This is a genomic window from Streptomyces sp. NPDC060366 (assembly GCF_042725135.1).
Classification (GTDB): Bacteria; Actinomycetota; Actinomycetes; order Streptomycetales; family Streptomycetaceae; genus Streptomyces.
Genome location: NZ_JBHXDC010000024.1, coordinates 1 through 49341 on the forward strand (window position 1 = coordinate 1; position 49341 = coordinate 49341).

Consider the following 49341-nt stretch of genomic DNA (forward strand, 5'->3'; position numbering starts at 1 on the left):
GGCGGCCCCCCGCCCTCACCGGCGACGCCGACTGTCGCCCCCGCGCTCGGAGGGATTGCCGCAGGGTGGGACGGCACGTTCGCCGACGGGGCGATCATCCCCATGGACTGGTCGCGTGTTGAGGTGCACGCCGCACCCGGCGACGACTTCACCCCCACCGCCGACACTCTGGTCGCGACGATCGAGACCGCGCAGGGCGGCATCGCGTACATCCCCGCCACAGTCCCGCAGTACGTGCGCCTCGTGGCCCGCAACACCAGCGGGGCCGCGTCCACTCCGACGGACACGGTCGGCCCGTACGCGCCCCGCCCCGTCGCCGGGGAGATAGGCATCGGGGAGATCACCGAAACGCTCATCGCCGACGGCAGCATCACCACGCCGAAGGTCTTCGCCAACGCGATCACCACGGCGAAGCTGGACGTCGGCTCAGTAGACGCGACCGCCCTGAAGGCGGATGCGATCACCGGTAAGACCATCACCGGCGGCATCATCAACGGCGCAGAATTCCACAGCGACGACGGGGCTGGTGGAACCGTCGACATTGAAGGCGGCAGGGTCGAAGCGACCTCGGCCACCGACTGGAAAATCCTTGTCGACCCCACCGACGAACTCCCGCTGATTGCCTTCATCGAGCCCGGTGGCGAAACTGCGGGCGTCATCAACGGGTCAGGCGAGGACGGGCGACCTGCCCTGAACATCTCCAGTGGCCCGTTCGCTGACGGGGCGATATCCGACTGGCGGTGGCTCATGTACATGGGCCGCTCAAACGGGCCGGACGGGAGCTTCTGGCGGGTCCGACGCGTACGAGAGTCCAACGTGACAACTGCGCTCGGCGGCCTGGTCTTCGCCGGCCCCGTCTTCGCTCAGCTCGGTTACATCGACACTGAAAACACGAGCGCGAACGCAGTGGTGCAGATCCAAACCGGACTCTGCCGTGTCGGCGCAGCCCGTCTCAGTATCGACCCACCTGCCTCCGCGAACTCTGGTCTGTTTCTGAACGCCGCGACCGGTCACACGGGAAATCTCTTCCGAGGCCAAGTCGACGGGGTCGACAAGTTCGCCGTCTCGGCCGCCGGCGCCATCACGGCAGCCGGGGCGGTCAGCGCGCCCAGCTTGAGCACCACCGGCAACGCCACCATCGGCGGAACCCTCGGCGCCGCCGACGTCACCGTTTCCGGGCAGATCACCAAAGACGCCACCTGGTCCACCCTCAGCACCAACACTGGCTGGGCCGGGTACGGCGGCGCATTTGGATCCGGGCGCTACCGGCGCATGCCCGACGGCAGCGTCTTCCTCCGAGACCTCATCAACCGCACCGCGTCCACCACCGCCACCACCGGCGAAGTCGTCGCAACGCTTCCCGTGGGCTACCGCCCCACCACCACTGTGCAACAGAACGCCTTCGTCGGCGGCTCCACCGGCGGCTCCATCTCCGTGAACATCAACACCACCGGCACCATCACCATCAGCAACCTGAGTTCCGGCGCCATCACCTACCTCTCCACCGGCAACGGGTACATCAGCCTCAACGGCTATCAGTTCTTCACCGACTGAGGGGCAGCGTCAGCCCAGCACTCACCGGAAGGCACCCCATGCTCACCACCACCACAGGCCCCCTGCTCACGGAACGTCTCGTCCAGACAGACGAACCCGCGACAACCACGCTGCCTGTCGCCACCTCAACCACCATGCGCACCGTCCTCCGCGCACCCGTACTGGCCAACCCAGGGGACATTCTCGACGTCACCGCCCGCATGCAAGTCACGAACGACACCGGGAAGAACGTCGGCGCCGGCTGGCACCTGTGGGTGTACGACATCGACCTCCAGCCCGCGATCCCCGTGGCGAAGCGGCCGTGGACGCAGATCGCCCCGTGGACGGCGGACAACGTGGACCCGACCCGCCACCACATGCCGATGATCACCGACGCTCTGTGGGAAGTGCCGCCGGACTGGCCCGCCGGCCACCGGGCGATGGTCGTCCTTCAAGCCGCGGCTTTCCGCACTACTCCTCTTCCCGGGGAGACGCTGCGGGTCGATCAGGCGTACTGCCTTCTCACGATCCGCCGCCTCACCCCCGCGCCCGCCCCCGGCTCTTGACCGGCCAGCAGGAAACCGGGGGCAACACCAGCCCCAACGACCCGTACGCTGATCAGTAGGGCGACCCTCCGCCCCGCACCGCCCCGAGGGACTGCCACCCGGCCACCGGCCGGAGCAGCACACGACGTCAGCTCTGGGCGCGGGGAGTCACGGAGCGCGGGCAAGTGCCCACCGATCTCACCGTTCGCATGTACGAGACCCCGGAACACCTCGGTCGGCATCTCGTGCTGGACCCGCGCAGCCTCGCCTACCGGCGGCCGTACTCCGGGGAACCACTGCGGGCCACCGAGTGGGAACCCCGTATCCCCGTCCTCGACCAGCAGAACCTGCGCTCCCAGGGCATCTACACCTCCCAGGCGTACGGCCTGGTCGACGACCTGGATGCCCTCAGCTCCTGCACCGGCAACGCCGGCGCGGCCCTCCTCTCCGTCCTCCTGACGAAGGACCAGGCAACCGCCGCCGGTCTCGACACCGACAACGCTGCTGCGGCCGAACACTTCGCGATCGGCCTGTACGCAGACGCCTCCCAGCGGGACCAGTGGCGCCAGGAAGCGTGGCCTACGGACGACGTCGGATCCTCCGGCCTCGGTGTCGCCAAGGCCCTGCACGCCCGCGGCCTGGTCGACCAATACGGGCACGCGACCACCGCCCTCGAGTTGTGCGCGCTCCTCCAATCCGGACCGGTACTTCTTGGGACAAGGTGGCACGCCGCTTTCAGCGAGCCCGACCGAGACGGCTTCATCGACACTGACCCGGAGTGGGCAGACTCCCCGCTCGAGGGCGGCCACGAGGTGTGCGTCACCGCGCTCGAGGCCATCGCCCTCAATGACGGCGTACTGATGCCCGAACACACCGTCCTGCGTTTTCGTCAATCTTGGGGTTCCTCCTGGGGGGACCACGGAGACGGCCGCATGCGCTTGTCCACCTACCTTGCGCTGCGCGACGACGCAGACGTCATTCAGCCCCGAAAAGACGGAGTCACCCCATGAAGCTCATCACCCGGTCCGAACTCGGCTGGCCCGCCTCGGCCGCACCCTCGCAGGCGACCGCCAAGGGCGTGAAGGTCCACTACGAGGGGACCGCCGTCAGTACGAAGCTGCTGACGGATCACGCCGCCTGCCTCGCAGAGTGGAAGGCCATCCGGAAGTCCCACCTTGCGAACAAGGCCGAGGGCTACAGCGATGTCGCCTACAACTACGCGGCCTGCCCGCACGGCTACCTGATGGAGGGCCGGGGCCTCCGGAAGCGAACCGGCGCCAACGGCAACCAGACGCTCAACCAGGGGCACTACGCGATCCTCGGCCTGGTCGGATCGTCTGGCCTGACCGAGCCCACCGACGCGATGCTCTCCGCGATCCGCGACGGCATCGAGCTGCTGCGGAAGAACGGCGCGGGCTCGGAGATCAAGGGCCACCGCGACGGCTACGCGACCGCCTGCCCCGGCGGCCCGCTGTACGAGTGGGTCAAGAAGGGCGCCCCGCGACCCGGTGGTGGCAGCACGACCCCGCCGAAGCCTCCGGCTCCTGCCGCGAAGGAGCACAAGGTCGTAGACGGCGACACCCTGACGTCGATCGCGAAGAAGTACAAGACGACCGTCGCCGCGCTCGTGAAGCTGAACAAGCTGGCGGACCCGGACGAGCTGGATCTCGGGCAGATCATCAAGCTGCCCGGCGCGGCCGCGCCGGCGAAGCCGGTGTATGAGCCGTTCCCCGGCGCCTCGTACTTCCACACCGGCCGCACCAGCCCGATCATCACCGCGCTCGGGCGGCGCCTCGTGGCCCTCGGTTTCGGCAGGCACTACAGCAGCGGGCCCGGTCCGTCATGGACGAACGCCGACAAGCGCAACGTCCAGGACTTTCAGCGCTCCAAGCCCGAGCTCGCCGGAGACGCCGACGGCATCCCCGGCCCCAAGACCTGGGAACTTCTCAAGATTCCCAAGCTCCTCTGAACCCTCAACGCCCCACCCTCACAAGGAGATCAACATGAAGCTTTTCGGTCGGGAACCTGTCGTCGTCCTCGGCGCTGTCGCGGTGTTCCTCAAGCTCCTCGCGGGCAATGGCGTCAACGTCTCCGAGACGCAGCAGACCCTCATCAACGCGTTCCTCGCCTGCGCGGTCGCGGTCGCGTCCGCCGTCGTTCTGAAGAACGGTGCCGTGTACGCGGCCCTGCTCCAGTTCTCATCCGCAGCTCTGGCCTTGTTCGTGGGCTTCGGACTGGACATGAGCACGGAGCAGCAGGCCGGGTGGATGGCGTTCGTGTCGGCGGTCCTCGCGGTCGTCGAACGGCGCGAGGTGACGGCCCCGGTCGCGGAGACCCGGCTGGAGAAGTCCAGCCCGGTCAAGGCGTCCGCCGTACGGGGCGTCTGACGTGTGCGTGGCGGCCCGGTGGCTCACCCGGCACCTGGGCCGCCGCGGCGTGTTCCTGGCCATCATCGGGATTGGGAAGACCTGCTGGGGAGTTTCGTTCCTCGTCGACCCACCCAGCCCGGACGGCCTTCAGCTCCTCACGACGTTCTGCTCACTGAGGCACTGGTCCTGGCTGTGGATCATCGCCGGGATGATTACCCTCAGCTCCGCATTCCTGAGGATCGGCAGAGACAAGTGGGGGTTCGTCGCCGCCCTCATTCCCCCCACCGTGTGGGCGATCGCCTACACATCCGCCGCAGTCAGCGGCGAATACTCCCGCGGCGGGTTCGTCGCACTCTGGTACCTCACCTCGCACGTCGGGGTCATTTTGTGGGCGTCCGCGGTGCCCGAGCATTCGGTCCCCCCACCACCGAGGCGCACAAGGAAAGGCAAGGCGCCATCGTGAGCATCTTGGCTGGGTTGGTGGCAGCCTTCGGTACGGTCGGCATGGTTCTTGCCGGCCTGTTTGCGGCCCGCGCCACAAGGGCGGCGGCCGATGCCACTGCTGACGCAACCCGGGCTGCGGCCCGAGCGCAAGCTGAGCCGAATCAGCGAGCCGCTGACCTGGCGGCCTTCCAGGCGATTCGGGACGACATGCAGGGTGAGATCACCGAGACGAAAGCGGAGCTTCGCGAGACCAAGTCCGAGCTTCGGTCGCTTCGTTCCCTCGTCGGGGCGTTTGCCGGGTACGTCACCGACTTGACGACGCAGATGCGGATTCACCGGATCGAGCCCCCGGCGCCGCCGGACCGGATCACCGAATACAACCGGACTGGAGTCTGACATGGCGGTGGTGCGCGGTGAGTTGATCGGAGTGGCGTCTCCGACGCGGGTGGAGGTGTCAGCGACGCTCGTCAACACGGCCGGCGAGCAGGTGCTGGGCTACGTGTCCTCGATGGAGGGGGAGATTGTTCAGCGGTCTGTGACCCGCCCGGATGAGGACGGGGCGTGGGAGCTGGACCTGGTACCGAACGCCCTTGTCGCTTCGGTGGCCGGGGACACGTTGTGGGCGGTGACGGAGGGCCGCACTCTGGTGGGCGTTCCGAACCTGACGCATATCGTGGTGCCGGAGGGCGACACCGAATGGTGGATGGGGGATCTGCGGGTTGTCCTGCCGGGCACACCTCCGGGCGAGCCGGACGCGGTGGTGTACGTGCCTGGCCCTGCGGGCGCGACCGGGCCGGCCGGCCCGGCGGGCAGTGACGGAGCACCAGGACCCCAGGGCGAGCCGGGCGTCGACGGTACGGACGGCGCTGATGGCGCTCCGGGCGAGACTGGCCCCGCGGGACCGGCAGGAGAACCCGGCCCGGCTGGAGCTCAGGGCACCGCCGGCGCGGCAGGTGCCGATGGCGAAGCGGGCCCGCAGGGCGAGACCGGAGAGACCGGACCCCAGGGGCCTCCGGGTGCCGACGGAGCGGACGGTTCCCCAGGAGCCCCGGGAGCTGACGGCGCCATGGGGCCGGAAGGTCCGCAGGGTGAGCCCGGTGACCCGGCCACGAACTTGGTGACGTCGGTCAACGGGCAGCAGGGTGTTGTCGTCCTGGACGCGGCAGACGTGGGCGCCGACCCCGCCGGCACGGCAACCGCCGCGGTGAGCCCGCTCGATACGCGCCTTGACGGGGTGGAGGACGCGCTGCCGCTGAAGGCCGACAAGGCGGGCGCGGACTTCACCGGCCCGGTGAACGTTGTCGACGCTGACCTGTCCGTCCACGGCGACGGCAAGGGCTACCGCTTCCGCCGCGGCGGTGGCGCCCTGGACTTGGAGGCGACGGGCGCCGACCTGATCGTGTCCAACTGGAGCGGGCCGGACTACGACGGGACGCAGCGGTCGTACGACCGGTACTCCGCTGATGCCCTGAACGTTCAGCATGCCGGGAAGCGCGAGTTCGTGTCCGGGCTGTACGGGACGACCCGGCACGTCATCGACCCCGACGCCAACCAGATCGGCTTCTTCGAGGAGCCCCCGGTCGGGCAGCAGACTGTCACCGGGTCGACGACGAGCAGCACCCTGGCGTCGGTGGTGGCCGCCCTGGCGTCGTACGGGCTGGCGGTGGACGCGAGCGCCCCGGATGCGAAGGGCGTGTACGTGCCGGCGGGGTGGGGTGAGCATTGGCGTGCGGCCCGCGCGCAGGCTGTGGCGGGCACCGGGCTGGCGCGGATCGTGACCCTGGGAGGCAGCGCGACGCAGGGGTTCTACGCGTCGAATCCGCACACCGCGTCGTGGCCGGGCGTTGTGCGTGCAGCGCTTCAGGCGGAGTTCGGGGATGGTGGCGGCGGGTTCAAGTCGTCGTCCATGTCCTCAACAGTCCTGGCGTCGGGCGATGCGACGGCCCTTGCGGCGTGGCAGTCGGCAGGGGCGATCGTCGGGCAGACCGGCACGTGGTCGCTGTCGGCGAACCGCTACGGGCCGGGCATCACCGGCGTGTATACGGAGGCTGCGGGCGCGACGATGACGTACGTGGTGCGCGGGGCGACGGTGCGGATCTTCACGATCTCCGGTGGCACGAGACCGAGTTTCACGTACGCGATCGACGGTGCGAGCGCGGTGACGGTGACGGTCCCGGCAGGGTCGGCGGCCGTACAGGTCACCACGGTCACCGGCCTTACGGCGGGGAATCACACGGTGGTCCTGACGTGCGGCACGACGACGACGGGCCAGTATCTGACGGTTGCGGGGGTTTCGGGGGAGAACGCGTCCGGGGTGATCGTGCACAACTTGGCGCGTGCGGGTGCCGGGTCGGGCTCGTACGCGACGCTCCCGGAGTCGGCTCTCAACGCGACGTGGAACGGCGGCGTGTCGTACCCGGCGGACCTGTGCATCTACACGGCCGGGCCGAACGACGCGTCCAGCGACGTGCTGCCGGACGTGTGGGTCGACAACCTCGCGGCGTGGCTGAAGGGCGTACGCGACACGGGGGCGTCCGTGGGGGCGACGGACATTGTGATCGGCCTGCCGCACTACGGGAAGCACACCGGTTCGACGGCCCGGTATGCGGAGTACGCGGCCCGGTTGCGGTCGCTCGCGGATGCGCACGGGGCGGCGGTCGTGAACTGGTGGACGATCGGCCGGAACAGCTGGGAGTTCTGGAACGGCCAGGGCCTGTGGGGGACAAACGCGGGGACGGGCGCGGCTGGTTCGGACTCGGTGCATCTGTCGGATGCGGGGTTCGAGGTCATGGCGGCGCCGGTGGTGGACCTGCTGAGGTCGTGAGCCGGGGAGGGCTCGTGTCCTATAAAAACTCACACCAAATAACGTGATCTTGCTCATCTGGAGCGCTCCGCTCCGGCGCTACGCCAAGCCTCTGACCTGCGGGTTCACCACCAAAAGGCAGCAGCGTGAGGTTAGGTACTCTTGACGCGCCACTGTCCTCGATCAACTTCACCTTGATCGAGGACAGTGCGTTGCGCGGTGTTCCTACAAGTCCCCGCCGTGCTCGCGGTCGGACTGCATGGCTTCCTCCCACGTCATCGCAGACTGGCGATAGACGACATGCGAGTTGCCAGCGAGCACCTTCTCCAGTTCCTTCCTCGTCTGCTCGCGTGCCCGCTCGGCCGCCTCTTCGGCTCGCCACTCGACAAGTTCCTCCGGGGTGGCGTCGACGACGATGAACGTGTCCGTGATGCTTGAGAACACGGCGAGCTTCCCGTCTGGTTGCCGGATGATCTGCTGCCCCATGTCAGGCTCCTGCGGTGGTGAGGTCGCGCTGGCGGATGCCGCCTCGCGGTCCGAACTCCAGCGTCGCGTACGGCTGGTCGGAGTCGGGCGTCTCGTACAGGAAGATGACGCACTGGTCTTCGCTCCCGTACCACTGGGCGTCGTCCCGGTCGGGCCGGGTGACGTGGCGTGCCGGGTCCACGTTCGGCAGCCCGAAGCCTTGGGGGATCCGGTTGCGCATGGACTGGTGGGCGGCGCGCATCGACGGCCACCACTCCATCCACGCCACCCCGTTGGCGGGCTCGGTCTTCACGGGCTCCCAGACGCCGTACACCTTCGTCGGCTTGGCCATGGTCGGGCTCCTCACTTCCCGTGGGTCTTGGAGTGGTTGCGGATGCTGGCCGGCGCTCCGACGTACGTGCACTTCGGGCACTTCGCCCAGGCGCCGCTGTCGACAGCGGCAGCGGAGATGGAGTGGCCGGGGCCGTAGCCGTGCTTGTGGAGCAACTGGGGTACGGATCCGCCGTACTCGGCGGCGAGGAGGGCGGCTTCGGCGACCTTGTCGTGGCCGCGTGCGAAGAAGCTGCCGATTCCGACTTCGGTGCCGCAGCCGCACCAGCAGGTTCCGGTGGGGATGAGGCGGGGGAGTTCGTTCTTGGTCATGACTCCAAGATACAGCTCCTTGATGGGGCGTCAAGGGGGTTGTTCAAGAACGATCGCGTGAGCGGGGGAATGTCCCGGCCCCGCCCTGCTTACGATCGGATCGTGCTCCTCTCCGACACGGACATCCGCGCCCACATCACCACCGGCCGCCTCGGCATCACCCCCCACGACGACACCCTCATCCAGCCCGCAAGCATCGACGTACGCCTCGGACGATCCTTCCGCGTCTTCGAGAACCACCGCATGGCGTGCATCGACCCCTCCGCCGACCAGGGCGACCTCACACGCCTCGTGGAACCCGATGGTGACGACCCGTTCGTGCTGCACCCCGGGGAGTTCGTCCTCGCCACCACCCTGGAAGAGGTGTCGCTGCCCGACGTTCTCGCGGCCCGCCTGGAGGGGAAGTCGAGTCTCGGGCGCCTCGGGCTCGTCACGCACTCGACCGCGGGGTTCATCGACCCCGGGTTCACCGGGCACGTCACGCTGGAGCTCAGCAACGTGGCGCCTTTGCCCCTGCTCCTCTGGCCGGGCATGAAGATCGGGCAACTCTGCTTCTTCCAGCTCTCGGGGCCGGCGGAGTTCCCGTACGGGTCGGCGGGGCTGGGGTCGCGGTATCAGGGGCAGCAGGGTCCGACCGCGTCCCGCTCGCACGTGGGGTTCTACCGGGCTCGGGTGTGATCGGGCGCGCATAGACTTCGGCATGGCCGAGGTCCTCCTGGTTAGAGCAGGGGGTCTCGGTCAGGAAGTCAGGCGGCGCCCATGGGTCCCTCCTGTGTTCGAGCACCGGAGGGAGCTGCCGCCTGACTTCCGCACTGGCAGCGGGAGTTGTCGGACCGGCCCCGTAGGCTCCCGTCATGACTTCTGACGAGCTGCACCAGGCCCTCGCCGCGTATGACCAGGCCGTGCACCGGGCGGGAAGCACCGACCGGAGCCTGCCTGAGGGTGAGAGGTGGGCGCTCGGTGTCGCGGCCCCGCAGCTCGCTTCGCACGCCCCGAGCGACCGGACCGACCCGGATGTGCGCGGAGTGCCCTGGTGAGTCGTGGCCGTGCAGAGGCGTCAAGAACGCCATGGTGATGGCCGACTCCCGGTACAACTGAGCCGGGGGAATGTTGGGCGGGAACTCTGCGACCTTGGATGCTGTGACACTCTGGGTGCATGGACTTCCACGGGACCTACCTCGCCATTGTCCTCGTGCTCGGCGTGGTTCAGTTCGGCTCCCAACTCCTCTGCCAGATGAAGCTTCTGGCGAAGAAGACCGCTTTCAAGTCGATGTTCATGTGCTGGTCCATCTGCGCCATGGTGTGCGCCGCGATGCTGTTGTGGGCGGGGATCGCCATCGCTGCGCCGTTCGCAGCCGTCACGGGCTTCTTGTGGTGGCGCCACCGGGATGACGACGATGACGACGCCGGGCGACGGCGTCGTCGGCTCAAGTCGACCGCGAAGTCGAAGCTCCCCCGTCCGGTCGCTGCGGCTCGCCCGGTCCCCACCGAGGCGTAATCCTCGCACGGAGCCAGAATCCTTAGGATCGCGCACAGCGAAGAAGTGGCAGGCCCCGCCGTTTCCTGACGGACCGTTGCGTCTCACCTGGGATAACCTCTCCTTATCCGAGGTAACGCACGGACGTCAGGACAGCACACGTGAACGACATCGAACCGGCCGCAGGCCGCGAACCCGAGCCCGTCACCGACGCCCGTACGGCGCTCGTTACCCGCTGGGCCGAACGTCACGGCGTCGAGGCAGCCGCCCGCCTCGCCCAGGCCGAAGACCTTGCCGACGCGGTGGCCGCCGAGATCCGGCCCGCGAACACCGACGACACGTACACCAAGTCCTGGCGGGTGTGGGAACGCTTCTGTGCCGCACAGCGCTTCCCCACGACCGAAGGCTCCCGTGGCGCCCTCGTCGCGTACGTCGCGTGGCTGCTGCGCGAAGGACGCCAAAGGCCGGGCCCCGGCGGGGTGTTGGGGTACGCGCCGGCCAGCGCGCGCCTCCACTTGGACGCCGCGATCGTCGGCCTGCGGAACCCGAAGGCGGTCGGCCGCGCTGGCGCACCCTGCCCGGTCACTAAGGACGATGCCGCCGAGGCGCGCGTCGCCCTGGACGGTCTGGAGGTCAAGCTCATCAAGGCCAAGGAGCGGCGCGGGCGCGGCCAGGCCGTGGCCGCTGACCCGGACGGCCTGTATGCCATCGCCGCGGCGTGCGACACCAGTCTCGAAGGGCGCCGCGACCTCGCCCTGATCCTCACCGGGTTCCACTACGCCTCCCGCGCCTCCGAGCCCGCCGGCCTGCTGAACGCTGACGTTGCCGTACGCCCCAAGGGGCTCGTCATCTCCGTTCTCACCGGGAAGACGAAGCACAGCGTCCGCAGCCCGAAGATCCCCTACGCGTCCGACCTGGCCATCTGCCCTGTCCGCGCGTGGATCGCGTACCGGGAAGCTCTCGTCGCCCACGGCGGGAGCGCGCACAGCTCCCCAACGGACTCTGCGTTCCACTGGATTGACCAGCACGGCAACATCCGCGGCCCGCTCGGGCCGGACGGCGTGACCGAGGCCATCAAGCGGATCGCCGCCCGCGCCGGCATCCCGGTGAAATGGACCGGGCACTCGCTGCGCTCCGGGCTGGCCTCGACCGGCCGGAAGAGAGGAAAGGATGCGGTGGCCATTGCCGACCAGGGAGGCTGGGCACGGCACAGCCGTTCCATGCTTGGGTACATGCAGCGCGACGAGGGCTGGGACGACAATGCCTCGGCAGGACTGACGTGATGACAACCGGCAGGAGATGCCCGTGAGCCCGAGACGGTACGAGGCGGCTTCCGTACGGCAGTTGGGGGTGGTCGTGGACCAGCTGGCCGGTGAGGTGTCCGGGGAGAGGATGCGGCAGCTGCGGATGGTCGTCGGCATGTGGGACCGGGCCGTCATCCGGCACGAGATGGGCGGCCGGTCGCTACGCCGGGCCCAGCAGTTCTTCACCCGCCCCGTCCTGGAAATCTTCTGGGACCTCGCGGCGGCCGGGGAACTGCGGCACTGGGACAAGGACGTCGGTACGTTGATGCCGGTGGCGTCGCTGCGGATCGTGCGGGACTGCCTGGCCATCATGGCGCGCGAGGTCGTTCCGGAGCGCCGGGTGTGGCTGCCTTCCGTACCGGAAGTGGAGCTGAAGGACACGGTGGAACCGGACCGGGTGGACTCCCTGTACTGGAAGCTCGTGGAGATGGCCGCGGCGGGCCCGCTGGAGCGGGACGGGACGGCGTTGTCGTACGAGGACCGCACCCGGTTGCTGGCGTTGGTGGCGGTGGTTCTGGATGCGGCGCCGAGGTCGGGGGAGTTGGCGGCAATGCGGTTGACGGATATTGCTGCGGGTGAGCGGGCGGTGAGGGTGCGCCGGCAGCAGCAGAAGGGCGCGCCGAACCGGTATGAGGAGATCGCCGCGTTGGCGGAGGTGCATCCGTCGTCGGTGAAGGAGGTGATGTTGGGCCGCCTGGATCAGCGGTCGGAGTTCACCCGGCAGAGGGTGTTGGCGGCGGTGGAGGAGTTGGGGCCACCGGCGGAGGAGGAGTGGTACGCGCTGCGTCCGGCGTCCAGGGCGGCGTTGCGGCACTGGTTGCGGGTGCGGGGCTCGTTGGAGGGGCCGCCGTTGACGTCGCGGTCGACGCAGCCGCCGTTGTGGGTGACGTTGGTCCCGACGAAGGCGGGGCCGGCGGGGGTGACGATCGCTGCGCAGGGGTTGCGGATGGCGTATGCGCGGGGGATGACGGCGCTGAACTTTGTGATGTCGGGGCGGGAGGGGTGGCGCCCGTTGCCGATGCGGATGGAGCAGTTGCGCCGCTCGGTGACCGTGACGCCGTTGGAGGGGCCGCCGGGGTGACTCAGGTGCCGGGGAGCGGGTCTTGGTCGATGTCGTGCCGTTGGTGGGCGCCTTGCCGGTCGGGATCACACTCCGGCCCGAGCCGCCGCGAACGCGATATGGCGTCGGTCAACGGCCGTTTGCAGGTGCGGCAGCGGATGGTGGGTGGCCGTGGGGCGGTGACATCGGCGAGGGGTTCCTGGTGTGCTCGGCTGCGGCTCATGGGTTCAAGTGTGCGGTTTCGTCAGGCCCCGTAGCAGGGCGGCGAGTTCTTGGGTTACGATTCGCGTGCGTGTTCAGTGTGCTTGAGAGCCCACCACCCGATTTGGGGCGGTGGGCTTCGTCATGCGGTGGCTCTTCAGTTGTCGCTGTACGACGGGCAGGTGGTCAGGCGTTGGCGAGCCGGGCAAGCATGCTGGTCTGGTCGCCGATGCTGGTGACCCAGGCTCCGGTCGGTCCGTAGGCGGTCGTTCGTGCGGGCATGTGCGCTTGCTGGTGGCCGTCCGGCGGGATCAGAAGTGAGCCCCGGAAGTGGTCGTCGGACGGGGCGGCCCCGACGTACAGACAGACGCGAAGGGAACCCAGCCGGTCGGTGCCAAGGACGAGGACGTGCCCGTCCGGAGTGGTGCTGTCGGTGCCAGTCCACCGGATGTTCAGATCATCGAGACGAATCATGGTCGGGTCTCCTTGGTCAGGCGGCAAGGGTGACGCGGGGCTGGTAGTCGGCGTCGCGGGCAAGTTTGAAGTGGATGAGCGCCGTCTCATCGCGCATCGGGGCAGCGCTCATCCGCGTGGGGTCAGACCTGCTTGGCCTGCTCGTACAGGTCCTCCGTACGCAGGGCGGCGTCGGAGATGGCGTCAACGACTTCGGTGTAGTCGCCGTCGAGGATGTCGCTGAGGATCCGCTGGCCGCGCTTGACGCCCTCGATGTAGAGCGTGCTGCCTTCGTCGTCGTGTCCCGCGGCGAGCCATTCCCGCAGGACCTTGGCGGTGACGGCGAGGTTCTCCGCGGGCGTGCCGAGCATCGAGGTCTGGTACATGAGCCTGCGGGCTTGGCCCCTGGCCCACGCGCGTCCACGGTCGTAGTCCTCTCCCAACAGGCCGGTTTCGGCGGTGGGGTACGTGGCCTCGTCCAGGGCGGCGAGGGTCTGCTCCGGGGGGAAGTTCATGTTCATTGGTGCCTCCTAGGCGGCGAGAGTAGTGCGGGTGCGGTAAGCGGCGGCGATGATGTCGCGGTTGATCTCGAAGGCGATCAGGGCGGCCACGCTGCGGGTCGGCGCGGGCGGCATGACCGTTGTGGGGGCGGGGCGTTCGAGGACGAACGCGATCCGGTGGCAGGTGTAGGAGACGATGCGTCGGATGTCGAAGGCCCTGCCTTCGCCGCGCAGTCGGCACATGGCGTGGACGCGGATCTTGCCGCTTGCGGTGGTGCGCAGGTCGTACGGCTCGATGGTGCGGAGGGTCTGTTCGCCGTTGTCGTCGAGGTAGGTGATGGTGACGGCGTGCTTGCGGGTGATGGCGCGGGCGAGGTCGGCTTCGGTCTTGGTGCTGGCCTGACGCTTCGTGACCTTCATTGCTGCCCCCGCTGGTTGGTGTGTGTCCCACCATAGCCGTTCGGTATGGTGTTGACAATACGGAAGGTGTAGAGTGGTCCCCACAACCACCGCACCACCCCCACCACAGCCGTACACCCCGTATGGCTATCCCCCTACCGAATGGAGGACACTGGTATGGCCAACACCCCCACGCGCCCGGTCGGCCGTCCCCGGTCCGATCGGCGCTCGCCGAGAGGACCCCGCCCCGTGGCTTTGAGCCGCAAAGACGAGCAGACCATGGCCGGCATTCGTGCCGCCGCCGAGAAGCTGCGCACTATCGATGAGCCCGCCCTCGCGAAGCTTGTCGACAGCACCCTGACCCCTGCGCACCGTGCACTTCTCGGACGGGCGTGGGAGTCGGGAGTGAACCTGCCGATCAAGATGCCGAAGACCTTCCGGGACCTGATCAAGAAGAAGGCCAAGGCCGGCGGCGAGAACATCACGCACATCGTGGACGACGGCTTCGCCCGGTTCCTGGCCGGGGAGTTCGCGGTGCTGACGCCGGAGCGCAAGGCGTGGGGAACGAAGGAAGAGACCGTCGTTCTGAACACGAGCCCTGACTCCGGCCTACAGGCGAACACGTCCGCGAAGTGCCGTGACCTGCGGGAGTCGGGGGCCCATCCCGGCCTGTACGTGTCGACCGTGGCCGCCGCCATCCTCTACGAGCACTACGGCCTCGGCCCGTACGCCGACGACGCGGAGACCGGCACGGCCGGCTAACCGCCCCTCGCGGGTGGCGGCGACCCGGACGCCGACACCAGGACCGCCACCCGCCGCACACAGTCACAACCCCATAGGAGAGACCTCATGGCTGACGCCATTGAGGCCCCCGCCAGCGTCACGGCGGAGGGCCCCACCCAGCACACCCAAAACCAGGACCAGCCGAACGTCTACATCCTGATGTCGCGCGTGATGAGCGACGTCAAGAACGTCGGCAAGAACGGGCGCAACCAGGCGCAGAACTACAGTTTCCGCGGCGTCGACGACTTCATCGGCGTCCTCGCCCAGCCGCTCCGTGACCACGGCGTGTTCATGATGCCGGAGGTCCTGGACTTCGAAACCTCGGTGCGCGGCAAGATGAACGCCGTCCACATGCGGGTCGCGTTCCACTTCTACGGCCCGGCCGGAGACAAGGTCACCACAACCACGCTGGGCGAGGCGTCGGACGTCGCGGACAAGGCGTCGAACAAGGCCATGTCCGCAGCGCTGAAGTACGCGCTGCTTCAGACGTTCATGATCCCCGTGGATGCGGGTTCGCTGGACGACGGCGACCGCGACCACCCGGTGGGCCAGCGGTCCCCGGCGGACAGCTACATGGAGCGCGTACGGAAGCCCGTCGTGTGGAACAACGTGAGCGCCCTGGCGGCGATGCACGTAGAGGCGAAGGCCGACGGGCTGCTGAACGCGGAGGTGGAGGGGCCGGGCGGTACGACGACGCTGGGCGAGCTCCTGGTGGCCCGTGGCACGTTCCTGCGGGGCGAGGCGGCCAAGCAGGAGGAGGCGAAGGCGCAGGAGGCCCCGGAGGTGGCCGCGCAGGTCGCTGCCGAAGCGGGTTCCCCACAGGCGTCCGAAGCGCCGCAGCTGGACGTGTCCGACGCGGTACGGGCCGGGCACGTGAACCGGCTTATGGGGCAGGTCGCGGATCCGAACTGCTGGAACAACCCGCTGGCTCTGTCGCAGATCAAGAAGGACGCGGAGAAGCATCAGGTTCTCGACGCGGAGGTGCAGGGTCCGCCGCCGGGCCGGGAGTGGATGCCGTTCCGCACGCTGCTCGACAACCGGTTCGCGGAGCTGAAGGCCGCCAACGAGCAGAGGGGCGCCGCCTGACCCGCACTGTCCTGTACGACCGGCCGGCCCCGCCTTGGGTGCCGGCCGGACTGCTCTCCACCCCTGAAGGGAGCCCGTCATGGGCGATGTCCTGCTGTCCCTGTTCTTGGCCGTGCTGCTGATGGCGGGCTTCATCTGGCCCGCGATCCACGGCCGCCGCGTACGCCGCCGCGGGTTCGACGCGGAGGTGTTCCCGCACAACACGACCGCCGCCCGCGAGGCGGACCGTGCGGCCCTGGAACAGGCCAACCGACTCTGACCCGGCAACCACTTGGAGGTGGGCCCATGTTCTGGATCACGGTGGTGTCCGCCACCTTGCTCATCACCCTGTCCGTTGCCGCGGTGTTCCGGCTGCGCGCGCTGGGGCGTGCCCTGGCTGCGGAGAAGGCGTCGTCCCGGGTGGCGGAGGCGATGCGGTCCCGCGACAACCAGGCCCTGCACGACCGTCTCCAGGCCGCACGGGCTCAGCACGACGTGCTCGCCGCCGCGGCACGCGAGATCGACCGGGCCCTCGCCCTGTACGCACCCAACCGCGACCCGAACGAAGGGAGCTGACCCATGGAACCCAGGTACGCCCGTGAGGCGCTGACGGACCATCCGCTGTACAAGTACCGGGGCTGCGGCCCCGACGAGCAGGACCCGTCCCGGTCGGCCGGCGACCCCGACGTGAGCGTGGACGCGTGGGCCCCGTACACGGGTGACATTCCAGAGCCGCAGAAGGTGCGGATCGGCCGTGAGCGGGCCGCCCTGCGGATATGCGGCTGGTGCCCGGTCCGTACCGAGTGTGCGGCGTACGCGAACTCGGAGACCGTGGACGGGCACCTGGTGGAGCCGGAGGGCGTGTGGGGCGGGGAGCTGGCCCTGTCCCGGCATCGTGCGCTGATCGCCCGCCGCGCTGCGGTGACGGCGCCGGGGCGGGACATGACGGAGGCCCGCACCCCGCAGAAGCTCGCCGTACTCCGCGCGCTGGCGAGGGAGACGGATGCCGAGCTGGTCGCGTACCGGGCCGACATGGACGTTCGCACCGCGAACTGGCACCGCAGTGCCCTGGTCACCCTGCTGGGCCTGAACAGGGAGACCGCGACCCGGGATCAGATGCTCGCCGCGGCGGTGGAACAGGGCCTGCTGCCGCGCAGTACCCGTATCCGCCCCTCCACCCGGTGGCCTGACGGCCCGTGGCCGTTCGCTGCCGCGCCGACGGTGGACGGTGCAAGACAGCGCAGGATCGAGGGCCGTCGGCGCCGCGTGCAGCTGGTGCTGCCCGGCCTCCGCGACATGGTCCTGCACCGCACACCCCCGGTCCTGCGGGTGGTGATCCCCCGCCCCCGCACGGGCGCCCGGTGGGAGCAGCCCCTGCTGCCCGATCCCGCCCCCGCCCGTCTGGGGCGCCTGCCCCGGCGACAACGCCCTGCCCCGACCACGACGACCGTTCTGGAGCACGCAGCATGACCACCACACCCGAAGCCCCCTGCCCGTTCTGCGAGATCAACACCGGTCGCGCGCCCGCCACGTTCGTGGACGAGTGGTCCGACGCTTTCGCGATCGTCCCTCTGAACCCCGTGGTCGACGGGCACACTCTCGTGATTCCCAAGACCCACGTCGCCGACTTTGCGGACAGCCCCGACGTATCCGGGGCGATCGCGCGGAGGGCAGCGCAACTCTGCCGCGACCTGGACTTGGCGCACGCCAACCTCATCACTAGCCGAGGTGTATACGCCACGCAGTCCGTGTTCCACCTGCATCTGCACCTCGTGCCCCGCTCTGAGAACGACGGCCTGGCGTTGCCCTGGTACAGCGGGCGAAAGAGCAAGGGGACCCACTCGTGACGACTACACCCGAACTCCCTGCTTCGGTCCCTTCAGTCCCTGCGAGCCCAGCGGGCTTGTCGGCGGCCGACGTCGACCAGGCCCTGACCGAGCGCTGCACCACGTCGGGCGAGGTCATTGCCGGGCACATCGCGGCCGGAATGCTGGACGTGGTGTCCCGGCCCGCGAAGCTGCCGGAGTTGACGTTTCCGGACGACGACCCGGACACGGTGCGCCGGGTGTGGGAGCTCGCGGTGGCGGTGGGGTACCGGGCGGGGAAGCACGCCGTGCGGCCCGACTGGACGGCGGAGGGCATCGCCCGCCTCAAGGCCGCGTTGTACGAGGCGGGTTACCGGGGCATGGGCCGTCTCGCCGTACGCACCGCGAACACCACAGCGCCCGTCGCGGCCGAGTCGGAGCACGACCGTGTGACAGACGGGTTCGACGGCGCCGACTGGGACACCAGCACGTGGGGCGGTGGGCACCCGTGAGCCGTCGCGCCTACTTCGACAACACCGCCCGCACCGCCTACCTGACCGCCGTCGCCAGCGGCATGCGCCTTGCCGAAGCCGCGTCAGCCACCGGCGTCAGCGTCAACATCGCCCAACGCCACGCACGCAACGACCCCGCGTTCGCCACGGCGTTGAAGGAGGCCCGCGACATCGGTAAGAAGCTCCGTCAGGATGCCGCCCCGCACGACGAGTACCGGTACATCAACCAGGGTTGCCGTTGCACGGCGTGCAAACGCGCGTCTGCCGTCGCGCGGGCCGGGCGTCGTTCCGAAGCCCGAGAGGACGACCCCCAACCCGCCGCCGGGGAGGGCCCCGTTGTTGTCGCCATGGTGGCGGGGGGACAAACCGGGGTCACGTTTCCGCTGGCCAGGGCCTCGTGAGGGGGACCGGCCAGACGAGCAAGATCACGTTATTTGGTGTGAGTTTTTATAGGACACGACCAGGGTCCGTACGGGCGTGCGATGAACAGGAGAAGTGATGACAAGTCAGGTGATCCGACACGATGCGCTCAAGATGACGACAGTGGCGGCTCGAATTGATAGGCTGAGCCTGGCGCCAGACGACCACTCAGATGGATGGTCCGCCCGGCGACACCAAGACATTGGAACGGCCCCGCTTGATCCGTCGGTGGTAGCACACCTTAGGAGCGGGGCCGGGCCGACACTCATCTCCTACGAAGGTGCCGACATGGCGAAGAATACCCAAGGGGCTCCCCCTTCGGACAGTGGGACCCGCGACACCGGCGTGACGATCACACCGCCGACGCACACGGGCCCTGTCACCACTACCTCAACCACACGATGAGCACGGCGGCCGAACTCCCGGCCGACGGTCTCACTCTGGGCGCCATCCGCAAGGAGCTGCGCAACCTGGTCGCAATCGCTGACAGCGCGGAACGCCCCAAGGCTGACGTCATCAACCCGCCCGAGCACAGCATGGCGGGGCATGAGTGGCGGATCGCACAGGAGGCGCCCTTCGCTGCGCGGCCACCGATGTGGATCGTACGCAGCGTTGACGACTCGGAGACCCGCGACTGCGTCTACATCGCACAGCCGGATCCCTACGTGTCTTACGACTGGGAGCGGCAACTGGACTTCGTGTGCATGTCTCCCCTCGATGCCCGCCGGCTTGCCATGGCTCTCTTGGCGGCTGCTGACCGGGCGGAGCACAAGGCCCTTGGTGTCACCCGCCTTGAGGACCGCCGTAAGGCGGGAGGCGACCGATGAGCGAGCACCTCCTTCTCCTCCAACCGCCCGCACAAGCCCCGGCATTGCGACCTGTCGCTAACGCCGTCGACTACTGCCAGTGTGACCGAGGCCCCGTCATCGGGGCCGTCACCTACACGGAGACCCGCATGTGGTTCTCCCCTGTCGGTACACCGAAGGGCGACAACCCGGAGCGGTCCTCTGAACTCTGCTGCATCGACTGCGTGGCTGACACGGCGCAGCGGATCGCTTCCGGCGCCGTCCTGGCCGAGAGGCAGGCAGCGGCCCGCGAGCGAGCGGGGGAGATGAACGTTCTCCGTCAGCGCTCCCAGATTTCCGTGGCGGCTGAGTCACGGCAGACCTCACCCAGTAAGGGAGATCAGGTGACGTAGCGACCTTCAGCGGGAGGTCCTGGGCCCCTTGGCGGGGGCGCTTTCCTCTACCGCTGGCCGCTGGTGTTGGCGCACCGTATGCGGCCGTATCCCACGGACCGGTTTGGCGACCAGTCCAAGGCTCCGGAAGTCCGGAGTAATTCAGGTTCTGAGCGAACCACATCACCACCACGAGGGGCTTTTGCATGCCCTCAAGGAGGCAGGTACATAGTGCCGTACGCAACCCAGTCTTGTCAGCTTCCCGCTCCCCAACCGGGCGATTCGCGAAGTAAATCCCCCACCACCGGTGGCATCCCGTGCCAGACCGAGCACCGGCCTGACAGCCCCACACATGACACACTCGAACACCTGTGCGACAGTGACCAGCAGGCCGAACCCGCCCGAGGTGCTGCCCAAGAGGTCCAGCACACCGCCTCGCGGCAAACCGGCCCGCGTCGGTGGCTTCGCGCCGTGGAATGGCTGATCGCAGCCGGCCTGCACCCACGCGCGAACGCCACCACGCTCGCCATCGCACAAGACCTCGGGGCACGCATGGACTACACCACCGGCCACGCCCGGTACTGCCTCGAAGAGACCGCCTCACGCCTCCGCGTCGACAAGTCCACCGTCAAGCGGCACGTCGCGTTCCTGCGCGAACTCGGGGCCCTCGCATGGGTCGTTCACGGCACCAAGACCAACGTTCGCCGCGCCCTCGGCATGAGCGGATACGCCGCCACCGCCACCGTGTACGCGGCCACGATTCCCGCCGCGTACGACCGGGCCATGGGGCGCACGGTCATCGGCACCGGCTACAACGCGCGTGTCGTCACCGACATGCGAGGCACCCAGACCACCCCGGCGACGGCCCCCGAACCTGTGGATAACTCCCCTGTGGACAACCCCGGTTCTGGATCTTGTGCGCCCCCTTCCCTCACCATGGTTAAAGAGAGTGGTTCAGTTCAGGTAGAGAGTGGTTTTAACTACACCTCGCGCAAGTGCGCGAGCCGCCGAACCGACTCCGCCCCCCGCACCAAAACCAGCAGCAACAGCCAGACGCCCCGCCGCAGCCCTCTCCAGGTAGCGCAGGACATCCGCATCGCCCGCCGTGTCCGGGCCCTCGTCAACTGGACCCAGACGGAGAAGCTCCGCCGTCTCGGATTCGTGCTGCGCCCGTTTATCGACCGCGGCCTCGACGGCGACCAGATCGCCGCCGAACTCAGCGGCATGTGCCTCGGCTGGCGGCCGAAGCAGCCCGCGAACTACATCCGCACCGCTCTTGCCGAGCAGGCTTCTGTCGCCGCACAGCTGGCCGCTGACGAGGAGCGCCGCACCAGCAGCACCTGGCAGGACCGGGCCAGTCTCGCGAAGCTCCTCACGGTCTCCGAGAGCACCGAGCCGGAGCGCACCGACGAAGACCGCCTCCGGGCCCGCCTTGACTGGAACGCCTGGCCCGACGTTGCTGCCCACTACGCCGACGACCCCGACGACGCGATCGACCTGTACGGCGAGCGCCTCGTCATCCACGCCATCCGCAAGGACGCCCAGTTCACGGCCCGGAAGGAAGCCAGCTATGTCTGACCAGCCCCACATGCAGCCCGCGTCCGGCCGGGACCTTGCCCGCCAAGCCCTCGCCCAGTACAAGGCCACCGCCAAGCACAACCCCGGCGCGCCCGCGCGGAAGAAGCCCCGCCGCACCCGCACCGACCGCACCAACGGACGCGACCCGGTCGGCTTCGGCGCCGTCCTCGCCGGACTCAACGTCGACTACGAGTGGGGTGTCGCTCTCGACGGCGGCAGCATTCTCGACCGGTGGGCCACCATCTGCCCAGAGGTGTTCCGCGACACCACGCAGCCTGTTGCGTTCGACGCGGGCCGCGGCCGGCTCGACCTCCGCCCCGGCTCCTACCCGGCCGCCACGCAGCTCCGTCTCCTCGGCGGGCAACTGGCAGCGGAGCTGAACAAGAAGCTGGGCCGGGGAGTCGTCCGGTCCATCCGTGTCCTGCCCGTCGGCGCCATCACGGCCCCTGACGCACCCCAGGACGTCCAGGAGCCGCCGCAGGAGACTGGGCCCGTCATCACCCGCGACACCGCCTCCCCCGGCTACCAGCGCACCCTCCAGGCCCACCGCGAACACCGCGGCGATCCCGACCGGCCCGCCAACCCGTACGTTGCTGCCGCGGTCGACCGGCAGAACCAGGCCCTGCGCGACCGCCGCGAACCCGAGACCGCGTTCACCGACGCCGTTGCCGCGGCCGACCACCTCGCCGAGAAGCAGCCGGCCGACAGCCTCGAAGCGAGCCTCCAGGCCGCACGCGCCCGAGCTGCGGCCGACCGTGCCGGACGCGAACCCGTACGACTCTTCGGTGCCGCATGAGCACCCCGCCGAACTTGGCCCGGATTCTCATCACCGGCTCGAGGTCTTGGCCCGACTCACAGCGCCTTGCCGACACCCTCCTCGAGGTCTGGCACGACGCCCTCCAGAACGGCTACGACGGCATCCTCGTCACCCACGGAACAGCCGAAGGCGCCGACGAACTCGCCGACCTCTGGGCCCTCGGAAACAACGTCCCCCGCGACCCGCACGAAGCGGACTGGGAAGGCCCCTGCGCCCCCAGCTGCCCGCCCGGCCACCGGCGGCCCCGCCGCGGTACCACCTACTGCCCCATGGCCGGCCACCGCCGCAACCAGACCATGGTCGACCTCAAGCCCGACCTGTGCGTCGCCTGCATCAGCCCCTGCACCCGGCCCACCTGCCGACAGAAACGACCCCACGACTCACACGGCACCGCCGACGCCATCCGACGCGTCACAGCCGCCGGCATACCCATCCTGCGCATCACCGCCTGAACGGAGCCCCGCCTTGACCGCACCCACCACCACCGCCATCCCCGTCCAATCCCCCACCGCCTGCCTCCTCCACGCCGACGTTCACGTGATGGACGCCGACTGCTGGGCAGCCGTCCTCAACTGGCAAGCCGCCAACGACCACCTGGAGCCGCACGAAGCCCACGACGCGTACCAGGCCGCCGTCGAACGCCGCATGCTCAACCAGGTCACCCGCCAGCACGCCCCGGCCTGACATCCGGTCTGGTTTACCGCGGTAAACCAGCAGACCCACCTCATACGAGTGAAAGCCCGGCACGCCCTGCGGACCCTCCGAAGCCGTCTGGAATGATGCTCCCTGCCCGAAGTACCGGAACCCGCGGGAAAGCATACGGAGCACTCATGACGGCATCAGTACACGTCGTATCCATCGACCCACAGGCATCAACCGTCTGGTGGGCGAACAGGATCACGAACCTCCCCTTCGACTTCTCCCAGGAACACGAAACGCCAGCAAATCTGGCGATCCTGAAAGAGACCGGCGCCCGAGTCCACGTCATCGCCAACCAGAAGGGCGGCGTCGGCAAGACCACCGTCACCCTCAACCTGGCCGCCGTGGTCGCCGACGTCATCAAGGCATCAAAGACACTTCAGCACGTCTTCATCGACACCCCCGGAAGCCTCCAAGACGAGAACCTCCTCCTCGAGGCCCTGAAGTACGCCCACGACGTCATCATCCCGATGCCACCCGAAGGCCTTGCGCTCGACCCGACCGCCCGGACCATTCAGAAGGTCATCGAACCCACCGGGCTCCCCTACAACGTCCTGATCAACAACTGGGACCCGCGGGACGGGTTGCTAGACCTCGAAGACACCCGCGCGTACATCGAAGCGCAGGGGTGGCCGAGCCTGAAGGCCGTCATAAGGCGTTACAAGGTCCACACCCGGGCCTCCGTTGAAGGCAAGGTCGTCACCCAGTACGACGAGAACAAGCCCTCCTTCAAGGCCCGGGAGGACTTCTACCGCCTCGCCATCGAACTCGGCTACGGCGGGGGTTCCTGATGTCGGGCCGCCGAACCAGCATCCTTTCTCTTGCCGGACAGAAAGTCGAAGACGTCCCCGGCATGAGCGATCCGCTGCTCCTCACGCTGCCGCTGACACAGCTGGTGCCAACCCGCTTCAACCCCCGCCGGAACTTCGGCACCGAAGAGGACCTCAAAGCCTTCGGCCTCATCCTGAAGAAGCGGCAACTCCAGCCCGCGGTCGTCGTATCCCGAGCCGGCTACCTCAAGCTGTGGCCCGACGAGGAAGCCACTGTCGGTGACGCCCAGTACGTCATCGCCAACGGTGAGCGCCGCTACCGCGCATCCATGGCCGCAGGGCTGACGACGCTGAACGTGGTCCACAACGAGCCCGTCGCCAACTCGCGGGCGGACTTCCTCGACGCGGTCCTCTCCGAGAACAACGACCGCGAAGACCTCGACCCCATCGAACGGGCCCTCGGCATCGAAACGATGGTCATCGAACTAGGGGGAGCCGACCAGGTCGCAGCCCACTACGGCAAGACAAAGGGCTGGGTCAGCCAGCAGCGAAAGCTCCTCAAGCTGACCACCGAGCTTCAGAACCTTGTCAGCGCGGGAGAGCTCCCGATCCGAGTCGGCCGGGACATCGCCGGCCTTCCCGCGCAGGAACAGGGGCCGGCATGGCGGGAGGAAGTTCAGAAGCGCCAGGCGGCAAAAGCCCTGCCTCGCGCCAGGACGTCATCCGCGCCGAAGGTGGAGACGGCACCGGCCCCTGCCGTCAGTCCAACCGTCCAGCCTGCCCGTACGGCGCCTGAATCGCAGAATGAAGGCCCGCCCCCTTCTGTGGCCGCCAGCCCTGCCCGGAACCTGGTAGCCGCACCAGAGCCACCGGCGGATGAGGGGGAGCTGTTTACCGCGGTAAACCAGACGGCCGACGAACAGGACCGCCCGCCACCCGGTTCGGAGTCGTCCGAGCAGGACGACAGCCAGGAACCGCCGGACCTGGTGACCGTTGGCGCGGTCCCGTGGGGCGAGCCCCAGGTCGTTTACTACCTGATTCGGAAGTGGATGAGACCGGAGAACATTGCAGCGCTCGGAAAACTGATCCACGACGCGGACAGCTGACCGATCGGACCACAGCAGCCCGGTTTCCCTACGTCAGGTGGGGGAGCCGGGCTGTTGCATGTGGCGGAGGAGGTACGGGAGGATACGTGTACCTTGCCTGGGTTTTTCAGTCAGCCAGACGAGTGAAACCGCTTACCGACTCTTTCCCTTGAACAACATTCATGTACAGGGTGTCCGGTCGGCGTCTCCACGGGCGACGTGCGACAGCAGGGGCGGAGGGTAGCCCCCAAGGGGATCGCAGCTCCCGCCGCCCCTGCCTCACAATCCGTACCAGCAAAGCCAGTTCGCACCAGCTCTACCAGCACGGAGACTTCCCGGCTTACACTGGCCGTGCCGTTACGGGCATGCCCGTGAGGTCTCGAGCCCCCGGCGGGCCAGCGTGGTTGTTGTCGGCAAAACTCCAGCCCCCTAGCCTCCGGGGGCTTCCTCATACCCCCACCCCGGATGCCCCGGAGCGTACCCCCGGCACCCGCCCCCAGGGTCAGGACCGCGCCAAAAATGAGGCGAGCCTTACACACCGGCCATTTCGTGTGTCACCGTATGCGTCACGGTCCTGGCTGGCAGACCAGGGCCGGCGCGGGGACCGGCCCCCAACCGGCACGACGTAGACCTTCCCGATCTGCCGCGAGCGGAGACGCCCCATGCCCGCAGCAGATCAGGTCCACGACTCGGAGCCCGTTCCCGGCCTTGAGATCGGCACCGTCATTCATCTTGCCGACCGCACCACGGGCCGCCGCACCGGAACGATCCCCGAACCGCAGCCTGCCCCCGTGCCGGACGCCTTGTCGGACGACCCGTTGCAGCGCATAGGGGAACAGGTACAGGCCCTGTTCACGGCGCACGGGCGCACCCTGACGGACGGGAAGACCGCCGACGCCATGCGCATCACCCTCGACGGTGTGCTCGGCCTCATCAACGGGGCGTTGGCGCAGGGCGCTATCGAGCCAGAGCAGCACAGCATGCTGACGGCGATGATCCAGGGGATGCGCGACGCTCCGGAGCGACTCTGAAACAGCCCGTGACCTGATGTTTCGTCAGGTCGCTTTATGGTGCAACGAGTTCGGAACCGTCTGTAGATCATTCGCAACAACCTGTTCAATAAGCCAACTCGTCATGCCATCATGGGGCGTCCGGAACACACGGAGTCACATTCTCCGGCCCCCGGCGCGCGCCCGGCACCGTCCGTTACGCACTGCGCCCCCGCGGGCCCAGGGCGAACGGGGAAGACATGGGGAACACGGACAACGGCGACGCGGCAGACAGACTCCGGACCCTCGAAGGCCGCATCTGGCGCTTCCCGACAGGCTCCGTCAACAAGCTGCCCCGCAGCGGAGGGCCCACCCACCCGGAAGCACCGCTCGACCTCGACATCATCGACCACATCACCGCCAGCGTCCGCGAAGCCCAGGACCACGTCAGCGCCAACCGCACCGAAAACGCCGGCCCCATGCCCGCGAACGTCGCCGACGTATACGACTGGTGGCGCGCCAGCACCCCCAGCCTTGACGCGGAACGCACCCTCGCCCGCGAAGCGGTGATCTACCGGCAGGGGCTTGAGCACGCCATCCAGGCCGGAGACACCAAAGTCGTACGCAAGCACCCCTGCCCCGAGTGCGGATGCTGGGGCCTCTTCTGGCGGCGCCCCGAGAAGCGAGCCGTGTGCGCGAACCGCGACTGCCGGGACGAGGACGGCCTCGCGCGCATGTGGGAACTGAAGCACCTGGCGCATGAACACGTCACCCGACAAAAGATGTTGAAAGCTACCGCAACCTGACAGACGGTTCGGGTGTCTACCAAGCACCAGAAGAATCACCCGTCACGGGACAACTGAACAGCACCACGGGAACCCTGACGGAGGGTCCCCGCCCGTCATCGGCCGGAGTCAGCTGCGAACTTTCGACCGTCGATCATCGGGAGCCCGATGTGGCCATGACCAGCTACACCCCGGACGACGACATGCTGACCATCGCAGAGGTGTCCGACCTCTTCAGGGAGACAGGTCAGAAGGCGTCGGAGACGACGCTGAACCGCTGGATAGCCAAGCACAACGTCCGGGTCCAGCGGGAAGGTCGAGGACCTCGTCTGGTGTCGTACACCGAGATGCTTCAGGTGCATCGCGATGAGGTGGCGAAGCGGGACGAGTGACCCGCGCCGGCAGTACCGAGTGGCCCCCGCCCAGGGGATTGGGCGGGGGCTTTCTCATGCCCACACCGTCATGCGTATTGCTATAGCCATACTCGTGGGTTAGTCTGGCATAGCCGACAACGACCCGTCACTCACGGGTCGGAGTACCCCAGTTCAGGAGCCAGACATGGCCACAGCCGTACTCCCGCACGCCCAGACGCTCCCCGCCGAAGTTGAGCTCCACCGCATCCCGGCCCACCTCGCGGACCAGTTCACCGCCCTCATGGAACGGGCCGACCAGGCGATCAGCCTGTACGAGATCCGCCCCCTGCACGCGCAGGCCGCCCAGGTCATAGGGCTCCAGCTCCCGGACAGCCAGGACATCGCCCTGTGCACCTGCACCTGCCTGTGCGACCGGGTCTTCGACGCGAACCTCGCCCGCACGCACCTGGACGGCACCGTCGAACGCGTCCAGTGCCCCGTGTGCGCCGACGAACACCGCCTCACCGGCGACGAGTAACACCCCAGCTCCCCGGCCCCGGTTGAGCACCCGCCCCATGGGCGCGGAAGAGCCCACCGGGGCCGGGTGCCCAGACCTCTCACGCCCGTACGACCACGGAGACCGCCATGACCAGCATCGCCGACACTCTCAGCCGCGCCGCGCACCTCATCGACCTCCTCGGCCTTCACACCGGCGACCAGTTCGCAGACTCCAAGTCCGACGCCCTGGACGTGTGCGCTGCCATCTACTTCGCGGCGGAGGGCGGCTTCCCTCCGGAGTTCTCCACCGACGAGGACGCGTCGATCCGCCTCATCGAATGCTCCGCCCCCGCGATGCAGGCCATCCGCGCCATCAGTAACGCCCTCGACAGCGAGCCGTGCGTCACAGAGATCGTCCCCGGCCATGAGGTGCCCGACCACATCGAGCACGTCTCCAACTGGGCGGCGACCGCCCCCATCGGGCACACCGCCCCGCCCACGGCGTCCGAGGTCATCGGCCGCATCCTCCGCACCGCCAACGGCCTCGGCGTCCTCCGCCACACCTCGATCGCTGCCTGACTCGCCCTTTCCCTCCGATACCGAACGGACCCCACGCCATGACGACCATGACCACCGCCCACGCCGACACCACCGGACCCGACGACTCCTGGACCACCGGCTACACCGACGGCGAACTCGCCGCCATCACCGGCCTCCCCTCCCGCCGCATTCACGCCCGCGCCTCCATGGCCGACCAGTACGACCCCATGTACGCCCAGGGCCTCATCGACGGCTACCTCCACGCCACCGCCGTCAACTACGCCCTTCTCACCCGACAGGAGAACTGACATGACAGACACGACCACCACCCGCGAAGAGCAGGCCCCGGCGACCAGCAAGAAGGTCACCATCACGCTGGACACGGCGAACAGCGACAAGCGGTTCCCGGCGTACCAGCTCAGCATCAACGCCATGGACGGCGAGGACAGCGGCCACGGTTACCGCCTCATGGGCCCGAAGTACGTGGGCCGCAGCCGGAACCTGCGGACGGTCGAACTGTCGCAGCGGGATGCCGACGAAATCCGCGCCATTCTGGACGAGGCGTTCCCGCAGGGCGGAACCCGATGACCCCCGCCACCGCGCTGCCGCCGGAGCGCGAGCAGGAGATCGGCGGCCGGATCATCGCGGCGCTGTCCCTCGCTGGTGCCTTCTGTGGTGAGTGCGGGTTCGAGCCCGGCGACCGTGGCTGCCCGGACTGCGAGCGCTGCTGGGCGAGGTACGTCAAGGAAGTTCTGCCGATCTTCCGCACCGAACTCGCCTACACCCGCACCCTCCTGGCCGAGGCCGTCGAGGCGAACAGCCTGCTGGAGAAGCGACTCCAGGCGGCCGAGACGGCGCTGGAGTCCCGCACCGAGATGTGCGAGCAGTACCGGTCCGGCGAGTCGTGCCCGCACGACTGCGACGAGCGCGCCTTTGCCGAGTTGCAGCGTGCCAACGGCAACCCGATCGGCGGTGCGTGACCCGCACCGCTCGTGCCGGGCGGCATACCACCGCCCGGCACTCACCACCGCACCACACCACCCGCACCACCAGGACGGAGAACCACCGTGACCACCCGCACCCGCCGCAACCGCAAGCAGAAGCCCCCCACGGCCCGTCCCGCACGCAAGCTCCACCTCGTCGACCAGACGAAGCCCACACCCCGAGTCGACCTCACCAAGCCCCGCCGCCCGATCAGCCTCGTCAAGCCGCAGCCCGAGACCCCGATACCCGGCGACGGCACCCAGACCCCCCACTACTTCGACCTCCAAGCCAACGCCGCCTCAGCTGCCCTCTACGCCGGCTCCCTCCGCATCCACGCCCCGTACGACACGTGGACCGGCATGAGCCACGGCATGGCCACCACCCTCACCGACACCGGAACCCGCCTCATCTACACCCGCAACCCCCAACACCTCACCGCCCACCAGCTGTGCCGCCACGACCAGTGGCACGCCGCCCACATCGGCGGACCCATCGCCCTCGCCCTGCTCGCCGTAACCGTCACCGACTGCATCCGGCACAACCCCCAAGCCCGACGCGCCCGCAACCTCGGCAACGGCATCCACCGCGCCCGCACCTCCGCAGCCGAAACCCAGGCCACCGACGTCACCACCCTCCGCGCAACCCACGCCGCCGACAACGACCAGACCAAGGAGCACCCCCAGACATGACCCCCCTCGCATTCGTCGACACCGAGACCACACACCTCAACGCCGAAATTGGCGAGGCGTGGGAAGTCGCTGTGATCCTTCGCGAGAACTCCATCACCGACACCGAGCACGTATGGCAGTTCACGCCGGACCTGACCAAGGCCGACCCCGAGGCACTGCGCATCGGCCGCTACGAAGCCCGGTTCGCCGTCCCCGACGACGCCCAGGCCGCCAGCATCCGCACCTTCTCGGACGGCAGCAGGCTCATTGAGCACCTGACCCGCACGCAGGCCGTCAGCGGCATCCTCAGCGTCCTGCGCGGCGCCATCCTCATCGGCTCCAACCCCGGCTTCGACGACCGCTTCCTCCGCAAGCTCCTCGGACCCGGATCAGCGCAGTGGCACTACCGGCCGGTCGACATCGCCACCCTCGCCGCCGGCTACCGGCTCGGTCAGGCGGCCAGCGGTGCCTACGGCGGCGACTTCCTCTTCCCCGCCGACTACCCGCAGCTGCCGTACTCCTCCCGCGGCTTGTCCCGCGCAGTCGGTGTCGAGCCGCCCGGAAACGACGTGGCGCACACCGCGCTCGGAGACGCCCGCTGGGCGCGCGACGTGTACGACGCCATCACCGAGCCCGGCAAGGAGGCCAGAGATGCGTAACACCGCAGACGGCGAATACCTCGCCGGTCTCGCCACCGAGCTCCGCCACAGTTCCACCGTCAACCAGGCCGCCGAAGACGAACTCGCCCACCTGCGAGGCGTCATGGCCCGAGTCGCCGCCTTCATCAACAACCCCAACAACGACCAGACCGCCTGCCGGGCCCTCGCCATCCACCTCGGCCTCCCCGCACCCCGCACCAATACCCCGAAGGAGACGCGCAATGGCTGACACCAGCATCGAATGGACCGACCAGACATGGAATCCGACTACGGGTTGTGACCGCACCAGTCCTGGGTGTGACCGGTGTTATGCCCTCACCATGGCCAAGCGCCTCAAGGGCATGGGCTCCGCGAAGTACCAGACCGACGGCAACCCGAAGACGTCCGGCCCCGGCTTCGGCCTCGCCATGCACCAGGACGCGCTGACTGACCCGCTGAGCTGGAAGAAGCCCCGCCGCGTCTTTGTGAATTCAATGAGTGACCTCTTCCACGCGAAGGTCACCGACGAGTTCATCGCCCAGGCCTTCGCGGTTATGGCCCTCACTCCACAGCACACGTACCAGGTCCTGACGAAGCGGCACGGCCGGATGCGGTCACTGCTTGGCAGCCAGGAGTTCGTCTACCTGGTTGACGACTACCGCGAACGCATCCGCCCCGGCTGCGGCGACTTCAACTGGCCTCTGCCGAACGTCTGGCTCGGCGTCAGCGTCGAAGACCAGAAGCGCGCCGACCTCCGTATCCCCGCCCTCGCCCAGACCCCCGCCGCCGTGCGGTTTCTCTCCTGCGAACCGCTCCTCGGACCCGTACGCCTGCCCCTCATGGAAGCGGTCGGCGGATGCAACTGCGGCGGCTACGGGCCGCCCTACTACACGCACGAGCCGTCCTGCGGCTACGAGCCCGGCGCGGCCTACGGCATCCACTGGACCATCATCGGCGGCGAATCCGGCCCCGGCGCCCGGCCCCTCGACACCGCCTGGGTGGCCGACCTCATCACCGACTCCCGTGCAGCCGGCGCCGCGCCGTTCGTCAAGCAGCTCGGCTCCATCTGGGCCCGCGACAACAACGCCACCGACGCCAAGGGCGGTAAGCCCGCCGACTGGCCCGAGGAACTGCGGGTCCGTGAGTACCCCGAGCCCCGGTGACCGAGTACGAGGTGTCCTGCCTCGGCAAAGCCCGCTTCACCACCCGCAAAGCCGCCAAGCGCCGCGCCAGCCAGATACGACGCGAAGGCGGCCCCAGCTTCCGCATCTACCACTGCCGGTACTGCGCGCACTGGCACTGCGGACACCGCACCGGCGAAGCCACATACCTCCGCACCACCCCCCACGGCCCCATCCACATCAGGGAGATCGCCTCATGAAGGCTCTGACCATCCGCCAGCCCTGGGCTGGCGCCATCGCCCATCAGTCGAAAAGGGTCGAGAACCGAACGTGGAAGCTCCCCGCCAAGCATGAGGGCGCCCGCATCCTCATCCACGCCGGATCCCAGCCCGACAAGAGCGCCACCGTCTACGGCGACCACCTCGACGTGTACAGCGCGGTCGTCGCCATCGCCACCATCACCGGCTGCCACTACTCCGCCGACGGCACCTGCTGCGGGCCGTGGGGCGAAGAGAACACCTACCACTGGACCCTCGCCGACGTCACCGCCCTACCCGAGCCCGTCCCCGCCAAGGGAGCCCTCGGCTTCTGGACGCCGAACGAAGAGATCGCCAACGCCGCGCTTCGGCAGGACACGGAGGTCGCGTGGTGACCACCGCCCCGGACCTCGCACGCCAGCACCGCCTCACCATCGTCGTCCACGGCCGCCCAGCGCCTCAGGGCTCGAAGAAGTACGCCGGACACCGCCGCAACGCCGCCTCCGGCCGCATCAGCGCCGTCCTCGTCGAACAGTCCAAGCGCGTCAAGCCCTGGCGGGCCTTAGTCACCTCCGCCACCTACGACGCCGTCCTCAACGACCGCCAGATGTACGAGCCCCTCGACGGGCCCATCGAAGCCGAGATCGTCTTCACCGTCCTCAAGCCCACCACGGCCCCCAAGCGCAAACGCACCTGGCCCATCACCCGGCACAGCGGAGACATCGACAAGCTCATCCGCTCCACATTCGACGGCATCGCAGACGCCGAAGCCGTCGCCGACGACTCCCGCATCATCCGCGTCACCGCCACCAAGGCCTACCCCGGCGAGCACCCCGACGCGCTCGACCAGCCCGGAGCAATCATCCGCCTCTACACCCTCGGAGACCCGACATGACCGCCGTCACCCGCCGCCTTACGAGGCCCGCCGTCAGCACCCTCAGCAACCCGGCACCCCGTGCCGCGACCGAAACGTCGTGGCAGTCCCAAGCCGCGTGCCGTCTCGTCGACGCCGACCTGCACTTCCCCAGCGGATCCGGCAGGCCGGCGGAGGAGCAGGAAGCGGCAGCGAAGGCCGTGTGCCGGCGTTGCCCGGTGATGCTCGCCTGCCAGGACTGGGCGTTGGCCACCGGTCAGACGTGCGGTGTGTGGGGCGGCCTGTCGGAGGATGAGCTGAAGGCCGCACGGAGGCACCGGGGCCGGTCGGATGCGACGGCGGCCTTGGAGGCTGCGGACCGTTTGGCTGCGGCACACAAGAACCAGCTGCTGAAGTGGTTGCTGGAGGAGAAGGCGGACTTGGGGAAGATTGCCCGCCGCCTGGGCAAGCCCGGCCGCACCGGTCGCGTGGCCAGTGTGCCGATGCCCGTGCTGCGTCTGGCGTACCGGCGCCTGGGTGTGCCGATGGACCTGCTGACGCACAAGCCTGCCGTGGAACGTGTTGTCGCGGCGTGGCCGCAGGTGCAGGAGTTCCTCGCGCAGGGCATGGGGCAGAAGCGCATCGCGATTCGTATCGGCGTGGGTGCCGAGGCGCTGCGCGAGGCCATCCAACTGATGGAAGGACGGCAGTTGGACGAGGCGTCGGAGCGTACGGCGGTGGCGTCATGACGCGGCACAACACTCCCGCACTTCGGCTGGCTTCGGCCCGTTGGCAGGCCCGGCGCCGACGGTTGATCAAGTTGGGGCAGTGGGAGCCGTTCGTGGACTCGGAGCCCGTACGCGAGCACTTGAAGCAGATCAACGCTTCTGGCATGTCCTACTGGGCGATCGCGAAGCGGCTGGGGCTTGCTCAGGAGTCGTCCTTGCAGCACCTCATGTGGGGACGTGACGGTTACGGGCCCAGCAAGTTGATCCGGGCGGAGACGGCAGAGTTGGTGATGGGCTTCTGGCCGGCTCTGGAGGACTTCCCGGATGCGGCCCGTATCGATTCCACTGGCACGCGCCGACGGGTGGAAGCGTTGGCGGTACGCGGCTGGCCGCGGCACATGATGGCCAAGAAGGCCGGCATGGGCGAGCAGGCTTTCCGGAAAGCCTGCAACAAGGACCGCGTCCCTGCCCGCATGGCCAGGGCGGTAGTTGCCGTGTACGACGCCTGGTGGAACCAGGATCCGCTGGAGCACGGTGTTCCGCTGAACTCCGTGACACGGGTGCGGGGTGACGCCAAACGGTGCGGTTTTCATTCGGCGCTGGCGTGGGATGACGACACGATCGATGACCCTGCGGCCCGGCCGATGGTGTCGGTGGACACGGAGGAACCGGACGTCGTCGACATGGTGGCCGTGCAGCGGTACGTGGCCGGCTCGCAGGTGGTCTTGTCCGATACCGAGTTCCTTGTCGCCATGCAGGAGTTCCAGGACCGCGGGATGTCCCGCGCCAAGGTGGACGCGCTGCATGGCCTGGAGAAGTTCACGACGGAGCGGGCGGTGTACCGGCTGAAGAGGCAGTACGAGCGGGCGGGCCGGGAATGGCCGCTGTCCGCGGTGGTGTGTGACGACTTGGCGTTGATCAGCAGCCCCGAGTTTGGAATCGACGAGATGGAGAGTGCGGCGTAAAACGCCCACAAAACAGGGTCTGACCTGCGATAATAAGGTTCGGGGCCGCCGGTGTTAGAGCACCAAAGCGGCCCCTGACCCGCCATCCGAAGACACCGGAAGGAGGGCTGATCGTGGACTCTACCCAGCCACGCCCGCAGATCACGACGCGGGGGCCCGGAGAAACCTGCACCGAAGAGGGCTGCGACAGGCCCGTTCGGTCTCGCAGGCTTTGCAACACCCACTACTTGCGCTGGTGGAAGAAGGCTCCTCCCGAGGAGCGTCGCCGGCCTACAAAGCCGGAACTGTTCTGGGCGAAGGTACAGAGAGGGCCCGGCTGCTGGGAATGGCAGGGAGCGCGCCGCCCCACAGGCCACGGCTACTTCATGGGGTACGACAGGAAGGTCGTCTCTGCTGCACGCTTCTCGCTCGAGATGCACCTCGGCCAGTCGATTCCGCCTGGCATGGAGACGTGTCACAGGTGCGACAACCCGCCGTGCGTGAACCCTCGGCATCTGTACTTCGGAACTCGGCAGAACAACGTAGACGATGCTTGGGCCCGCGGGCTCATGCCGGTCGGCAGTCAGCGGCCATCCGCGAAGCTTGTCGAACAGCAAGTCATCTTCATACGTGAGGCGTACGCGCTCGGCGCTGATGCCAGAACCCTCGCAGGCCAGTTCGGCATAGCCGTGCCGACGCTGCGCCACATAGTCCTGGGCCTCAAATGGAAGCAAGTCGGAGGCCCGATCACTAGACGACGCCCCCAACGGGCACGAAAGGCGGCCTAGCCATGGCTGGAGAATGCGTCATAACGATCATCGGAAACCTCACCACCGACCCGGAACTCAGGTTCACCCCGGCGGGCGCAGCGGTAGCGAAGTTCACCGTGGCGTCGACTCCGCGGGTGTTCGACAAGCAGACGAACGAGTGGAAGGACGGCCCGGCCCTGTTCTTGACGTGCTCGGTGTGGCGCCAGGCGGCTGAGAACGCGGCCTCGACGTTGCAGAAGGGCATGCGCGTCATCGTGCAGGGCCGGCTGAAGCAGCGGTCCTACGAGGACAAGGAAGGCGTGAAGCGCACGGTGTATGAGCTGGATGTCGAGGAGGTCGGTCCGAGCCTGAAGTCTGCGACGGCGAAGGTCACGAAGGTGTCGGGCTCCGGCCAGGGTCAGGGCCAGGGCCGGCAGGAGGTGCGTCAGGCGGCTGCGCAGGATCCGTGGTCGCAGTCGGCGCCGGGTTCGGGCGGTTGGGGTGGGGGAGGTGATGAGCCGCCGCCGTTCTGATGGCGCGTTTGTTCGGCGTGGGGCCTGACCCGTTGGGGGTTGGGCCCCTTTGTCGTGTGATCCTCCGTCACGCGTATTGCTATAGCCATACCGAATTGGTAAGGTGGCACCACCGCACAACAACCCACCGCACAAGGGGATCCCTATGCCGGAACTCCGCCTTTTGGACCCGAACGGCTACACCGTCCCCGACACCGTTCACACCGTGTCCGCTGACGCCGCCGACAAGGTCCGCACGTATCTCCTCACCGAAGTGGCCCCCGCGCACGCAGCGACGTGGGCCGCCCACGGCTACGACGCCCGCGACTACCGAGTCACCCCCGCCACATTTGCCATCCAAGGAGGAACCTCCATGTCCAACACCGTGATGACAGTCGACTGCTTCGACGTCGAACTCGACAACGGCGAAAGCCTGGCCGACCTCGGCATCGGCAACTACCTCGAACTCCGCGAACCGGCAGCGGGCATGCAGCCCGGCACGTGGATGCTCACCACCTATCACGGCGACTTCCGGGACCGGGCCACGCTGCGCCTCCAGACGGCCGCTGACATCGCCGTACTTCGCGAGACGGAAGCCGACAAGCTGCGCGCCTTCTACGCCTCTGTCACCTCCACGCCGACGCTCGCGTAACCCCAAGCTGGGTTTTCGCGCCCCCGCGAAGGCCCTGACCGCCCGGCCCCGGCCAACCCCCGCACGGAGGCCGGGCGGTCCCACCCCCCACCCGCATACGGGCCGCCCGCCCAGACCCTCGCAGCCACCGGCGGGCGGCCCTCCCCCATCCACCGTCAGGAGCACGCCATGGCCGCCAACACCCGCACCCGCTACATCCACACCTGCCAGCGCCCCGACAACACCCCCACCGGCACCTTCGGCGACACCCCCGCCCCGCTCACCATCGACGGCCGTTCGATCCGCCGATGGACACCCGCAGAACAACGACAGCACCTTGACGACCTGGCCGACGCCATTGAAGCCCCGTACCACCGACCCGCCGCCGCAGCCGCCTGACACTGCCGCGCGTTCCGGTTCTCGCCGGCCCGCGCCCACAACCCCGCACATGTACGAGGAGGAACTCGTGAGCACCCAGCCCCCGGACTCTGTCTTCAGCTACGGAGGCGGCCAGCAGTCCAACGCCGCCCTCGCCCTTGCAGCTGACGGAACCATCCCCTTCCGCACCTTCGTCTTCGCCAACGTCGGCGGCGACAGCGAGCAGCCCGAGACCCTGCGGTACATCGAGGAGCACGCCAAGCCCTTCGCTGCGAAGCACGGGCTGGAGATTGTCGAACTCAGCCGCATCGGACGCAACGGCCCCCGCCGCGGTGAGACCCGAACCCTGTACGCCGACCTGGTTCGCCCCGAGTCGCGGTCCATCGGCATCCCGGTTCACATGAACGGTGCCGGGCCCGGCAACCGCCCGTGCACTGCCGAGTTCAAGATCAAGGTCATTGGTCGCTGGCTCAAGCAGCGGGGCGCGACCGAGGAGAACCCGGCCACCGTCGGAATCGGCATCAGCCTCGATGAGATCCACCGGGCGAACAACCGGTCCACCATCCCGCACGAGCGGGTCACGTATCCGCTGCTCGAACTCGGCCTGCGCCGCACGGACTGCCAGCGCATCATCCGCGCTGCGGGGCTCCCGCTGCCTCCGAAGTCGGCGTGTTGGTTCTGCCCGATGAAACGCCCGTCGGAATGGCACCAGCTCCGGCGCGAGCAGCCGCAGTTGTTCGACAAGGCGTGCCACCTGGAGGACACGCTCGTCGCCCGCCGGGTCCGTCTCGGCAAGGACCCGGCGTACCTGACCGGCCTCGGCCGGCCGCTCCGTGAGGCAATCCCCGCCGGTGTTGACCTGCTGCCCCTCGCCGATGACGACGGCGATGGGGCGTGTGACTCCGGCTGGTGCATGACGTGACCAGCTTCCCCGCCCCGTGACCCGTGCTGTACGCCCGCCCGGCGGCTATCCGGGCGGGCGCCACGGCAGTCCACCATCAACCCCGCAGGAGATCAACATGAGCACCGAGTTCGAGTGCCGCGCGGATACCCCGTGCACCCACCAGGCCGCCGAGCACGGCGTGTACGGGTGTGTGGATGGGTGTGGCTGCACCTGGACCCCGCAGCGTGTGGCCGAGCCGGCGCCGGGCAGCGAGCCGCCGTTCACCACACCCGAGCCCACGAACCCCGCCGCCGAGTCCCCGATGGCCGAGCTGATCCGGCTCCGGCGCGAATGGCCGCCCGGACCGACCGCCGAGTGGACCGAGCAGCACGCCGCGTCCGGGGTGCAACCCGACACCCGGCCCGGCGACGGCTGGAGGCTGGACGGGGACGTTCCCAAGCGCGTCCACTCTGCCCGACCTGTGCCCGACACCGAACTGGCGAGTCTGGCCGTGAACGCGGCGAACGCCCTGCGAGACGAGAAGCGGCAGTACGAGATCGCCTGCGAGGAGAACGCCCGCCTGCGCGCCGAGTTGAACAAGATGAACGGCCGCTTCGAATGGACCGCCCGCGAGGCAGCCGAGTCCGCGCAGACGGTGGAGCGCCTGCGTGCCGATCTGGAGCAGGCCCGCACCGCCACGCTGGACGAGGCCGCCCTGGCCCGTCTGCTGTCCGACGGCGACGTCCACCTCCACAACGGCGACTACCCGAAGTGGGACGACCTGGCCGAGTCCGGCGAGGAGCAGTACCGGGCACTCGCCCGCTACATCCTGGCCCGCTGCACCGTCACCGACGCCGGGTCCGGTGGGCAGGCCGAGGACGGGGCGCCCGTAGCCCCGACCCGCGAGCAGCGGGAGTGCGGCACCACGACCCAGCACCCGGCGCACCTGTTCCTGCGCATGGAAGTCGTCTTCCGATGCCCTGGAACCGCCAACGAGGACGGGGCGCAGCAGACGTGACCGCCGCCGTGATCCTCGCCGCGTTGGCCGCCGGGTACGGACTCGGTCGCTGGCAGCCCTGGCGGCGCCTCGGAGACTGGGCCAACTGGGAACTCCGCTTCCACCTGGACCGGTGGGCAACCCGGCCCCGGCAAGCCGTCCTTGCCGCCCTGTTGCTGGCCACCGACCCGGTGCGCACCGCCCGCGCTTGGCGCCACCGCAGCGACCCCGACCAGCCGTAACCCCCGGTGTGGCGCGCCCTGACTCCCACCCGGCGCGCCACGCGCCCGCCACGGCCCCCAACACCCGCACACCGGCACCCACAAGCCCCGAGGGCGCCACAGGCCCGCACACGACCACGGAGGACCACATGACCACCAGCCCCGCCGACGAACTCCGCACCGCCGCCTTCCAGTTGCGGAACCCGTTCCACCTCCCCGGCCTGAAGGTCGCCGTCGACCCCGACTTGGCGACTCCGCTCGCCGACTGGCTGGACCACGCTGCCGACAGCGCCACCGCCAGCCGCATCCACGGCACGGGCCTCGCCATCTGCGAGACCTGCTGCGAAGAGATGCCCTGCCAGCACGTCAGGCCCGCCCTCGCGGTGGCCCGGCAGATCAACACCGGGGGCACGCCGTGACCGGTCTTACCGCCCGCAGGACCGCAGCCCTGCGGGCTCTCTCGCAGCGACCCGCCAGCCGTACACCCTCCCGCTTCCCCGGTGAAACCCAGCCCAGTGGCGACCTCCCCGACGACCCCGACCTTGCCGCGCAGCACCTCGCGGCCCGTGACAGCACCACCACTAAGGAGTCCTGATGCCCGAAGAGCCCACGTACAGCCTCGTGTTCTGCACCGACCCCAACAACGAAGCCTGCGCCTGGTCCTCCGAGGAGCTGCCCACGGCGGACATTGAGGCCCGGCAGACCGTCCTTGCCGCACACCTGGCGGAAGTGCATCCGACCGGTGAGCCGGACGCCGGCCCGGCCGCGATCCGGAGCCTGCACGAGGGGTTCCTGAACGGCGCGATCGTCACGGACATGCGCACGACGACCGACCCACGGGATCACATCATGGCCGAAAGGTCCTGGGGTGTCGTGGCGGCGTGGTCCGCGCACCGCCTGCTGCTCCAGCTGGCCGCGGTCGACCCGACCGGGGCCCGCCGGTTCGCCCTCGAGCTGAAGGAGGAACTGGAACTCGCGTCGTACGGCGACGACATGGCCGACACCGCGAACAGCATGGGCTTCCCCGCACAAACCTGGATCGACGAGGAGTTCGCCCGGCAGGACGCTGAGACTGAGGAGCCCACCCCGTGAAGCTGACCCGCCGCACCATCATCGCCCTGTCTGTGGCCGCCGCTCTCATCGTGGGCGCCACCACCGGGTACTTCTGGTACTTCTCGCAGGACCAGATCAGCGTCCGCTGCATGCATGCCCTGAAGGAGCGTGCCGAGGGTGACCGCAGTCGGCCCGCGGCATGTGATGGGCTGACGGATGAGAACTACAGCCTGCTGATTCTGGACTTGTCGATCGAGCGGTCGGGTCTGGGTGGGCTGTTGGGGGTCGACGGATGAAGACACCGACGCTCACCCGCGATCACGGCCTGGACGTCGTCGTGGACGTTGAGGACACCGTCGACGGTCTCGCCGCGACCGCGGTGTTCGACACGGGCCGCACGTACCGGTACCTCCTCACCCGCATCTGGGATCCGAGTCTGCCGTTGGCGGTGTGGCTGATGCTGAACCCGAGCACCGCGGACGCTCTCGCGGACGACCCGACGATCCGCAGGTGCAAGACGTTCTCCCAGGACCATGGCCGCGGCGGTCTGGTCGTGATCAACCTGTTCGCGCTGCGCGCCACCAACCCGGCGCTGCTCCGCCACCACCCGGACCCCGTCGGCCCGCACAACGCAAGTTTCGTCCGGCAGGCCGTACGCGAATCGGACCTTGTCATCGCCGCATGGGGCGGCGGTGGTGTCCTCGCCAACCGCGGGCCCGACATGGCGCGTGCGCTGGCCAAAGCTGGGGTGCGGTTGAAGGCCCTGGGGGTCATATCGAACGGGCAGCCGAAGCACCCGCTGTACGTGGCCGGCGGTACACCGCTCGTCGACTACGCGCCGGAGGGGTTGTGAGTAACCACGCGCAGTACGGGATGCCCCTGACGCCTGATGAGGTGGAGGTGCTTTACGCGTACGCCAACGGAACAAAGTATCCCCAGATAGCCAAGGACCGGTGCCTGACCGCTAGATCGGTGGAGGGCATCGCGGCGAGGATAGCCAGGAAGCTGGGGGCCACGTCGCAGGCGCATGCAGTTCTTCTGGCCTGTCAGGCGGGGATTTTGGACGGGAGACCACGCCGTCACGGGGATCACGCGGGGTTCGCTGCGCACCGGGCCCGTGGCGAGAAGCCGTGTGACTGGTGCTGGGAGGCGGAGCGGGAGTACCGGGCGGAGATGCGCCGGGCCCGGATCGCCGCCGGGGGGAAGCGGTGACCTCTGGTCCTCGACACCAGCACCGCCCGCCCGTAACCCGCCGTCACATGCCCCTTGGAGGGCTCGTGTTCCGTAGGCACTTCAGCACCATCGTGTTCCTTGGCCTGGTCGTCAGCGGCGGCGCCCTGGCCGGGGTGTTCTGGCTCGCGTTCGCCGCGTTCATGCACCTCCCGGCCGAGTTCGTCTTCGTCGCGTCCCCTGCGGGCGGCCTTGCCGTCGCGTTGCTGGCCGACCCGATCGAGCGCGCCCTCACCGCCCGGTACGAGGAGCGTCAGCGAAGACAGGGCATGCCCGATTTCCGTATCGACGAAGGAGACCAGCGATGAGCGCGGGTTCTTCGGCTGCCGCTCGCGCTGCGGCATTGCGTGCGCAGGCCCGGCGCGGCCTGTGGCGGCGCCTCCTGGCATGGCTGGGCCTCGGTGGCCGTGCGGTACGCCGCGCGGACAACCGGGCGGCCCTTTGGGCTCACGGCGCCGCAGCCGAGGAGGCCACGGCCCGATTACTCGCCCAGCTCGAGCCGTCGGGGTGGACGATGTGGCACGACATGGCCCTGCCGGGCCGCCTGTTCAACCTCGACCATGTCCTGGCGTCTCCGTGCGGTACGGCGGTCGTGGTGCTGGACACGAAGGCGTGGCGCAAGTCGTGGACGACGTTTCTCGTGAACGGCCGGGTGCACTGCGGGAGCGAGGACCGGCACAAGCAGATCGAGAAGGTCGCGGGGTACGCGCACACGGTCGCCGCAGCGCTGGGACTCCCGGAGGCGCATGTCCGGCCCCTGGTTGTGGTTCACGGGTCGCCGGTAGCCGGCGGGCACTTGGAGGCGCCCACACCGCACGGCCCGGTGTACGTGCTGTCGCCGGGGTTACTGGTGTCGTCCCTGGCTGCTGCGCCTGGCCTCCCTGACCGGGTGCGTGCCGGGCTGCTGGCGGCGCACGTCGGGAGCGTCATCACCCCGTATGTGGACCGGGGCCGGTAGTACGGTCGTTGGTGCCTGGAGGGTAAGCGGCTCTGTTCCCGTTATCGGGGATGGGGCCGCTTTCGTGCGTTCGGGATCGGACGCTTCGTTCCGATCCCGGAATCAGCCCCATGCCTTTCGCTCTCCTTTGCAGCGTTGACGTGCTGATGCCGAGCCGTTGCGCGATGGCTTCCAGGGGGAGGGCGGTGTCGCACCAGAGGAGCGTCAGAAGGTCGCCGTCTACGGAGGCGGCTCTTGTGCGCTGCGGATGGTGGGGCAGCCCGAGTTTTCGGGCTCGGGCCTGGGCGGAAGCGTATGTGGTGCCTAGGTCTGCGGCGATCTGTTCGATGGTGAGTTCGGGGCTTGGCCACAGCTCAGTGAGGCGGGCTTCTCGTTTCTGCGTCCATTGGTAGGCGGCGATTTGGTCGGTGGATCCGGGGGGCCGGCCGGTCCGTCGTTTGGGTAGGCCGGCGGCCAGGGCGCGTTTGTGGAGTGTGTTTCTTGAGACGCCGAGCTTGGTGGCGATCTGCGCGTTGGTGAGGTCGGTTCGGTTCCAGAGGCGGGCGAGTTGGTCGTTGTTGGTCATGTCTGCTCAACGCTCTTGCGACTTGCCGGGTCACGACCCTTGACACTTCGACTCACGTGAGTCATAGTGGAGTCATCGCAAGGGAGAAGGAGACCCCGATGAACACCACCACCGCAGCCCAGACCGCCAACGTCACCGTCGCCACCATCCGCACCTGGGCCCGCAACGGTGTCATCGCCGCCACCAAGACCGCCGGCCGCTGGATCATCGACACCGCATCCCTCGCCCGCCGCATCGCCATCGGCGCCATGAAGCGGCCCGCCAAGCCGGCCGTCTTCACCACCGAGAGCATGGTCGCCATCGGCGGCTCCCGCTGGCAGAAGAACGGCATGGACCGCGTCTACATCAACGACTGGGCCGCATTCGCCGGCCTCGAAGTCACCACCTACGGCACCGGCAACATCTCCTGGGCAGCCTGGGACGGCGACAAGATCGCAAACCGCCAGGCCGGCCTCTTCCTCGGAGCGATCGACAAGGTCTGGTTTGACGCCGCCGACGGCAAGCTCCACTGCCGATACGGCTACAGCACACCCCGCATCGCCACCCGCGAGGACATCTGGGAGATGACCGTCGACGGCATCCGCGCCGCGATCACCGCCCTCTGATCTCCGATCCGTACCGGAAGGAACCGCCATGTCCTACGTCACCAACACCAGCTACGGCACGTGGAACAACCACATCGACCAGTACGCCAGCGGCCTGGAACACTCCGTCACCGAGGCGTTCGGGTCCGAGGGAGCCGACGGATTCGATTTCGACGGGATCGTCAGCGCCTACCGCAACGCGATCAACGACGCCCTTCCGGCCTCCGTCGCCCTGGCCGGAGACGAGTTCATCGGCCCCGCCTACACAGATGACCAGGACTTCGACGGCTACCTCCTCAACGAGCACGGCGAGCTCGACATCAAGGGCATCGTCGACGACATCGACCTGTGGGAGATCGTCGCCCGGTACGAACTGTGGTCGGCCGATCGTGTCGCCCAGGAACTCGGCTACAAGACCCCGACGGCGAACGCTACGGCCCGGAAGAAGATGTCCGCCTGGGGTGTCAAAGCAGCCGTCCACAAGACGAACCCCGACTCCGGCCGCGTGCAGGCTTACTACCTGTCCGGCGAGGTGCGGGCCGCGCACGAAGCGCGGCCCGGCCAGGGAGTTGGCGGCGGCAAGAAGGCGCAAGCGTGACACTGCGCCCGAGCGGCCTTCCGAAGGCCCGCCGCCAACTCCTGCGACACCTGGATGACCCCGACTCGCCGATCCGGGCGCACACCGGATCGGCGAACGCGCCAGGGCTGGACACGCTAGCGGCGAGCATGAAAGCGGGCGACCTGTTCTGGGTGAGCAAAGACATGGCCGCGCTGGCTGTCCACTCCGGCGCCCAGTTGGCAGCCGCCCGGTGGGCGACCGCCGATCGGCCTTCCCCATGCGGCCTGTTGTTCTGGGAAGACGGCATCGGGCACATCGAAAGTGCTGGGGTCGAGATCCCCGTGGAAGCCTGCGCGTGGGGGCCGTACCAGGGGAAGATGCTGCTCTGGCTCCTGATGTCGCGCGCCCGGCTCGCCGGCGAGGTGGAACGCATCGGCCGCTACGCCTTGGTCATGGAAGAGATCCCGCCGCTAGTCCCGGTCTACGGGGCGGCGATCCCCGTCACCAATGAGCCCCTGTCCCTGGCAGAAGTCGACCGCCAACTCCCGCAGACCGTTGTCGCTGCCCTAGCTGCGGCCTGGCTGCTCATGCAGCAGCCGCTACTCGTCGACCGGAACCAAGAGCAGGCCGACAAGACGACCGCGCGGGCGTACATCAGGGATGGCGTGCCATCCCCCGAGGTAAGCGTCGTGGATCTGCGCCGCCAGTACACCCCGCAGGACCGGGATCCGGACGCCGGTACCGACGGCCGCCGCTACCGGCACCGGTGGATCGTGGGCGGGCACTGGCGGAACCAGGCATACGGGCCCGAACGATCGCTGCGGCGTCAGACGTGGGTGCCGTCATATGTGAAAGGCCCAGAAGGTGCTCCGCTGCTGTCGACGGAGAAGGTCAACGTTTGGCGCCGGTAGCCGCGAGGTGCGGCAAGTCTGCGCGGTCAAGCCTCCGGTCGATCTGACCGGGGGCTTGTTGCTGCCCGCGTCGTATCGTCGCCTGCATGTTCGATCCTCCTCCTGTGCAGCCCACGTCCGAGCCCGAGCGGACCCCGCCATACCGTGAGGAGCACGGGCCGCCACCGACGATGCGGTGCTGGGACTACGGGCAGGAGCCTCTCCTGCGGGTGCGGGTCAACGGCCGGTGGCAGTACTGCCCTGTCGGGGCGCGCGCGGACTACCCGGACGGCAGGGTGGCGTATTACGTGACGATTCGGATGCCGGAGGCCGGCGGGGGTGCGCATCGGGCGTATTGGTGGCCGCAGGAGGGGTTGCGGTATGGGAGGGGCCCGGTGGTGCGGTGAGCGCAGGTACGCCCGCCTACGGGGGACGTGAGGCGGGCGTACGGCGTTGCGGCCACCGTGGTGACTGCGTCCCGATGGGGTCCGTACCGCCTGGGGGGCGAGTCCGGGGCACCGGGGGTGAAGCGTGCCGGTGTCGCGACCAAGTGACATTCCAGCCACGAGCAGTGTGCCACGAGGGACTGACAATGCGCCCGGTTATGCGGGGACCCACGCGCCTTCGCCGTTTACCGTCATGATCGTCCCGCACTGGGGGCACTTGTCCGGCGGGGTTTCGGTGTCGGACGGTGTGACCGTGTACGGGCAGGGCACCTCGGGGAGGTGCAGCACCTGGCCCCGTTCGGTGACGAGCACCGCTGACGCGGTGTGGTGGGTCACCTGCCCGCTCACGTCCTGGGCCTCCAGTCCCCGACCGTCTCAACGCGGATGTAGTCGGCGACCATGGACGTGCCGCACTGCTCGCACACACCGACCGCCTGTGGGGCCCCGACGGTACTGACGTCGACAACGGAGTCGTGCTCGCAAGGGGGAACGGGGGCGGTGTTGAGGCAGTCCGCGAGGGCTCTCATTGCCGCCGCGAACTGGTGGTCGCCGAGCTTGCCGTCATCCAGGGTGAGGTTGGCAATGTCGTCGGCGTAAATCCGGGTCGCCTCGACTTCGACGAGAGTCACGGACGGCTCCCGCCAGTGGGCTCCGCCCCAGGGGTGCCCGGTGTCGAGTTCTACGGCCACGATGGGGAAGTCGCCGGCGTTGATGGTGATGCTGGCGCCATTGATGCGTCCGCTGATCGTGTCGGTGCCCACGGTGACATGCAACCGAGGGTCGCCGGGGATCTGCCGGATACGAACCTCGGGCCGCGCTGAGAACTTGGGCATCAGATGCTGTCCTCCCGTTGGGCACGTCGCATGATCTGGTCGACTTGCCGGCCGATCTCCTCGGCGTTCGCGGGGTTCAGCACTACAGCGATCCGCATCGGTGCGGCCTTGGGGCGCACGCCGCGCGCTGCGTGGCAGAACTGCGCCACGCCTTCGCCGATTTTGTTCATGGCGGTCTGCATGCTTGTCGCGGCGGTCAGGAATGCCGTGCACGGGTTGGGGCGGGGTGTTTCCTCGGGAGGGGCCATGTGTCCATGCTCGCCTTGATCACCCGGTTCGTTCCCCCGGGTCCGGGTCGTCGAAGTCGCCTTCCTCGCGCTGCGCGATCTCCAGCCGCATGTGGTCGACCCAGTTGGCCGGTACGTGAACGGGCACGTTGTCGCTGCGGCACGCCTGGGTGACGATGCCGTGGCACCGCCAGCAGCACCAGCCGACCTGCACCAGACCGCCGGTGGGCGTCGGTTCGTCTGCGCGCTACTCAGCGTGCCAGGAGTGATTCGGCGACCTGCGCCCACATCTCGGCAAGCTGCCGAGCGCCGGTGGACAGCTCGGCGTGTTCGCGGGCTTGGGTGCGCTCCGTGCTAACTAGATCGCTGGAGAAGGGCTTCCGGGCCAAGTCTCGGGCTGCGGCGAGGTGGTGTTCCGCCTCCTCGTGCTCCAGGACGGCACGGTCGGCCCAGTGCACAGCGCGGTCCTGGGCTCGGAGGTGCTGCTCGCCCGCCCAGTCCTCGCGGCTCTGTTCGTTGCTCATGGTCACCATCTCCGTGAGGCTCGGGGCTGCTTGACCGACGTGCGGTTCGTCCACTTCGCCCGCGAGCAGGTAGTCGATGCCCTTCACGGTCTCCCACACGGCGGCGTGCTCGGGGTACAGCTGGAACGCGTCGCCGCGCTCACCCAGAACGCTCTCGGTCAGGCCGGTGGACGCGATGAGCTGGGCGCGCTGGGCGCGGAGTTCGGTCGGGGTCGTCTTGATGACGGTGGGCATGTCAGGCATCAGAGGTCCTTCCGGTGCCGGGCGACCCAGATGGCGCCGGCGAGGAACGCGACTGCGGACAGGGCGGGCAGGATCAGCCCCACGACGCGGCCCATCAGACCGGGCCGGTGTCGAGGTCGCCGATGACGAGCCGGAGCCGGGCACGCTGCGGAACAGGCTCCCGGCCGGGGGTGGGCCAGTCGTCTGCACGAACCCCGTACACCTTCGACGGCTCCCAGGACCGGTCGCGCTTCCACTCGGCCGCTTCCTTGTACAGCCGCGCCCAAGCCTGCTCCTGACCCTCGGACATGAGGTACGAGGTGATGAGTCCGCCTGCGTTCGGGATGGGCTCCGGTCCGGGATTGGCGACGCGTTCAGCGTGAAGGGCGCGGCCCCACGCTTCGTGACGGCGGCAGTACCAGACGGCGGTGAGCCACCCCGTGTCCTGGTCCACGGTGTAGTCGTGTTCAACGCCGTGCTGTCCGCAGAGTCCGTCCCGGCGGATCATCGGCGCGGCGCACTGCCTCGTCTCCCAGCCGTCACGTTCGATCTCGTAGCGGGGGCGGTCGGCGTACAGCAGGTCCGCCAGGCGGGATTCCTTCCGTGGGCCGGGCCCGTACTCTCCGAGGATCTTTGATGCGCGGTCCCGCCATCTGGCACGGTTGCCTTCGGCGTCGTACCGCTCGGGGTCGCGTGCTGACAGCCATGCGAGGAGCAGGATGAGTTCGCGGGCTTGGGGGGTCATTCGGTCGTCTCGGTAGACCCTGGCGACGAGGGCGTCGTAGCCGTCTCCGGAACCGCCGCCCCCCTTGCGTCGGCGTTTCCGTACGGGCATCTGCTGGACGTGGGCGAGGTGCAGAGCTGCTCCCATGGGTCACGCCTCCTTGGTGTCGCGGGTGGGCCACCACTCGTCGTGCGCGTCCATGCGGCACATCGCGCACAGCCCGTCGTGGTCCGTCGTCGCGTCGCAGTCCCGGCAGTTCGCGACGGGCCGGATGTCCTCCGGGGGTTCCTGGCCGAACAGGTCGGCGATACAGCCGGGACAGAAGCCGGCAGCCCTGGGGACGTTGACTGCGGTGGTGATGGAGGTCTCGGGGGGTACGACGGCGAGGCGGTTGCAGCCGGTGGGGGCGAGGTGTCCAGGGAGGGGTGGACCGAACGGGGAGGGGAACATATGCCGGAGCGTGGGGTCGGCGTCGGCGTACGGGGATGGCGGGTTCGGGGTCACGGTCGTCACGGGGCGGTCCCTTCGGTGGTTGTGCCATCCAGGGCGTCCAGGAACGGCTCCCACGTGTCCCGCATCGCCACGGCGCACTCGTACAGCCACGCACGTACGGCCGTCTCGTCGTCATCGGTGACGTTGATACCGACGGAGCACAGCAGCGCCTTGCGTTGCAGCACGAAGAACAGCACCAGTTCGTCAGGGCCTTCATCCCGCAGGTCGGGGTCAGGTTGGCGTGTCCACGAATGCCAGTCCCACCGGATGAGGAGGTTCTGGTCGCGGTCTCCGGTGCAGAACAGCGTCTCGGTGAAGTCGGCCCATGAGTCGCACAGGGTGTGCAGGCCGGTTTTGAAGTAGTTGCCTCGCTCGCAGTAGTACGGGTGGTCGTGCTCCCAGAGGTGCTTCACGGGGCGGCCCCCTCGTTGGCCTCGGCGGCCGGGGGCGCGTGGTACGGGCAGTCGGGGCGCCGTTCCCAGCCGCTGATTTGGTCGACGGTGTCGTCCGGGTCGCAGTAGCGGGTCACGCCGTCCTGACGGACGAACGGTGCACACGAGCAGTCCGGGGCGCCGAAGACGACACCTGCGGCCTCGGCTTCTGCGACGGCCCGGTCCCACTCCGTCGCAGACTGTCCACCGGACCGGGCGGCGGTGAGGGCGGTGAGCGTCGGGCACGGCCACGGAACCCATCCGCCACTGATCTGGTTGCAGTGCGCGCAGTAGTCCGTGGTGCCGTCCCCGGCGAAGCGGTACTGCTGATGCAGTTCGGTCACGCGCGCCTTGGCGGTCCGGGCCTGCTCCAGCTCGGCGCGCAGGCGGCCGGATTCCTTCTCGGCGAGCTGGCGGCGGGCCATCTCCTGCCCGAGGTGGAAGTCCGCGTTCTCCCGGATGCGCTCGGAGGCAGCCAGCTCGGCACGCAGGCGGGTAATGATCCCTTCCGCCTGGCCGCGTTCGGCGCTGGTCTCGGTCATCGGTGCACGTCCGCTGCGATCTCGTTGAGGGATGTGTAGTAGTCCTCTTCGCGCGCCCGCTCGCTCTCCTCGAACGCTTCGGCGGTGCATCCGTCAGCGGTGCAGGGCCACGGGTCGACGAGCCTGCCGACGGTCCCGCCGTCGGGGTCGGTCGTGTCCGGATCGGCTTCGACGATGTGTTCGCCGTGCTGGCACCAGACGCCCCATTGGGCGTTCGGGTCGACGTGGGGGTGGAGGAACTCGATGGGCTTGCCAAGGGCGCGGGCGTACGCGATCTCGGCCGTGGTGGATGTTCCGATGCGCGTGCCGACGATCACGACCCGGTCCGCGAGGCGGATCTTCGCCTTGTGTACGGCGTCCAGGCGGCGCTTCAACGCCTCCGCGTCCTTCGGGTCCGCCCAGAGT

Annotated in this window: 78 protein-coding genes and 1 pseudogene (1 of these 79 only partly in view); 61 read left to right on the forward strand and 18 right to left on the reverse strand. The window is 68.6% G+C overall.

Translation table 11 applies throughout. The features are described from left to right. The 7 genes from ACFWHU_RS34300 to ACFWHU_RS34330 form a co-directional block, all read left to right on the forward strand. A partial coding sequence (locus tag ACFWHU_RS34300) for a hypothetical protein (protein ID WP_387229805.1) occupies positions 1-1554 on the forward strand: 1554 nt, incomplete at its 5' end. A gap of 38 nt (positions 1555-1592) precedes the next feature. Next, positions 1593-2099: a hypothetical protein gene (locus ACFWHU_RS34305; protein ID WP_387229807.1), complete on the forward strand. Its 507-nt coding sequence runs from the start codon at positions 1593-1595 to the stop codon at positions 2097-2099. Positions 2100-2263: 164 nt separating this feature from the next. Further along, positions 2264-3088, forward strand: coding sequence for a hypothetical protein (locus ACFWHU_RS34310; RefSeq protein ID WP_387229809.1), 825 nt, complete (start codon positions 2264-2266; stop codon positions 3086-3088). After that, complete coding sequence (locus tag ACFWHU_RS34315; RefSeq protein WP_387229811.1) at positions 3085-4047, forward strand: peptidoglycan-binding protein; 963 nt, start codon at positions 3085-3087, stop codon at positions 4045-4047. Before ACFWHU_RS34310 ends, ACFWHU_RS34315 begins: the two co-directional genes overlap by 4 nt. Positions 4048-4081: 34 nt before the next feature. Continuing rightward, positions 4082-4465, forward strand: a complete 384-nt coding sequence (locus ACFWHU_RS34320; RefSeq protein ID WP_387229813.1) for a hypothetical protein — start codon at positions 4082-4084, stop codon at positions 4463-4465. A 441-nt stretch (positions 4466-4906) separates the two neighbouring features. Further along, positions 4907-5287 carry a hypothetical protein gene (locus ACFWHU_RS34325; RefSeq protein ID WP_387229815.1) on the forward strand — a complete coding sequence of 127 codons (381 nt, stop codon included), beginning with the start codon at positions 4907-4909 and terminating at the stop codon, positions 5285-5287. A gap of 670 nt (positions 5288-5957) precedes the next feature. Then, positions 5958-7715, forward strand: a complete 1758-nt coding sequence (locus ACFWHU_RS34330; protein ID WP_387229817.1) for a GDSL-type esterase/lipase family protein — start codon at positions 5958-5960, stop codon at positions 7713-7715. Positions 7716-7919: 204 nt separating this feature from the next. On the opposite strand, the gene ACFWHU_RS34335 is transcribed toward ACFWHU_RS34330, so the two are convergent. The 3 genes from ACFWHU_RS34335 to ACFWHU_RS34345 are packed head-to-tail and all read right to left on the reverse strand — an operon-like array spanning position 7920 to position 8822. Then, the gene (locus tag ACFWHU_RS34335; RefSeq protein ID WP_387229819.1) at positions 7920-8180 is read right to left on the reverse strand and encodes a hypothetical protein; all 261 of its coding nucleotides are present in this window, start codon (positions 8178-8180) and stop codon (positions 7920-7922) included. A 1-nt stretch (position 8181) separates the two neighbouring features. After that, positions 8182-8511, reverse strand: a complete 330-nt coding sequence (locus tag ACFWHU_RS34340; RefSeq protein ID WP_387229821.1) for a hypothetical protein — start codon at positions 8509-8511, stop codon at positions 8182-8184. Positions 8512-8522: 11 nt separating this feature from the next. Next, complete coding sequence (locus ACFWHU_RS34345) at positions 8523-8822, reverse strand: hypothetical protein (RefSeq protein WP_387229823.1); 300 nt, start codon at positions 8820-8822, stop codon at positions 8523-8525. Positions 8823-8924: 102 nt separating this feature from the next. Between ACFWHU_RS34345 and dcd the strand changes: the two genes are divergently transcribed. The 5 genes from dcd to ACFWHU_RS34370 all read left to right on the forward strand — a co-directional run bounded on the left by dcd (position 8925) and on the right by ACFWHU_RS34370 (position 12684). Beyond that, on the forward strand, positions 8925-9500 hold the full coding sequence (dcd, locus tag ACFWHU_RS34350) for a dCTP deaminase (RefSeq protein WP_387229825.1): 576 nt from the start codon (positions 8925-8927) through the stop codon (positions 9498-9500). Between the two features lie 176 nt (positions 9501-9676). Continuing rightward, positions 9677-9859, forward strand: coding sequence for a hypothetical protein (locus tag ACFWHU_RS34355; RefSeq protein ID WP_387229827.1), 183 nt, complete (start codon positions 9677-9679; stop codon positions 9857-9859). 119 nt (positions 9860-9978) lie between these two features. Continuing rightward, a complete protein-coding gene (locus tag ACFWHU_RS34360; protein ID WP_387229829.1) occupies positions 9979-10320 on the forward strand; it encodes a hypothetical protein in 342 nt (113 codons plus the stop codon). 140 nt (positions 10321-10460) lie between these two features. After that, complete coding sequence (locus ACFWHU_RS34365; protein WP_387229831.1) at positions 10461-11582, forward strand: tyrosine-type recombinase/integrase; 1122 nt, start codon at positions 10461-10463, stop codon at positions 11580-11582. Positions 11583-11604: 22 nt separating this feature from the next. Continuing rightward, a complete protein-coding gene (locus ACFWHU_RS34370) occupies positions 11605-12684 on the forward strand; it encodes a hypothetical protein (protein ID WP_387229832.1) in 1080 nt (359 codons plus the stop codon). Position 12685: 1 nt separating this feature from the next. On the opposite strand, the gene ACFWHU_RS34375 is transcribed toward ACFWHU_RS34370, so the two are convergent. The 4 genes from ACFWHU_RS34375 to ACFWHU_RS34390 form a co-directional block, all read right to left on the reverse strand. Next, a complete protein-coding gene (locus ACFWHU_RS34375) occupies positions 12686-12886 on the reverse strand; it encodes a DUF6011 domain-containing protein (protein WP_387229834.1) in 201 nt (66 codons plus the stop codon). 164 nt (positions 12887-13050) lie between these two features. Beyond that, entirely contained in the window at positions 13051-13338 is a 288-nt protein-coding gene (locus ACFWHU_RS34380) for a hypothetical protein (RefSeq protein ID WP_387229836.1), read from the reverse strand. A 122-nt stretch (positions 13339-13460) separates the two neighbouring features. Beyond that, the gene (locus tag ACFWHU_RS34385) at positions 13461-13838 is read right to left on the reverse strand and encodes a hypothetical protein (RefSeq protein WP_387229838.1); all 378 of its coding nucleotides are present in this window, start codon (positions 13836-13838) and stop codon (positions 13461-13463) included. Positions 13839-13847: 9 nt separating this feature from the next. Further along, a complete protein-coding gene (locus ACFWHU_RS34390) occupies positions 13848-14237 on the reverse strand; it encodes a WYL domain-containing protein (RefSeq protein ID WP_387229840.1) in 390 nt (129 codons plus the stop codon). A 258-nt stretch (positions 14238-14495) separates the two neighbouring features. On the opposite strand from ACFWHU_RS34390, the gene ACFWHU_RS34395 reads away from it, so the two are divergent. The 46 genes and pseudogenes from ACFWHU_RS34395 to ACFWHU_RS34620 all read left to right on the forward strand — a co-directional run bounded on the left by ACFWHU_RS34395 (position 14496) and on the right by ACFWHU_RS34620 (position 41897). Then, positions 14496-14978, forward strand: a complete 483-nt coding sequence (locus ACFWHU_RS34395) for a hypothetical protein (protein WP_387229842.1) — start codon at positions 14496-14498, stop codon at positions 14976-14978. 87 nt (positions 14979-15065) lie between these two features. Continuing rightward, positions 15066-16085: an ERF family protein gene (locus tag ACFWHU_RS34400; RefSeq protein WP_387229844.1), complete on the forward strand. Its 1020-nt coding sequence runs from the start codon at positions 15066-15068 to the stop codon at positions 16083-16085. Positions 16086-16164: 79 nt separating this feature from the next. Further along, entirely contained in the window at positions 16165-16344 is a 180-nt protein-coding gene (locus tag ACFWHU_RS34405; RefSeq protein ID WP_387229846.1) for a hypothetical protein, read from the forward strand. Between the two features lie 26 nt (positions 16345-16370). Further along, positions 16371-16640: a hypothetical protein gene (locus ACFWHU_RS34410; protein ID WP_387229848.1), complete on the forward strand. Its 270-nt coding sequence runs from the start codon at positions 16371-16373 to the stop codon at positions 16638-16640. A 3-nt stretch (positions 16641-16643) separates the two neighbouring features. Continuing rightward, positions 16644-17534, forward strand: a complete 891-nt coding sequence (locus ACFWHU_RS34415) for a WhiB family transcriptional regulator (protein WP_387229850.1) — start codon at positions 16644-16646, stop codon at positions 17532-17534. Continuing rightward, positions 17531-17911, forward strand: coding sequence for an HIT family protein (locus tag ACFWHU_RS34420; RefSeq protein ID WP_387229852.1), 381 nt, complete (start codon positions 17531-17533; stop codon positions 17909-17911). Before ACFWHU_RS34415 ends, ACFWHU_RS34420 begins: the two co-directional genes overlap by 4 nt. A gap of 56 nt (positions 17912-17967) precedes the next feature. Beyond that, a complete protein-coding gene (locus ACFWHU_RS34425) occupies positions 17968-18381 on the forward strand; it encodes a hypothetical protein (protein ID WP_387229854.1) in 414 nt (137 codons plus the stop codon). After that, positions 18378-18782, forward strand: coding sequence for a hypothetical protein (locus ACFWHU_RS34430; RefSeq protein WP_387229856.1), 405 nt, complete (start codon positions 18378-18380; stop codon positions 18780-18782). Before ACFWHU_RS34425 ends, ACFWHU_RS34430 begins: the two co-directional genes overlap by 4 nt. Positions 18783-19202: 420 nt before the next feature. Then, complete coding sequence (locus ACFWHU_RS34435; protein ID WP_387229858.1) at positions 19203-19628, forward strand: hypothetical protein; 426 nt, start codon at positions 19203-19205, stop codon at positions 19626-19628. Between the two features lie 821 nt (positions 19629-20449). Continuing rightward, positions 20450-21556 (forward strand): cell wall protein, encoded by a 1107-nt coding sequence (locus ACFWHU_RS34440; RefSeq protein ID WP_387229860.1) that lies wholly within the window; start codon positions 20450-20452, stop codon positions 21554-21556. Further along, the gene (locus ACFWHU_RS34445) at positions 21549-22352 is read left to right on the forward strand and encodes a DciA family protein (protein WP_387229862.1); all 804 of its coding nucleotides are present in this window, start codon (positions 21549-21551) and stop codon (positions 22350-22352) included. The genes ACFWHU_RS34440 and ACFWHU_RS34445 overlap by 8 nt, the downstream gene beginning before the upstream one ends. Beyond that, positions 22349-22825, forward strand: a complete 477-nt coding sequence (locus tag ACFWHU_RS34450) for an SLOG family protein (RefSeq protein WP_387229864.1) — start codon at positions 22349-22351, stop codon at positions 22823-22825. Before ACFWHU_RS34445 ends, ACFWHU_RS34450 begins: the two co-directional genes overlap by 4 nt. Before the next feature lie 13 nt (positions 22826-22838). Next, positions 22839-23057 carry a hypothetical protein gene (locus ACFWHU_RS34455; protein ID WP_387229866.1) on the forward strand — a complete coding sequence of 73 codons (219 nt, stop codon included), beginning with the start codon at positions 22839-22841 and terminating at the stop codon, positions 23055-23057. Between the two features lie 146 nt (positions 23058-23203). Further along, positions 23204-23863: a ParA family protein gene (locus ACFWHU_RS34460; RefSeq protein ID WP_387229868.1), complete on the forward strand. Its 660-nt coding sequence runs from the start codon at positions 23204-23206 to the stop codon at positions 23861-23863. 62 nt (positions 23864-23925) lie between these two features. Next, positions 23926-24948, forward strand: a complete 1023-nt coding sequence (locus ACFWHU_RS34465; RefSeq protein WP_387229870.1) for a ParB/RepB/Spo0J family partition protein — start codon at positions 23926-23928, stop codon at positions 24946-24948. Between the two features lie 641 nt (positions 24949-25589). Beyond that, positions 25590-25958 carry a hypothetical protein gene (locus ACFWHU_RS34470; protein WP_387229872.1) on the forward strand — a complete coding sequence of 123 codons (369 nt, stop codon included), beginning with the start codon at positions 25590-25592 and terminating at the stop codon, positions 25956-25958. Positions 25959-26176: 218 nt separating this feature from the next. Continuing rightward, the gene (locus ACFWHU_RS34475) at positions 26177-26722 is read left to right on the forward strand and encodes a hypothetical protein (protein ID WP_387229874.1); all 546 of its coding nucleotides are present in this window, start codon (positions 26177-26179) and stop codon (positions 26720-26722) included. A gap of 155 nt (positions 26723-26877) precedes the next feature. Continuing rightward, complete coding sequence (locus ACFWHU_RS34480; RefSeq protein ID WP_387229876.1) at positions 26878-27093, forward strand: hypothetical protein; 216 nt, start codon at positions 26878-26880, stop codon at positions 27091-27093. 166 nt (positions 27094-27259) lie between these two features. Then, complete coding sequence (locus tag ACFWHU_RS34485) at positions 27260-27592, forward strand: hypothetical protein (protein ID WP_387229878.1); 333 nt, start codon at positions 27260-27262, stop codon at positions 27590-27592. A gap of 107 nt (positions 27593-27699) precedes the next feature. Beyond that, on the forward strand, positions 27700-28131 hold the full coding sequence (locus ACFWHU_RS34490) for a hypothetical protein (RefSeq protein WP_387229880.1): 432 nt from the start codon (positions 27700-27702) through the stop codon (positions 28129-28131). A 38-nt stretch (positions 28132-28169) separates the two neighbouring features. Then, entirely contained in the window at positions 28170-28400 is a 231-nt protein-coding gene (locus ACFWHU_RS34495; RefSeq protein WP_387229882.1) for a hypothetical protein, read from the forward strand. Position 28401: 1 nt separating this feature from the next. Continuing rightward, entirely contained in the window at positions 28402-28680 is a 279-nt protein-coding gene (locus ACFWHU_RS34500; protein ID WP_387229884.1) for a hypothetical protein, read from the forward strand. Further along, complete coding sequence (locus tag ACFWHU_RS34505; protein ID WP_387229886.1) at positions 28677-29072, forward strand: hypothetical protein; 396 nt, start codon at positions 28677-28679, stop codon at positions 29070-29072. The genes ACFWHU_RS34500 and ACFWHU_RS34505 overlap by 4 nt, the downstream gene beginning before the upstream one ends. An 87-nt stretch (positions 29073-29159) precedes the next feature. Beyond that, the gene (locus ACFWHU_RS34510) at positions 29160-29765 is read left to right on the forward strand and encodes a hypothetical protein (protein WP_387229888.1); all 606 of its coding nucleotides are present in this window, start codon (positions 29160-29162) and stop codon (positions 29763-29765) included. Beyond that, positions 29762-30403: a hypothetical protein gene (locus ACFWHU_RS34515; RefSeq protein WP_387229890.1), complete on the forward strand. Its 642-nt coding sequence runs from the start codon at positions 29762-29764 to the stop codon at positions 30401-30403. The genes ACFWHU_RS34510 and ACFWHU_RS34515 overlap by 4 nt, the downstream gene beginning before the upstream one ends. Further along, positions 30396-30632, forward strand: coding sequence for a hypothetical protein (locus tag ACFWHU_RS34520; RefSeq protein WP_387229892.1), 237 nt, complete (start codon positions 30396-30398; stop codon positions 30630-30632). The genes ACFWHU_RS34515 and ACFWHU_RS34520 overlap by 8 nt, the downstream gene beginning before the upstream one ends. Continuing rightward, positions 30625-31545, forward strand: coding sequence for a DUF5131 family protein (locus ACFWHU_RS34525; RefSeq protein ID WP_387229894.1), 921 nt, complete (start codon positions 30625-30627; stop codon positions 31543-31545). The genes ACFWHU_RS34520 and ACFWHU_RS34525 overlap by 8 nt, the downstream gene beginning before the upstream one ends. Continuing rightward, positions 31542-31763: a hypothetical protein gene (locus tag ACFWHU_RS34530; protein WP_387229896.1), complete on the forward strand. Its 222-nt coding sequence runs from the start codon at positions 31542-31544 to the stop codon at positions 31761-31763. The genes ACFWHU_RS34525 and ACFWHU_RS34530 overlap by 4 nt, the downstream gene beginning before the upstream one ends. Then, positions 31760-32155, forward strand: coding sequence for a hypothetical protein (locus ACFWHU_RS34535; protein ID WP_387229898.1), 396 nt, complete (start codon positions 31760-31762; stop codon positions 32153-32155). The genes ACFWHU_RS34530 and ACFWHU_RS34535 overlap by 4 nt, the downstream gene beginning before the upstream one ends. After that, complete coding sequence (locus tag ACFWHU_RS34540) at positions 32149-32655, forward strand: RusA family crossover junction endodeoxyribonuclease (protein ID WP_387229900.1); 507 nt, start codon at positions 32149-32151, stop codon at positions 32653-32655. The genes ACFWHU_RS34535 and ACFWHU_RS34540 overlap by 7 nt, the downstream gene beginning before the upstream one ends. After that, a pseudogene (locus tag ACFWHU_RS34545) lies at positions 32652-32978 on the forward strand (WhiB family transcriptional regulator); the annotation flags it as partial. The gene ACFWHU_RS34540 and the pseudogene ACFWHU_RS34545, both read left to right, overlap by 4 nt. A gap of 380 nt (positions 32979-33358) precedes the next feature. Then, complete coding sequence (locus tag ACFWHU_RS34550) at positions 33359-34306, forward strand: hypothetical protein (RefSeq protein ID WP_387229902.1); 948 nt, start codon at positions 33359-33361, stop codon at positions 34304-34306. 413 nt (positions 34307-34719) lie between these two features. Further along, complete coding sequence (locus ACFWHU_RS34555; RefSeq protein WP_387230060.1) at positions 34720-35073, forward strand: hypothetical protein; 354 nt, start codon at positions 34720-34722, stop codon at positions 35071-35073. A gap of 2 nt (positions 35074-35075) precedes the next feature. After that, positions 35076-35567: a single-stranded DNA-binding protein gene (locus ACFWHU_RS34560; protein ID WP_387229904.1), complete on the forward strand. Its 492-nt coding sequence runs from the start codon at positions 35076-35078 to the stop codon at positions 35565-35567. 205 nt (positions 35568-35772) lie between these two features. Further along, positions 35773-36198 (forward strand): hypothetical protein, encoded by a 426-nt coding sequence (locus ACFWHU_RS34565; RefSeq protein ID WP_387229906.1) that lies wholly within the window; start codon positions 35773-35775, stop codon positions 36196-36198. A gap of 168 nt (positions 36199-36366) precedes the next feature. After that, positions 36367-36576: a hypothetical protein gene (locus ACFWHU_RS34570; protein ID WP_387229908.1), complete on the forward strand. Its 210-nt coding sequence runs from the start codon at positions 36367-36369 to the stop codon at positions 36574-36576. Between the two features lie 67 nt (positions 36577-36643). Then, positions 36644-37477: a phosphoadenosine phosphosulfate reductase gene (locus ACFWHU_RS34575; RefSeq protein WP_387229910.1), complete on the forward strand. Its 834-nt coding sequence runs from the start codon at positions 36644-36646 to the stop codon at positions 37475-37477. 97 nt (positions 37478-37574) lie between these two features. Beyond that, on the forward strand, positions 37575-38456 hold the full coding sequence (locus tag ACFWHU_RS34580) for a hypothetical protein (protein ID WP_387229912.1): 882 nt from the start codon (positions 37575-37577) through the stop codon (positions 38454-38456). Next, positions 38453-38677, forward strand: coding sequence for a hypothetical protein (locus ACFWHU_RS34585; RefSeq protein WP_387229914.1), 225 nt, complete (start codon positions 38453-38455; stop codon positions 38675-38677). Before ACFWHU_RS34580 ends, ACFWHU_RS34585 begins: the two co-directional genes overlap by 4 nt. Before the next feature lie 128 nt (positions 38678-38805). Then, entirely contained in the window at positions 38806-39075 is a 270-nt protein-coding gene (locus tag ACFWHU_RS34590) for a hypothetical protein (protein WP_387229916.1), read from the forward strand. 175 nt (positions 39076-39250) lie between these two features. Continuing rightward, complete coding sequence (locus ACFWHU_RS34595) at positions 39251-39748, forward strand: hypothetical protein (protein ID WP_387229918.1); 498 nt, start codon at positions 39251-39253, stop codon at positions 39746-39748. Further along, positions 39745-40005 carry a hypothetical protein gene (locus ACFWHU_RS34600; RefSeq protein ID WP_387229920.1) on the forward strand — a complete coding sequence of 87 codons (261 nt, stop codon included), beginning with the start codon at positions 39745-39747 and terminating at the stop codon, positions 40003-40005. The genes ACFWHU_RS34595 and ACFWHU_RS34600 overlap by 4 nt, the downstream gene beginning before the upstream one ends. Then, positions 40002-40562, forward strand: coding sequence for a DUF1643 domain-containing protein (locus tag ACFWHU_RS34605; protein WP_387229922.1), 561 nt, complete (start codon positions 40002-40004; stop codon positions 40560-40562). The genes ACFWHU_RS34600 and ACFWHU_RS34605 overlap by 4 nt, the downstream gene beginning before the upstream one ends. A gap of 20 nt (positions 40563-40582) precedes the next feature. Continuing rightward, on the forward strand, positions 40583-40921 hold the full coding sequence (locus ACFWHU_RS34610) for a response regulator transcription factor (protein WP_387230062.1): 339 nt from the start codon (positions 40583-40585) through the stop codon (positions 40919-40921). A 65-nt stretch (positions 40922-40986) separates the two neighbouring features. Beyond that, positions 40987-41247, forward strand: a complete 261-nt coding sequence (locus ACFWHU_RS34615) for a hypothetical protein (protein ID WP_387229924.1) — start codon at positions 40987-40989, stop codon at positions 41245-41247. Further along, on the forward strand, positions 41244-41897 hold the full coding sequence (locus ACFWHU_RS34620) for a nuclease-related domain-containing protein (protein ID WP_387229926.1): 654 nt from the start codon (positions 41244-41246) through the stop codon (positions 41895-41897). The genes ACFWHU_RS34615 and ACFWHU_RS34620 overlap by 4 nt, the downstream gene beginning before the upstream one ends. Here ACFWHU_RS34620 and ACFWHU_RS34625 read toward each other — a convergent pair. Beyond that, a complete protein-coding gene (locus tag ACFWHU_RS34625) occupies positions 41869-42462 on the reverse strand; it encodes a hypothetical protein (protein WP_387229927.1) in 594 nt (197 codons plus the stop codon). The two genes, ACFWHU_RS34620 and ACFWHU_RS34625, sit on opposite strands and share 29 nt — an antisense overlap. Positions 42463-42560: 98 nt before the next feature. Between ACFWHU_RS34625 and ACFWHU_RS34630 the strand changes: the two genes are divergently transcribed. The 3 genes from ACFWHU_RS34630 to ACFWHU_RS34640 are packed head-to-tail and all read left to right on the forward strand — an operon-like array spanning position 42561 to position 44516. Next, the gene (locus ACFWHU_RS34630; protein ID WP_387229929.1) at positions 42561-43067 is read left to right on the forward strand and encodes a helix-turn-helix domain-containing protein; all 507 of its coding nucleotides are present in this window, start codon (positions 42561-42563) and stop codon (positions 43065-43067) included. A 28-nt stretch (positions 43068-43095) separates the two neighbouring features. Further along, positions 43096-43644, forward strand: coding sequence for a hypothetical protein (locus tag ACFWHU_RS34635; RefSeq protein WP_387229931.1), 549 nt, complete (start codon positions 43096-43098; stop codon positions 43642-43644). Continuing rightward, positions 43641-44516 (forward strand): hypothetical protein, encoded by an 876-nt coding sequence (locus ACFWHU_RS34640; protein ID WP_387229933.1) that lies wholly within the window; start codon positions 43641-43643, stop codon positions 44514-44516. The genes ACFWHU_RS34635 and ACFWHU_RS34640 overlap by 4 nt, the downstream gene beginning before the upstream one ends. 581 nt (positions 44517-45097) lie before the next feature. On the opposite strand, the gene ACFWHU_RS34645 is transcribed toward ACFWHU_RS34640, so the two are convergent. The 10 genes from ACFWHU_RS34645 to ACFWHU_RS34690 form a co-directional block, all read right to left on the reverse strand. Further along, positions 45098-45289, reverse strand: a complete 192-nt coding sequence (locus ACFWHU_RS34645) for a hypothetical protein (protein ID WP_387229935.1) — start codon at positions 45287-45289, stop codon at positions 45098-45100. Continuing rightward, entirely contained in the window at positions 45286-45774 is a 489-nt protein-coding gene (locus ACFWHU_RS34650) for a hypothetical protein (RefSeq protein ID WP_387229937.1), read from the reverse strand. Before ACFWHU_RS34650 ends, ACFWHU_RS34645 begins: the two co-directional genes overlap by 4 nt. Further along, positions 45774-46022 carry a hypothetical protein gene (locus tag ACFWHU_RS34655; protein ID WP_387229939.1) on the reverse strand — a complete coding sequence of 83 codons (249 nt, stop codon included), beginning with the start codon at positions 46020-46022 and terminating at the stop codon, positions 45774-45776. The genes ACFWHU_RS34650 and ACFWHU_RS34655 overlap by 1 nt, the downstream gene beginning before the upstream one ends. A gap of 19 nt (positions 46023-46041) precedes the next feature. Next, complete coding sequence (locus tag ACFWHU_RS34660; protein WP_387229941.1) at positions 46042-46215, reverse strand: hypothetical protein; 174 nt, start codon at positions 46213-46215, stop codon at positions 46042-46044. A 37-nt stretch (positions 46216-46252) separates the two neighbouring features. After that, positions 46253-46768 (reverse strand): hypothetical protein, encoded by a 516-nt coding sequence (locus tag ACFWHU_RS34665; protein WP_387229943.1) that lies wholly within the window; start codon positions 46766-46768, stop codon positions 46253-46255. Between the two features lie 94 nt (positions 46769-46862). Then, a complete protein-coding gene (locus ACFWHU_RS34670) occupies positions 46863-47618 on the reverse strand; it encodes a hypothetical protein (RefSeq protein ID WP_387229945.1) in 756 nt (251 codons plus the stop codon). 3 nt (positions 47619-47621) lie between these two features. Then, a complete protein-coding gene (locus ACFWHU_RS34675) occupies positions 47622-47984 on the reverse strand; it encodes a hypothetical protein (RefSeq protein ID WP_387229947.1) in 363 nt (120 codons plus the stop codon). After that, positions 47981-48376 carry a hypothetical protein gene (locus ACFWHU_RS34680; RefSeq protein ID WP_387229949.1) on the reverse strand — a complete coding sequence of 132 codons (396 nt, stop codon included), beginning with the start codon at positions 48374-48376 and terminating at the stop codon, positions 47981-47983. Before ACFWHU_RS34680 ends, ACFWHU_RS34675 begins: the two co-directional genes overlap by 4 nt. Next, complete coding sequence (locus tag ACFWHU_RS34685) at positions 48373-48936, reverse strand: hypothetical protein (RefSeq protein WP_387229951.1); 564 nt, start codon at positions 48934-48936, stop codon at positions 48373-48375. Before ACFWHU_RS34685 ends, ACFWHU_RS34680 begins: the two co-directional genes overlap by 4 nt. Beyond that, positions 48933-49341, reverse strand: partial view of a hypothetical protein gene (locus tag ACFWHU_RS34690; RefSeq protein ID WP_387229953.1) — the 3' portion only. 257 nt of this gene lie beyond the right edge of the window; only the last 409 of its 666 coding nucleotides appear in the window; the start codon falls outside the window, past its right edge; the stop codon is at positions 48933-48935. Before ACFWHU_RS34690 ends, ACFWHU_RS34685 begins: the two co-directional genes overlap by 4 nt.

Excerpts from the sequence above, each read along its gene's own strand:
- ACFWHU_RS34305 (WP_387229807.1), top strand. The coding sequence starts at position 1,593 with ATGCTCACCACCACCACAGGCCCCCTGCTCACGGAACGTCTCGTCCAG.
- ACFWHU_RS34315 (WP_387229811.1), top strand. The coding sequence starts at position 3,085 with ATGAAGCTCATCACCCGGTCCGAACTCGGCTGGCCCGCCTCGGCCGCA.
- ACFWHU_RS34320 (WP_387229813.1), top strand. The coding sequence starts at position 4,082 with ATGAAGCTTTTCGGTCGGGAACCTGTCGTCGTCCTCGGCGCTGTCGCG.
- ACFWHU_RS34330 (WP_387229817.1), top strand. The coding sequence starts at position 5,958 with ATGGGGCCGGAAGGTCCGCAGGGTGAGCCCGGTGACCCGGCCACGAAC.
- ACFWHU_RS34335 (WP_387229819.1), bottom strand. The coding sequence starts at position 8,180 with ATGGGGCAGCAGATCATCCGGCAACCAGACGGGAAGCTCGCCGTGTTC.
- ACFWHU_RS34340 (WP_387229821.1), bottom strand. The coding sequence starts at position 8,511 with ATGGCCAAGCCGACGAAGGTGTACGGCGTCTGGGAGCCCGTGAAGACC.
- ACFWHU_RS34345 (WP_387229823.1), bottom strand. The coding sequence starts at position 8,822 with ATGACCAAGAACGAACTCCCCCGCCTCATCCCCACCGGAACCTGCTGG.
- ACFWHU_RS34355 (WP_387229827.1), top strand. The coding sequence starts at position 9,677 with ATGACTTCTGACGAGCTGCACCAGGCCCTCGCCGCGTATGACCAGGCC.
- ACFWHU_RS34360 (WP_387229829.1), top strand. The coding sequence starts at position 9,979 with ATGGACTTCCACGGGACCTACCTCGCCATTGTCCTCGTGCTCGGCGTG.
- ACFWHU_RS34375 (WP_387229834.1), bottom strand. The coding sequence starts at position 12,886 with ATGAGCCGCAGCCGAGCACACCAGGAACCCCTCGCCGATGTCACCGCC.
- ACFWHU_RS34380 (WP_387229836.1), bottom strand. The coding sequence starts at position 13,338 with ATGATTCGTCTCGATGATCTGAACATCCGGTGGACTGGCACCGACAGC.
- ACFWHU_RS34385 (WP_387229838.1), bottom strand. The coding sequence starts at position 13,838 with ATGAACATGAACTTCCCCCCGGAGCAGACCCTCGCCGCCCTGGACGAG.
- ACFWHU_RS34390 (WP_387229840.1), bottom strand. The coding sequence starts at position 14,237 with ATGAAGGTCACGAAGCGTCAGGCCAGCACCAAGACCGAAGCCGACCTC.
- ACFWHU_RS34395 (WP_387229842.1), top strand. The coding sequence starts at position 14,496 with ATGGCCGGCATTCGTGCCGCCGCCGAGAAGCTGCGCACTATCGATGAG.
- ACFWHU_RS34400 (WP_387229844.1), top strand. The coding sequence starts at position 15,066 with ATGGCTGACGCCATTGAGGCCCCCGCCAGCGTCACGGCGGAGGGCCCC.
- ACFWHU_RS34405 (WP_387229846.1), top strand. The coding sequence starts at position 16,165 with ATGGGCGATGTCCTGCTGTCCCTGTTCTTGGCCGTGCTGCTGATGGCG.
- ACFWHU_RS34410 (WP_387229848.1), top strand. The coding sequence starts at position 16,371 with ATGTTCTGGATCACGGTGGTGTCCGCCACCTTGCTCATCACCCTGTCC.
- ACFWHU_RS34415 (WP_387229850.1), top strand. The coding sequence starts at position 16,644 with ATGGAACCCAGGTACGCCCGTGAGGCGCTGACGGACCATCCGCTGTAC.
- ACFWHU_RS34420 (WP_387229852.1), top strand. The coding sequence starts at position 17,531 with ATGACCACCACACCCGAAGCCCCCTGCCCGTTCTGCGAGATCAACACC.
- ACFWHU_RS34435 (WP_387229858.1), top strand. The coding sequence starts at position 19,203 with ATGAGCACGGCGGCCGAACTCCCGGCCGACGGTCTCACTCTGGGCGCC.
- ACFWHU_RS34445 (WP_387229862.1), top strand. The coding sequence starts at position 21,549 with ATGTCTGACCAGCCCCACATGCAGCCCGCGTCCGGCCGGGACCTTGCC.
- ACFWHU_RS34450 (WP_387229864.1), top strand. The coding sequence starts at position 22,349 with ATGAGCACCCCGCCGAACTTGGCCCGGATTCTCATCACCGGCTCGAGG.
- ACFWHU_RS34460 (WP_387229868.1), top strand. The coding sequence starts at position 23,204 with ATGACGGCATCAGTACACGTCGTATCCATCGACCCACAGGCATCAACC.
- ACFWHU_RS34465 (WP_387229870.1), top strand. The coding sequence starts at position 23,926 with ATGAGCGATCCGCTGCTCCTCACGCTGCCGCTGACACAGCTGGTGCCA.
- ACFWHU_RS34470 (WP_387229872.1), top strand. The coding sequence starts at position 25,590 with ATGCCCGCAGCAGATCAGGTCCACGACTCGGAGCCCGTTCCCGGCCTT.
- ACFWHU_RS34475 (WP_387229874.1), top strand. The coding sequence starts at position 26,177 with ATGGGGAACACGGACAACGGCGACGCGGCAGACAGACTCCGGACCCTC.
- ACFWHU_RS34480 (WP_387229876.1), top strand. The coding sequence starts at position 26,878 with ATGACCAGCTACACCCCGGACGACGACATGCTGACCATCGCAGAGGTG.
- ACFWHU_RS34485 (WP_387229878.1), top strand. The coding sequence starts at position 27,260 with ATGGCCACAGCCGTACTCCCGCACGCCCAGACGCTCCCCGCCGAAGTT.
- ACFWHU_RS34490 (WP_387229880.1), top strand. The coding sequence starts at position 27,700 with ATGACCAGCATCGCCGACACTCTCAGCCGCGCCGCGCACCTCATCGAC.
- ACFWHU_RS34495 (WP_387229882.1), top strand. The coding sequence starts at position 28,170 with ATGACGACCATGACCACCGCCCACGCCGACACCACCGGACCCGACGAC.
- ACFWHU_RS34500 (WP_387229884.1), top strand. The coding sequence starts at position 28,402 with ATGACAGACACGACCACCACCCGCGAAGAGCAGGCCCCGGCGACCAGC.
- ACFWHU_RS34505 (WP_387229886.1), top strand. The coding sequence starts at position 28,677 with ATGACCCCCGCCACCGCGCTGCCGCCGGAGCGCGAGCAGGAGATCGGC.
- ACFWHU_RS34515 (WP_387229890.1), top strand. The coding sequence starts at position 29,762 with ATGACCCCCCTCGCATTCGTCGACACCGAGACCACACACCTCAACGCC.
- ACFWHU_RS34520 (WP_387229892.1), top strand. The coding sequence starts at position 30,396 with ATGCGTAACACCGCAGACGGCGAATACCTCGCCGGTCTCGCCACCGAG.
- ACFWHU_RS34525 (WP_387229894.1), top strand. The coding sequence starts at position 30,625 with ATGGCTGACACCAGCATCGAATGGACCGACCAGACATGGAATCCGACT.
- ACFWHU_RS34535 (WP_387229898.1), top strand. The coding sequence starts at position 31,760 with ATGAAGGCTCTGACCATCCGCCAGCCCTGGGCTGGCGCCATCGCCCAT.
- ACFWHU_RS34550 (WP_387229902.1), top strand. The coding sequence starts at position 33,359 with ATGACGCGGCACAACACTCCCGCACTTCGGCTGGCTTCGGCCCGTTGG.
- ACFWHU_RS34555 (WP_387230060.1), top strand. The coding sequence starts at position 34,720 with ATGCACCTCGGCCAGTCGATTCCGCCTGGCATGGAGACGTGTCACAGG.
- ACFWHU_RS34560 (WP_387229904.1), top strand. The coding sequence starts at position 35,076 with ATGGCTGGAGAATGCGTCATAACGATCATCGGAAACCTCACCACCGAC.
- ACFWHU_RS34570 (WP_387229908.1), top strand. The coding sequence starts at position 36,367 with ATGGCCGCCAACACCCGCACCCGCTACATCCACACCTGCCAGCGCCCC.
- ACFWHU_RS34580 (WP_387229912.1), top strand. The coding sequence starts at position 37,575 with ATGAGCACCGAGTTCGAGTGCCGCGCGGATACCCCGTGCACCCACCAG.
- ACFWHU_RS34590 (WP_387229916.1), top strand. The coding sequence starts at position 38,806 with ATGACCACCAGCCCCGCCGACGAACTCCGCACCGCCGCCTTCCAGTTG.
- ACFWHU_RS34595 (WP_387229918.1), top strand. The coding sequence starts at position 39,251 with ATGCCCGAAGAGCCCACGTACAGCCTCGTGTTCTGCACCGACCCCAAC.
- ACFWHU_RS34605 (WP_387229922.1), top strand. The coding sequence starts at position 40,002 with ATGAAGACACCGACGCTCACCCGCGATCACGGCCTGGACGTCGTCGTG.
- ACFWHU_RS34610 (WP_387230062.1), top strand. The coding sequence starts at position 40,583 with ATGCCCCTGACGCCTGATGAGGTGGAGGTGCTTTACGCGTACGCCAAC.
- ACFWHU_RS34620 (WP_387229926.1), top strand. The coding sequence starts at position 41,244 with ATGAGCGCGGGTTCTTCGGCTGCCGCTCGCGCTGCGGCATTGCGTGCG.
- ACFWHU_RS34625 (WP_387229927.1), bottom strand. The coding sequence starts at position 42,462 with ATGACCAACAACGACCAACTCGCCCGCCTCTGGAACCGAACCGACCTC.
- ACFWHU_RS34630 (WP_387229929.1), top strand. The coding sequence starts at position 42,561 with ATGAACACCACCACCGCAGCCCAGACCGCCAACGTCACCGTCGCCACC.
- ACFWHU_RS34635 (WP_387229931.1), top strand. The coding sequence starts at position 43,096 with ATGTCCTACGTCACCAACACCAGCTACGGCACGTGGAACAACCACATC.
- ACFWHU_RS34650 (WP_387229937.1), bottom strand. The coding sequence starts at position 45,774 with ATGCCCAAGTTCTCAGCGCGGCCCGAGGTTCGTATCCGGCAGATCCCC.
- ACFWHU_RS34655 (WP_387229939.1), bottom strand. The coding sequence starts at position 46,022 with ATGGCCCCTCCCGAGGAAACACCCCGCCCCAACCCGTGCACGGCATTC.
- ACFWHU_RS34665 (WP_387229943.1), bottom strand. The coding sequence starts at position 46,768 with ATGCCTGACATGCCCACCGTCATCAAGACGACCCCGACCGAACTCCGC.
- ACFWHU_RS34670 (WP_387229945.1), bottom strand. The coding sequence starts at position 47,618 with ATGGGAGCAGCTCTGCACCTCGCCCACGTCCAGCAGATGCCCGTACGG.
- ACFWHU_RS34685 (WP_387229951.1), bottom strand. The coding sequence starts at position 48,936 with ATGACCGAGACCAGCGCCGAACGCGGCCAGGCGGAAGGGATCATTACC.